Here is a 57671-nt window from a genome sequence, read left to right as displayed (position 1 = left end):
TGGAATGACTCAGATCCACACTGATATCCTGCGCCCAGCCGCCCGGGCCCCGTTCTGCTTCAAAAGTGATCTGATCCACCCCTTCAATATCCCCGATTTCGTCACGCCACAAAGCAATCAATTCGGCAGCCGACATATCACGTTCGTCCGGATCTTTCATTACAATCTCCACATCGATAAAGCTCTGGCCACGCACATTGGTTTTAATTCCTTCGGCAACCTCAAAAAGGTTATGCTCATCAAACATCTGACGGGTAGAACGCGTAATGTCACGGGCCACTTTGGCAGCCTGTTTGGGCGTTGTTCCCACCGGAAGACTAACTCCTGCCTCAATTTCATCAGCAGCAACCTCGGGCATCATAATAATCCCCATGTGATCGCTGTAGGCATATCCTCCAACAACTACAAAAAGACCAATGGCTATACTGAGTGTAATATAACGGTGTTTCAGGGCCTTATCTAGAAAAGGCGTATAACGGTTTTCCACAAAATGCTCGAAACGATGTCCAAAAGTATCTCTGACCTTTTCGATGAATTGTCCCGCTTTCCACCGCGATTTTTCGGTTGGATGAGCCAAATGGGCCGGAAGAATAAGCAACGCTTCAAACAACGATATGGCAAGCACGGTAATCACCACTGCCGGAAGAGGCCACCAGAACTTACCGGTTTCTCCGGGCATAAAGAGCAGCGGAATAAAAGCGATAATATTGGTCAGAATACTAAAAACCACCGGCCGGGCAATCTCTTTACTTCCTTTAATGGCAGCCTCCAAAAATCCCATGCCCCGCTGCCGGTATTCATATACATTTTCGCCTACCACAATGGCATCATCCACCACAATCCCCAGGGCAACCAAAAAACCAAACATGGAAATCATGTTGATGCTGATACCGATCATGGGTAAGAAGGCAATTCCTCCAATAAACGAGATGGTCATACCCATCATCACCCAAAAAGAGAGCCGGTATTCCAGAAAAAGTGATAAAATCAGCAACACAATTACCACAGCCATCAGTCCATTTTCGGTCAATAACGACAGGCGTTCACGATAATCTTCAGCCCGGTTACTGTCGATCCGGTATTGCACTCCGGGAGGCAGTGTCTCCTCAAATCCGGCCAGCTCCTGCTCCACTACTCTGGCAATTTCCAGAGGTGACTGATCACCTATCCGGTAAATCTGCAAATCCACTGTGGGCTGCTCATTAAACTCACCGTGAAATCCGGTCTCCTCAAAACCATCTGTCACTTCAGCGATATCGCCCAGGGTCACGGCACCTCCATACTGAGAAGGGATAATCTCTATTTTTTCAAACTCTCGGGCCCACTGTTTCCGCTCCTTCATCCTCAGAAGTATTTCGCCACTCCCCGTTTCAAGAGCTCCGGCAGGAATATCTTCGCTGGAGCGTGCAATAATATTGGCCACCTCATCGAGCGTCAGTCCGTATTCCCGCAAGCGGTATCGGGGAATTTCCACATGTGTAAACATATCCGGAACATTGCCTATCTCCACCTGGGTGATCTCCTCATTGGTCAGCAACCTGTCACGCAACCGCTCAGCCAGGTTTCTCAGTGTCCAGATATCCACATCACCGTAAATGCCAATCTCCATCACATCCCGCTGCCGCGACTGCAAGCGAACTTCAGGTTCTTCAATATCATCAGGGAAAGTCCGAATCCGGTTCACAGCCTGTTCAATATCCTGAAAAGCCTTCATTCGCTCCGTTCCCGGTACCAGCTCAATAGAAACACGTCCGGAACCTTCATAAGCCGTTGAAGTAATCTCTTTAATTCCCTGCACGCCGCGAATGGCTTCCTCTACAGGCATCAATATCCCAAACTCTACTTCGGCAGGGGCTGCACCGGGATAAGCCACACTCACCTCCACAATATCCAACTGAAACTGGGGAAAAACCTCCTTCTGGATCGTTGACATCGTCCAGAGCCCGCCTCCAAGAAGTACAATCATCAGCAAATTGGCCGCCACTGAATTTCGCGCCATATAGGCAATCAGCCCCTTCCCTCCTTTATATTTTTCTGATGTATTATTTGGCATCTGTATCAAATCTGATTATTCTTAAAAATCACTATTCAGTCTCTATCCATAAAGTACCACTTGCGTCGTTATACTCGCCGCCAAAATGCTCATTCACGTAAGTAAACTGCACTTTTGGCGGCTTCGCAAGCCTTGCAATTGGCACTTTCTGACCAGGAACAGCTCTAAAAACAAAATTTGCTTAGTTCATGGACAAACACTAATCAGTCTCTTCCTCAACCCTTAGTGGAGCATCTTCCACTACTGTGGCCAGATTGGTGGTAACCACCTGATCTCCATCCTCCAGCCCACTTTTTATGTAAGCATTTCCGGCATCTGTCAACTTCACATCCACCTTCCTGATTTTCAATTTCCCGTCATGCATCACCCAAACCGTATTTTGATTTCGCAGATAATCGCGACTCAATCTGACAACATCTTCAATTTCACGACCTTCGATTTCGACTTCCACAAATGAACCAATCAGCAGTTCAGGTAAATATTCCCGGCTTTCTGTTATTCCCAGAGGGTCAGGCACTGAAATCAGCACTTTCACCAGACGGGTGGATTCTTCCAGTTCGCCCACCATCTTTTGCAACACTCCGGTTCGGTAACCCTCAGGCCCCCATGCGCTGCTATTAAAAATTTTCACTTCAGCCCCATTCTCCACACTGCCATCTCCAGAAAAAACGAGCCACCTAAGCATGGACTGGGGCACTGCAGCGACAACCCAATAATTTTCTGTTCCCACCAAACGCCCCAGGTCCTGCCCCGGAGAAACCAATGACCCTACATCCACATTTCGCTCCAGTATCAACGCATCAAAAGGAGCAACAACAGATGTACGCTGCAAATCAAGCGCCGCCTGATCAAGTGCCGATTCAGCAGCCATAACAGCAGCCTCTGCAGTTTTGAGCTGGGGTTCTCTGAGAACAAGTGCCTTTCGCTCATCAGACAACGTCAACTGAGATTGTTCAAAATCTCTTCGGGCCACATCCTGCCTTCCTTTTTCAATTGTCAGGTTGGCCCGGGCCTCTTCCAGATCCCCCTTTCGCAAGGCATAAGTATTCTGGTAATCCGCGTCATCAACCTTCAAGAGCAGAGTACCTGCCCTTACTGACTGCCCCGGATCAAAAACTCCCGCTCTTCGCACAATTTCACCACTTACCCTCGGACTTAGAGATATTTCCCGAACCGGCTCCACAGTTCCGGTGGTCATAATTACAGGCCGGTAATTCCCCCGCTCCACAGTTATTACATCCACAAGCATGGCTGTCTCGCGTGTAGCGCTCTCTCTTTGAGCTGTAGGTTCGGTAAGAAATACCACAACGACCAAAGCAGCGGCTGCTAAAAGAATCAAACCTGCTATTATAAATGTCTTCTTCTTACTCATCTTTAATCCCGTTTAATCAGATTTTAGGTTCTTTTTTTGTTGTATTGCTCAGGGTCACTCTTCAACAGAAAAATCTGTGTCAAAACCCCCTGCCAGTGCCTGATAGAGGTCAATTCTATACTTCAGCAGAGTGAGGGTTTCGGATAAATACTGTCTTCTCAGATTTTGTTGGGTATCCATCGCATCCAGTACATCCAGATAATTTCCGACCCCGTTGAAATAGGAAGACCGCACCTGCTCTGTGGCACTTTGGGCAAGTTCATACTGCTTTTCAATACTTTGAAGTCGTCTTTGCTGCTGCTTCTCCTCTACCAAAGCATCTTCCACATCCTGAAACGCAGAAAGTACAGTTTGCCCGTATTCATAAATCCGCTGATTCCTCACCGCTTCTGCCTGATCTTTTTCTGCCTGCAGCCTATTACCGTAAAAAACAGGAGCCAAAACACTTCCTGCCAGAGAACGTACCCAGTCATCAAATAAATCTTCTGCATTGGGAGATTCGGTAGAAAGAGAAGCAGAAATAGAAATCCTGGGGAAAAGATTGCTTATAGACGAAGCAAGGTCCTGATCAGATGCCTTCAACAAGGCCATAGAACGCTGAATGTCGGGGCGACGCCGAATTAATTCTGCAGGCATTCCGGTTTTAGGAAGTGGTGGCAGATCAGGAAAGACCAGGTGATCTAAATCCATAACATCCTGCTTTTGAGGTTGTTTACCAAGCAAAACAGAGAGTCGGTTGTGAATAATCTGTAGTCTGGTTTCGGCAACAATCTCCTGCTCTCTGGTGGACTCCATCAGCTGCTGCTGTCTCAAAACATCAGCCAGATTGCCCAGACCATTCTGAAAACGGGTCTGGAGCAGCTCCAGCATTTTCTCGTTGGTCTGTCTCTGATCCCTGGCAAGTGCAACCTGCTGCCGGGCTTCCAAAAGATCAAACCATCCCTTTACCACCTGGGCACTAAGCAACAACGCGGTGGCCTGAAAATCATAAAAAGAAGCTTGTTGCCGGTAGCTTTGAGCCCTGGCCTCCGAACGAACTTTCCCCCACAAATCCAATTCATAACCGGCTGAAAGTCCCAGTTCATAAACTTCGGACTGACCGCTGACATCAGTATCGATAACTTGTCCCCTCCCTGAACCATCGACCTGTGGGAAGAAAGAGGACCGAGCCTGCCTCGCTATTGCTTCCGCCTCACGCAAGCGATACCATGCAGTTTGCACATCATAATTGGCATTGAGTGCACTATCCACCAAATCATTGAGCTGTTGGTCTTTAAAAGCCTCCCACCAATTGTCGGAAATTTCTATTTCTCCCGACTGAGAAAATTCCACCAGAGCATCATCAGGAAGAAGAACTTCGGATGTTTTGGGTGAACACCCCGTGAAAAGCAGGAGGAAAACAATAAGAATTGTAAAGTATCTGGTATGCTCCATGGCTATCGAATAATTATTGCAATCCGCGACATCATGGCATAATTCGTATTGCAGGCAGTCAACAGATGCAACTATTTAGAGTCTGAAAGAAGCAATATTTTTTCTGGTCATGTGTTTGTCAAGAAAGTGCCAGTTACAAGGCTTGCGACCGCGTGTCGCCTAAAGCTTTTGCGGTGGCGCAAGCCAGAAAACACGCAGTTTACTTAAGTAAATGAGGGATTTTCGGGCAAGCATAACGCAGTAAATGGTACTTTATGGACAAACACTATTTAAATATTAGAACATGATCAACAAAAGAAAGTTTAAAAACTGGAATGAAACCTCTTCCAGGTCAGGCAAATTATTTCTTGAATATTCCGGTAAAACTTTTCTCTTAAAAAAAAAGATGAGTTAACCAGAGAACGGGGAATAAAATCCACTCCCGTTCGAAAGTTGTTCGATTAATCAACTCAAAACACACAAACTCCACCAGACTATGTATCAACTACTAACCACCGGCATCCTTTCATAAAAATTCGTTTTCCTTAACAAGAATTGGCGTCAATTCGACCATAATTCCATCAAACAGAGATAACCTTGCCCCCCGGATTTGCGTAAATACCTCATGATTCTGTGTCCTGATATTTCATCCGTATAAAATTAATTTTTCAAGGTCGGATGAAACTCGCATGTGAGGAATTTATACATTGTCTTTTGTTGCAACCCTTACCATGCTCGTTTCATTTTTCTTCCTGACAAAGAAGACATATTCCTTCCACCTGCCCACAATTCAGCATATCAAAACGAAAGAAGTAAGCCATGAATGAATTATTAAAAGAAGCCCTGACAAGCATTGTAGTCATCCCCATAGCTGTGGTACTGTTAAGATACATTTTTGGCCGTTCCATCATGTTTAAAATCAGCCTCCCGATAGTGATACTAATGATATTCATTGCCTTTATATCTTCAATAGAAAGCATGATGAGCAACACCATGGCCGCTTTTGTTACGCCCCTCAATATACTTTTGGGAACCGTTGTATTCTGGAACATCAACCGGACATTGCGCAAACCCCTGGAGAAAGCCATCAATCAACTCAGCAAAATATCAGAAGGAGATCTGGACACTGAAGTGGAACAAACCAATTCTAAAGACGAACTGGGGCAAATCAACAATGCCATCTTTCAACTTTCATCAAACCTGAAAAGAATAATCTCCCGAATAGACACCAACGCCACCTCACTGCTATCGGCCAGTCAGCAACTCAGCAGCTCTTCAGAGCAATTATCGCAGGGAGCTACGGAGCAGGCCAGTTCTGTGGAGGAAGTATCTTCTACCATGGAAGAGATATCGGCCAACATCGACCAGAACTCGTTCAATTCGCAAAAAACAGAGCAGATAACATCCAAAACTGCCAGAATGATTAGAGAGGTGGGAGAAAAATCGAAAGAAACCGTACAAGCCAGCGCGGAAATAGCCGATAAAATCAATATCATTAACGACATTGCATTTCAAACAAACATCCTGGCCCTCAACGCAGCAGTTGAAGCCTCCAGCGCCGGAGAGCATGGAAAAGGTTTTGCTGTAGTGGTAGCAGAAGTAAGAAAGCTGGCAGAAAAGAGTAAGCTGGCAGCCACGGAAATTGCACAGTTAAGTAACAACAACCTGGGATTGGCCAATGAAGCAGGATCATTACTGGAAGAGGTAATACCCAAAATTGAACAATCCACCCTGATGGTACAGGAAATTAACGCTGCCGGCTCGGAGCAAAGCTCCGGTGTAGGTCAGGTAAACAGCGCAATGCAACAATTCAATGACATCTCACAACAAAATGCAGCCTCCAGTGAAGAACTGGCTTCCAGTGCCGATGAACTGTCAGAACAGGCCAAACAACTGAAGGAACTTATCTCCTTTTTTAAATCTCAAAGCCTGTCAAAAGAAATAGAATAGGAGCCGATGGGCGGATTTGAACCGCCGACCTGCTGTTTACGAAACAGCTGCTCTGACCAACTGAGCTACACCGGCAAGAATAGAATTTGAGGCAAAGACTGAGGTTGAGACTGAGATTAAAGTTGAGAAACAATAATTTTTTCTTATCCTCAGACTCAGCCTTAACCTTTTCAAAAATAGGTCTATTTCACCTCTTTTGCTGCATTGTTTTTCAAATAATATTTACACCACATTTTCAGACCGCATTTCTCACATTTTGGTTTTCGGGCCAGACAGACATACCGGCCATGTAGTATCAGCCAGTGATGTGCAATGGGCAGAAGTTCCTCAGGCAGGTATTTCACCAGTTGCATCTCTGCATCCAATGGATTTTTAGCCTTTACCGTCAAACCAATTCTTTCGGAAACCCTGAAAACATGCGTATCAACAGCCATTGCCGGTTTTTGATACACCACGGAAGCAATTACATTGGCTGTTTTGCGTCCTACTCCCGGAAGCTTCTGAAGTTCTTTAATATCATCAGGAACCACTCCCCCAAAATCATCCCGCAGCATACGCGCCATCCCCACCAGGTGTTTACTCTTGTTGTTTGGATAACTGCAACTCCTGATTACTTCAAAAACCTCTTCCGGTGTTGCCTCAGCCAACTCATTCTCGGTAGGCCATTGCTCAAACACCGACGAGGTAATCATATTTACCCTTTTGTCGGTACATTGAGCCGACAAGATAACAGCAACCAATAACTCAAATGGATTGGTATAATGAAGTTCTGTTTCGGCCACAGGCATATTCTCCTGAAACCAGGTGATAACATTTTTATAACGTTCTTCTCTTTTCATATTCTTTAAATAAACATCAACAAACTCAAAGCCATCACTCCCATCCCTGCTATCAGTCCATAGATAGACAGGTGGTGCTCGCCATACTCCTGGGCAGCAGGTAACAATTCGTCAATACTGATAAAAACCATAATACCGGCAACTGCGGCAAACACAATCCCAAAAACCAGGGGACTCATAAATTGCATCAGAAGGATGTATCCGATAATGGCTCCAATTGGTTCAGACAATCCTGACAGGAAACTCAGTGTGAAAGCCTTCTTCTTATTCCCCGTAGCATAATAAACAGGGACGGAAACGGCAATTCCTTCCGGAATATTGTGAATAGCTATGGCCACTGCAATGGCAATACCCAGATTGGGGTCATTCATAGCCGCAGTAAATGTTGCCAGGCCTTCAGGAAAGTTGTGAATACCAATGGCCAATGCAGTAAAGGCCCCCATTCGCATAAGCCTTCGGTCCTTATTCTCTTTGCGTTGCGCTGAATTCATATTCTCAATCATCTCCATCTCGTGCGGGTTCTCTCCCTTGGGTATGAACCGGTCAATTAGTGCAATAAACACAATGCCCAGAAAGAAAGCTCCAACCGTCAGCCAGGTGCCCTCCTCATGGCCCAGTGCTTCCGACAAGGAATCCTGAGCTTTGGCAAATATCTCCACAAAGGAGACGTAAATCATTACCCCAGCAGAAAAGCCAAGACTGATGGATAAAAATCGTGTATTCGTTCGTTTGGCAAAAAAAGCCATGGCACTCCCGATACCTGTTGACAAACCTGCGAAAAGGGTCAACCCGAATGCAAACCAAATATTACTCCAATCCATATTTATTTAGTTTTATCTTTCTTAACAGTAAAAATTCTCTCAGGAAAGCTACTTCCTGACACAAAAAACATTGGACGCCAGCTTCCCCGATAGGACCACTTCACTCCCATCCTCGTACTTTACCTCAATGCTCCCATCAAAGGGAAACACTCTGATCACCCTTAAAACAAGTCCTGTCATGAGTCCATAACGATCGTACATATCCGAAGTTTCTGAATTTCGGTAACGTAATTTCTTTACAATGCATTGTTGATTTTCAAGAATCTCAGTCAAAGGAATTACCCCCTTTTCAGACGGAACATCTCCTCCTATTCCGGGAATAGGATCTCCATGTGGATCAAAATCAGGATGCCCCAGGAAGCGACTGATATGATTCATCAACTCATCGGAGGTATGATGCTCCAGTCGTTCCGCCTCCTGATGGACACTTAATAAATCAAGTCCCAAAACCTGATGCAGAAACAATTCCCAAAGGCGATGCTTACGTATAATTTTCAGCGCCAGTTCATTTCCACGTTCTGTCAGATTCAATGCCTTGTAAGGTTTGTAATCTACCAGCCCCTGCTTCCCAAGCTTCCGGGCCATATCCGTAACTGCAGCCACCGATACTTCAAGCCTCCCTGCAAGGTTACTGCTGGTGACAGCACCTGCCGTTTCCTGATTCAACAGATAAATGTTCTTTAAAAAGTTATCAATAGAAACCGACATGTTTAAACTATTTTAATAACAAGTTTAAGCAACCTTAAAATAAAAAACAAGGGCATTTGAATTTTGTTCGCAATTTATTAACAAACCTTTCAGGTACATTTTTTGTTTTTACCAAAGAAAAGCAACAATTTTACAGGGATCGAACTTCCTAAAGAGACACAAAAAGACTCTGAACACAAGACTATTTAAAAAAATTAAAGCTCATTTTTTACCATAAAAACAATAAAACATCAGAAGTATGAAATCAACAATGATATTGCTTTTAATATCCTTTGCACTAAGCATTGGAGTATCTGCTCAGGAAGATTACAAAGACAAAAGGAATTTAAAAGAGCATTTTACCAACCCTGAAAAACATGAAGTCTCCAGGCTTCCCGAAAAGAGCATTCCCATTGGGACAAAACCCCGCAACATCATTTTGATGATTGGTGACGGAATGGGAACCGCACAACTTTTTGCTGCCTACACAGCTAACGGAGGAGCGCTGAATATCACAAACCTTCCATATTCCGGTTTTGCAACCACTCAAAGTGCCGATGATTACACCACCGATTCTGCTGCAGGAGGGACAGCACTCTCCACCGGCCAAAGGACCTACAACGGAGCCATTGCAGTAGATGTGAATAAAAAACCCATACCTACCATTCTCGAAATTGCTGAAAAACACGGGAAAGCAACAGGGCTGGTCTCTTCATCTGCCATCACTCACGCAACGCCAGCTTCGTTCATCGCACACAATGTGTCGAGAAACAACTATGAGGAGATTGCGGCAGACTTTCTGAAAACCGACATCGATATCTTTATCGGTGGTGGAAAAAGCTTTTTTGAAGAACGCAAGGACGGACGTAATCTGCTCAAAGAACTTGAGGAAAAGAACTATCGCATCTTCGACTCCCTTTATCAGGCAGAAAACTATCATCGTCTCCCAATGGCCATTCTGACCGCTCCAAAACACAACCCCACATACCCCGAACGTGGAAACCTGGTGCAGGAAGGAACCGCTAAGGCAATAAAAGCACTGGATCAAGACGACAAAGGGTATTTCCTGATGGTTGAAGGCTCCCAGGTTGACTGGGGCGGACATGAAAACAATACCGCCTACATCATAAAGGAGATGCTGGATTTTGACAAAGCTGTTGGCAAAGCAATTGAGCTGGCCGCCGGAGACGGCGAAACCCTGATTATTGTAACTGCCGACCATGAAACAGGAGGCATGTCCATTGAGTCAGGCGATTTTGAAAAAGGAGAAGTTCATGCCAAATACACGACAGGAAGCCACACCGGAATTATGGTTCCTGTGTTTGCAGTGGGCCCCGGCGCTGAGCACTTTACCGGCATCATGAAAAATACCGATATTTTCCACAAAATGATGTATCTGTTCGGGTTTGACGAATAATATATTCTCCATCTATATTGCATTGAAATAATCGATTTGATAACGAACTTTTGTTCACTTACATTTGTTTCATCAAATAATTAAATCATTATTCAAAAACCCATAAAAATAATAAAGATGGAAAATCAAGAAGTACAACAAGAAGTTTATTCAATGCCCCGCATTGGAGATCAGGCACCTGATTTTACTGCCACTACCACCAAGGGGCAAGTTACCTTGTCCGATTTTGCAAAGGACAAGTGGATCGTATTCTTTTCGCACCCTGCAGATTTCACTCCTGTATGTACCACAGAAATGAGCGGTTTTGCGCAGCGTAAAAAAGAGTTTGACGATCTCAACACCGAGTTACTTGGATTGAGTATTGACAGTATTCACGCCCACCTGGGATGGGTATCCAACGTAAAAGAGAAAACCGGTGTCTATTTTGATTTCCCAATCATCGCCGACCTGGATATGTCCGTATCAAAAAAATACGGTATGTTGCAGCCCAACGAAGCAGAAACTGCTGCTGTACGCGCCGTTTTCTTCATTGACCCAAAGAAGAAGATTCGACTTGTGATGTACTACCCGCTGAATGTGGGACGTAACATGGATGAAATCCTCAGAGCGTTGAAAGCACTGCAGGTTTCTGACCAGCATAAAGTAGCTCTTCCACTCGACTGGAAACCGGGCGATCAGGTAATTGTTCCTCCTCCCAAAACTTTGGAAGAAATGGACAAGCGCAACAAAGAAACCGGAATTGATCGGATTGACTTTTACCTCTCCAAAAAGGATTTAAAAGTCTGAAAACGCTAAAAACCATGACATCATAATTTTATTTAGACTTCATAACCGGGACATCCATTTGTCCCGGTTTTTTATTTGCTTTTCCGAAAAAATTAAACGATATATCTTTAAACCCATCAAAGAAAAAGTTAAACACCATAAACATACCGAATCATGAAAAATCAACTTTTACTGATCTTTTTAGCTTTTTTCAGCATTCCTGCAATGCTCAACGGCCAGAACATCAACCTACCAGAACCCGACAAAACCGGTGGATTGCCCTTGATGGAAGCACTCAGTGAGCGCAGCAGCAGCCGGGAATTCAGCTCAGAAGATCTGACAAAACAACAGCTATCAAATCTTTGCTGGGCTGCATGGGGATATAACCGAAAGGAGTTAAAGAAACGCACAGCTCCCTCCTCCATGAACAAGCAGGAGATGGAACTTTATGTGGTTTTAAAAGATGGTGCCTATCTCTATAATGCAGCAAGCCATCAGCTTGACCTCATAAAAGAAGGCGACTTAAGATCCTATTGCGGAAGTCAGGATTTTGTTTCCACAGCACCAGTCAATTTTGTTTATGTGGCTAACATGAAGAAGACAGGTGTCCACAATCCCGGGGAGATTACCCCGCAACACATTGCCACATCACATGCCAATACCGGCTTCATTGCCCAGAACACTTATCTTGCCTGTGCCTCGGAAGGACTTGTTTGCGTGGTTCGTGCCTGGATAGACAAAGAGGCTTTTGCAGAAGCTCTGGGGCTCTCCCCGTTACATAAAGTTATTTTGGCACATACCATTGGCCATGCCAAATAACACACAAACACAAGGCAACAAATCGTTAGATTCTTAGAGATAAGCTATTAGAAAAATCGTATGACATTGACTTTCTATATCTTATCACACACCTAATTAGTGCCCGTCTATAAAGTCGGGAAAGTTTCTGGCTGGAGCTGTTTCTGATCAGAAAGTGCCAATTGCTAGGCTTGCGACCGCGTGCCGCCTAAAGCTTTAGCGGTGGCGCAAGTCGCCAAAAACGGAGTTTACTAATCGTAAATGAGTATTTTGGCGGCAAGCGTAACGACGCAAGTGGTACTTTATGGACAGAAACTAATTAAACCTAAAAATCGAACCTCCACGACCCTGACCAAGATTAAAAGATTATTGATAAGGGAGAAAAATAAAAAAACCGGAAAGTCTCTTTTCAGAGCATTTTCCGGTTTCTTTTTATTGATGAGTATAAAAACCTACTTCAGTACTACCACGGCAGCCGGATCCACGCACTGGAATGTGAATGACTCGGTAAAGTATAACTGAACAGTCTTTTGATTATGCGATTCATAGCCAATGGAAATATCCTGACCAATGACCATCTCAAAATCACCACCTCGTTCTGATACCAGATAAGCATCTTTGATGTAGGGGGCCATAATAATAGAACCACCAAGCAGGCTTTCAATACGTTTACGCAACGGATATCCCTGACCTGATGAATTGAAACGCTGCCACAATTCGGTATTCAACACCAAGGTGTAAGGTCCCTCCACAGATGCAGCCTTCAATTTAGCAATTGCCTATGATATTACACCAATTATCTCGTCATCGTTATCGGGCAATATGAGTGCATCATGATCGGAACAATCTTTAATTCCTTTGATATTACCGGCCTTAAAACCATTGTAGATGGCATCCTCTTCAAACCGTGCAAGTTTGCGGGCAGCCTCCTCCATATTGTCAAGGTCAATATCTTTTGCGCCACGAGCAATGTTATCCAGCTCCCAGATGTTCAACTCAAAAGGCACACGTGTTTCAATCAAAGGCAGAACCTGATGAATGCCATACTGTACATCTCCACCCTGTTGTTTGGGAACGTCCACACGGCCGAGTGACAAAGCAGGAAAATCCCAACCTTTCGGGCCATCCACATCTACAAACTTCCTTGCCGAAAGCACAGATGTCAATACTTCCGTAGCACTATCATTAATCTCCTCCCATGCTTTATCGCAAATGGGAGCCATCGATTTCCTTAAAATATCCATGTTAATCCTTTATTTTTTAATTTTTCCAATACCCAGAGAATCTGAACTTCCTCCGGCACCACCTTCTTCACCCTCTTCCAGCTCGGTAATATCGCCTTCAGTAAACAGATAAGTACGGAGTTCTTCGTCCCATCCGGGCATATTGCGACGCAACCATTCAATGGTCATACATGCGTGCTCAATCTCTTCATCTCTGTTATGTGCCATTATTTTCTTCAACGACTCATCGTCAGTCAGATCAACACGCTGATGATACCAGTCAACAGCTTCCACTTCCTCTTTCAAACTATTCAAAGCCCTGGAAAAATTCCTGGCTTCTTGCGACAGTTCTTCTGCCGGTTCATGATAATTTGACATAACTATAATTTTTAGATTAATATTTTACCTCAACTTTGTTGTGTTTCACCCAAAGATAAGAAAATTAAACGAAAAAGAAGAGTTTTCAGCAGCTGTTAACCCTGTAATTTAAGGAGACGGAGTAAGAGAAGCGGTAATATAAATCACCTGTCCCGAAGTAATCGGGACCTGCAGATAGCGAGGTTGAAAACCATCTTTAGCCAGGGAGACAGTAGTCTTTCCGGTGCTTTTAGCCTCCATTACAAAATAACCATTTGAATCAGTGAGGGTGGAAGAACCTTCACAAACGACAAGCACACCAGTCAAAGGAGCCCCGCTATCAGAATTGGTTATATTTCCGGCAATGCCGGTGGACCCATTGGCAATACCGGTAAAAGAAATATCTGATACATCAGCCCCCAGCATCGGCACCAACTGATGTGCCGGAAAAAACTGCATTCCTGTGACAGATACAGATACCAAAAAGACTTCATTCTCCAAATGCTCAAAGACAAAAGAACCGTCGGCAGCCGTAGTGTAAGTGTCCACGATGACACCATTTTTATCTTTACAAAGTACCTGAACTCCGGAAACACCGGTATCATTAACATCAAGAACATTTCCGGAAAGAGAAAGCCCGGAGGAGGTCAAAATAAAATCCACCCTGACATCTGTGAATTTCTCTATGGTAACATCCACTGTTTTCCGCTCATGATACTCGCCGGAAGCATACACCGAAGACTCTGATGTGGGTACCGAAAGTTCATAATACCCTTCCGAATCGGTATAGGCAACCTCTTTTCCGCTCCCGTATGAAACTGCTATTCCGTCAAGCGGCTTTCCACTCCCGGCATCTGTGACATAACCATACACTATACCTTCACCCAAATTGCTATCGCCTTCATCCATTACCACAAAGTAGTGACCTCCAGGAGAAACATTCCTGTTGTGGTCAGCAAACCCTTCTTTGTAAACAACGATATTGTCTGCATCCTCCAGATTATCAAAGCCATCTGCTTCAGCATCCACGCCAAAAAAACCAAACTCATCGGTTTCCAAAACACCCAGCTGTTCATGAGAGACTTTTACCACCACACTGGCTCCTGCCAACGGATTTCCGGCATTGTCAACCACCACTCCCTTCAACCTGCTGGTTGAGGTTACCATCAACCATTCCTGAAGCTCTTCTTCCCACAAAACCTCACCGGTAAGATGTTCGGAATCGTAACTAAAAATCGTGATATTAAAAGAGAGAGAATCAACGTCACTCTTGAAAAAAGCTTTTGATTTTCCACCTTCCTTTTTCCAGTCAACAGTGCCTTCACTCACATTTGCCTGATTCTCATAAAATATAAAACGCGATCCATCTTCAGAGATGGTGACAGATCGGTCAGACTGTACGGTCCAGGAAGAATTGCCGGATTCACGAACAGCCATCAACTGAAGATCTTCGCCTTTAAATGTCTCACGTAAAACAACATTGACCTCTGAATCATCTTTCCCGCATCCCGAAAAAAAGAAGACTAAAACGGTAAAAAACAATAAATAATTTTTCATTAAGCCAGGTTTGGTTAATCTATTCTTTTAATCATCCAAGTGGAATCCACCTGAGATTCATATCTGTATAATTAATTTTTGTCTCATCAATCACCTGTCACTCCTGGAGAAAAAAAACAAAAAAAATAATTTAAACGTCCAATTTATCACTTTACAATCCACAAGGCCCTTTGAAATTTGCCGTTAAGTTAAACATTGTCTGTAAAAAACAGATGTAAACAAAAAATAATTACCTTACATTTTGATAAATGGACAATAATGAGACGCAGAATAACTTTTACAGGGCTAATCATCATTTACACCTGAACCAAATTCACTATCTGTTTATCACAACCTAACTCAACGACCGGCAAAACAATAACACATCCTTCAGAAAAACCTTCGTTTCATAAAAAACCCGCACTACATCCATACGTAATGCGAGCTAAAAAGTTTTATTCCGAATCAAAATGTTAATTTATATTGATTTTAAGGTCATAAAAATGTATTTTATACAATTAAATCAGAATGTTTAATTTTTTGAAAGCCACGATTATGACAAAGAAGAAACTAACCACTGCTTCGGGACGCCCCTACAGCGAAAAACAGGATAGCATGACCGCCGGCCCGAGAGGTCCGATATTACTACAGGATTATTATCTTCATGAACAAATGGCCCACTTTAACCGTGAAAGAATTCCGGAACGGGTGGTGCATGCCAATGGATCAGGAGCCTTTGGGACGTTTAAAGTTACCAATGACATCTCCAAATACACGCGCGCAAAACTTTTCAGCAAAGTGGGAAATGAATGTAAAGTGCTGGCCCGCTTCTCCACAGTTGGAGGTGAAAAAGGAAGTGCAGACACAGAAAGAGATCCGCGTGGCTTTGCAGTAAAATTCTACACCGAAGACGGCAACTGGGACCTGGTTGGAAACAACACTCCGGTTTTCTTCATCAAGGATCCGAAAAAGTTTGCAGATTTTATTCACACCCAGAAACGTGACCCGCGCACCAATATGCAAAACCAGACCATGCGATGGGATTACTGGAGTCTGAACCCCGAAAGCCTTCATCAGTTAATGACCCTCTTCAGTGATCGCGGAACCCCTGACGGTTACCGAAAAATGAACGGCTACGGAAGTCATACCTTCTCTATGATTAACGATAAAAATGAGCGGGTTTGGGTAAAATATCATTTCAAAACACTTCAGGGGAATCACACGCTCACCGATCAACAGTCGGAAGAATTAAAGGGCAAAGACCCGGATTACGCCCAACGCGACCTGATAAATGCCATCGACAGCGGCGACTTCCCCAAGTGGGCACTCAAAATTCAGGTAATGACTGAAGAACAGGCCAAATCATTCAGGTGGAATCCGTTTGACCTTACCAAAGTATGGCCACATGGAGATTATCCGCTTATTGATGTGGGTGTTATGGAACTCAATAAAGTTCCCGAAAACTATTTTGCCGAGGTGGAGCAGGCTGCCTTCAATCCTTCCAACCTGATTGACGGATTGGATGTATCGCCCGACAAAATGCTGCAGGGACGGCTTCTTTCCTATCCCGATGCACACCGGTACAGATTGGGTGCCAACTACGAACAAATACCGGTAAACCGGCCCATTTGTCCGGTTCACAACTATCAGCGCGATGGTGCAATGACCGTCAACGGCAACCACGGAAGTGCCCCCAACTATCACCCCAACAGCTTTGATGACATCGAGGCCGACAAATCATACAAGGTACCTCCCATGAAACTGGAGTCAGATATTGCAGACTTTTACGACCGCAACGAAAACGATGACGATCATTACACCCAGCCGGGACTTTTGTTTAGGGAAGTGATGAACGATCAGGAGAAAAAGAATACCATCTCAAACTTTGTAGGTGCAATGAGCCAGATTGACGGTCCCAAGCGAGATGAAATCATTAACCGACAACTGGGTCATTTTGCCAAAGCTGACAAGGAGTTGGCCATGGAAATTGCCAAAGGTCTGAAGTTCGATTTCAAAGCTTAATAATCCAAAACATAGAATAACTAAAGGTTGTCCTGATTCGGGACAACCTTTTTTGTTTAATTTGGATACCTGCAGAATTCACAAAATCAAGTATCTTTGTTGTTGATCGGACAGGGAGATGCCATAAAAATCCATTTTCAGAAAAATGCGAACAACCTCCAATACCGGAAAACTACACAGTAAAGCCTTATGGAATTCACGATACTCAAGGACATCCTCATCATATTTGCTCTTTCCACCCTGGTAAATTATGTTTTCACAAAAATAAAAATTCCTTCCATCGTAGGGTATCTGCTGACAGGTGTATTGGCCGGCCCTCACCTGACGGGTATTATCAGCAGCGTTGAAAACATTGAAGTATTGGCAGAAGTCGGGGTGGTTTTGCTGCTTTTTACTATTGGTCTTGAATTCTCACTTAAACATCTCATTAAAATCAGAAAAACAGTCTTTTGGGGCGGACTGGTTCAATTTTCGCTCACCACCCTGGTGGTTATGCTTATTGCCCATTTTTACAATCTTGACCTAAAGGGGGCCCTTTTCGTTGGATTCCTCACAGCCCTGAGCAGTACTGCCGTTGTTTTAAAAATCTTACAAGACCGGTCGGAAATAACCTCCAACTATGGGCGAACCGTATTGGGAGTACTTATTTTCCAGGATTTGATTCTTGTACCTCTGTTACTTTTCACCCCTATTATCGGCGGTGAATCCACCAATATTCTGAATGAAATCTTCTGGATGGGAATAAAATCTCTTGGCATTATTCTTTTCGTCATTTTTGGCAACAAATGGTTTATGAATCGCCTCCTTCATGCCATTGCCATGACCAAAAACCAGGAACTTTTTTTAATGAGCATTCTGCTGATATGCCTGTCGGTTGCATTTCTCACCGCCGAACTGGGGATGTCGCTGGCCTTCGGAGCTTTCCTTGCGGGGTTGATGATTTCAGAGTCAGAATACAGTCACAATGCCTTTGGGCACATCATCCCTTTCAAAGACACCTTCTCCTCCTTCTTTTTTGTCTCCATCGGGATGTTGCTTGACCTGCAATTTGTAATGGACAACCTCCCCATCGTGCTGTCAACAGTCCTGATTGTGGTGTTCATAAAAATGGTCATCGCCAGCGGAACAGCTTTCATTCTGGGTCACACGCTCCGGGGTGTTGTTCTGGTTGGTTTAGCACTGGCTCAGGTAGGTGAATTCTCCTTTATTCTCGTGAAAATGGGAGACAGTTACAACCTTATTTCCGATTATTACTACCAACTGTTTTTGGCGGTTGCAGTCGTTACTATGAGCATTTCGCCATTTCTGATAATGGTAGCCAGACCGCTCTCCAATGCAGTAATGAAATTGCCTCTGCCCAAGAAATTTATTGAAGGTCTCTTTCCCTTAAAGCAAATTGAAATACCCAATCTGAAAAACCATCTGTTGCTCATAGGCAAGGACCCACGGGTATTAAGCATGTCTGTTATGGCGCGACACGTAAAAATACCCTATTTATCCGTCATTTTCGATCCGGCAATAGTCAAGGAACGTCAGCAAAAAGGAGAAAAGGTCATTTATGGAGATGCTCAAAATCTCCCCATTCTCGAAAAAGCCCATGCTGACACCGCCGGAGTTATTGTTGTATCCGTCGGAGACCTGGTTACGGCTCTTTCCATTACGGAAAAAGTCCGGCATCTCAATCGCCATGCCCCCATCATCGTGAGAACCAAGCAAATTGACGATGCAGAAGATCTTTACAAAGCAGGTGCCACTCAGGTACTTCCGGAAGAGTTTGAAACGGCTATTGAAATGTTTGAGCGGGTGTTGAATAAATTCCTGATGCCCAAAGATGACATAGAGGTGACGATAGGACAAATCAGAAAAAATAACTACGGACTGGTGCGGGATCTGAAAAAACGTCCACGAAAATCTATTCTCAGCCAGCTCCCCAATCTTGAAATTTCCGCTCTTCGGGTGGCCGAAGAATCCCCTATTGCAGGCCACTCCCTTTCCGAAATGGATTTCCGCTCTACCTTCGGCGTTACGGTTGTTGCAATCAAACGCAGCGATAAACTCATCGATCATCCCGGGCCACAAACCGAGGTTTGCAAAGACGACATTGTCTATGTACTGGGCAAACAGGATCAAATTGCCCATGCCGTAAATCTTTTTGAAAAACAATTAAAGAAATCACAGAGCAGTAATTAGTGCCCTTCTATAGAGTCAGGGAAAATGGTAATTGGAGTTGTGTCGGTTCAGAAAGTTGCGTTTGCAAGGCCTGGCATTCCCGAAAATGCGGAGTTTACCTGAGTAAATGAGTACTTTTCGGGAAGGGCGTAACGAAGCAAACGTGACTTTATGGACAAATACTAATTGATGCCAAAAGAAAAGCGGCGTGCCTTTCAAGAGCAACGCCGCCTTTCGGGAATAAACATTTATTTCACCTCCCACACATCACCGGTGGTTACCAGGTCGTGGAATGATTTTATTTTCGACTTCTCTTTTATCTCTTCAATCTGCTGCTGGGCACACTCATCGTAAACAGGAGCAGCAGCATCACGAATAACCCCCAAAGCAACAGGAAAATCGGGATATTCCATATCTGCCAGCTTCAGGTGAATGGTAGGATCCTCACAATGGGCGTCGTGAACAAGAATGTCCTTTTCGGTAATCCCGTTTTCACCAATCGTCACCACCTTCAGGGTAATTCCTTCCAGTATAAGGCCTTTATTCCGCTCCTTACCGAAAATCATGGGTTTTCCGTGTTCCAGAACAATGGTACGATCGTCTTTGTACTTCTTGTCAGTAATTTCCTGATGCGTATTATTATTGTAAATGACACAGTTCTGCAAAACCTCCACTATGGAAGTTCCCTTGTGTTTGGCAGCCGCTTTCATCACATGCACCGATAACTTAATCTCTTTATCGATGGTACGGGCAAAGAAATATCCCCGGGCCCCGATGGTCAACTCTCCGGGACGAAATGGATATTCAATGGTTCCAAAAGGGGAAGTTTTAGATATAAAGCCCCGCTTGGATGTGGGCGAATACTGTCCCTTCGTTAAACCGTAAATCTGATTGTTAAAGAGTATCACATTCAGATCGATATTGCGACGAATGGCGTGAATAAAGTGATTCCCTCCTATTGCCAAAGCATCTCCATCACCGGTAATCTGCCAAACCTGTAACTTGGGATTGGCAACTTTCACCCCGGAAGCCATTGCAGAAGCACGCCCATGAATGGTATGAAATCCATAGGTGTTCATATAATACGGTAATCGCGATGAGCAACCAATTCCGGAAATAACAGCAAGATCCTCATTAGGGACTTCCAGTTCTGCCATGGTTTTCTGCAGGGCATTAAGTATTGCATGATCACCACAACCGGGACACCATCTCACATTTTGATCGCTCTTATATTGCAGAAAAGCTTGTTTTGTATTTTCAGCCATGATTTATTCCTCCAACATTTTATTGAAATGATCTTTTAACTCTGCCACAGTAAATGGCAATCCTTCTACTTTGTTGTACTGGTGCAACACCACATCAGGGAACTGACTTCTCAGGTAGGATGCAAACTGACCAAGGTTCAATTCACAAACCACAATTTTGGAATATTTTTTCAACACCTCATAGCTGTTGCGCGGCAGCGGACTGATGTAACTAAAATGTGCAAGGGCCACCTTTTTACCCTCATCATGCAAGGCTTCAAGAGCAGTATATAAATGCCCGAAAGTCCCACCCCAGCCAACGATTAGCAAATCGGCATCTTCATCGCCAAGAATTTCCAGTGGAGGAATAAAATCAGCTATCCGGTCAATTTTTTCTTTCCTTATCTTTACCATCTTATCATGGTTATGATGATCGTAAGAAACTGCTCCGGTAAGGAAATCCTTCTCCAACCCGCCAATGCGGTGTTGATATCCGGGAGTTCCGGGTAGAGCCCAATAGCGGTTAAGTTTTTCAGGATCGCGCTCATAAACATTCCACTCCTCAGCAGGTTTCTCTACAAAAGGAGGTTTTATCTCCGGGAACTCTCCCTCTTCAGGTATTCTCCAGGGCTGTGTTCCATTGGCCAGAAAACCGTCGGACAACAAGATTACGGGAGTCATATGCTCGATGGCAACTTTTGCAGCATAAAAGGCATAATCAAAACAATTGACAGGCGAACTGGCTGCCATCACAACCAACGGACTCTCACCATTTCTTCCATACAGTGCCTGCATCAGGTCCGATTGTTCTGTTTTGGTCGGAAGCCCGGTGCTCGGCCCGCCACGTTGAACATTCACCACGACAAGTGGCAATTCGGCCATCACTGCCAGCCCCAGTGCCTCGCCTTTGAGCGCCAGTCCCGGGCCGGAAGTAGTAGTTATGGCCAGGTCACCGGCAAAACTGGCACCAATAGCTGTAGAAATCCCGGCAATTTCATCTTCTGCCTGAAAAACTTTTACGCCCAAATCTTTTCTGGCCGAAAGTTCCTGTAAAATCTCTGTTGCAGGAGTAATCGGATAAGATCCCAGAAACAACTCCAGTCCGCTTTTTTCTGCAGCAAGCAAAAACCCCCAGGCAATGGCTTTATTTCCATTCAGGTTCCGGTAGGTCCCTTTGCGAATATCTGCCGGCGAAATATGATACGAAGGCGTACCTGCCTGTATTATCACACCGTAGTTATAGCCGGCCTCCAAAACTTTTATATTGGCCTCTGCAACTTCAGGATTTTTACTGAATTTCTCCCTGATAATTCTCTCTGTATTCTCCAGCGGGCGGTTAAACAGCCAGAAAACCAATCCCAAAGCATACATATTCTTACTTCGCAGAATGGTTTTGTTGTCAAGCCCCATATCCTTAAGACTGTTTTTAGTCATGGTTGTGATGGGAGCCTTTATGATATTGTAGCTCGACAAATTGTCCTCCTCAATGGGATCGTTACTTTTATAACCGGCTTTGGCAAGGTTTTTATCGTCAAAGCTGTCCACATCAATAACAATGGTAGCCCCGGGCTTCAACCACTCAAGGTTGGCTTTCAATGCGGCGGGATTCATAGCTACCAGCACATCGGCATTATCACCAGGAGTATAGACTTCGCTGTGCCCAAAATGAACCTGGAAGCCCGACACCCCTCCTATAGTGCCCTGTGGAGCTCTGATTTCCGCAGGGAAATCAGGGAAGGTTGATATATCGTTACCATAAATTGCAGAAGAGAAAGAAAACAGCGAACCGGTCAGCTGCATTCCGTCGCCGGAGTCGCCCGAAAACCGGACAACAACCTCTTCTCTTTCAATTACTTTTGATTTCTTTGCCATAACAAAGTGAATTTCTGATTTCCTCCTTTATCTCCTGAATAAAACTCAGAAAAAAAGGAAGTGTTAAATAAAAAAAACACCAGAACCTTTCAATGTGTCCCGGGGTTTAACTTGTAAATTTTAAGTAAAGTTATAGAGTATCTGATTACATGAAGTTGATTTTAGTCAGATTTTTTACCATTGTGAGGTGTTTTTCAACAGGTGATTTATATTTGTACTCCAAAAGGAAATACACCTTACAAGTTAGCATTTTTTTACAACTTTAAGTTTAATCTTATTACATTATTCATAAATCATGGCACTAATTAAATCAGTGAGAGGGTTCACCCCAAAAATCGGAAAGAACGTTTTTTTAGCAGATAATGCCACCGTTGTTGGTGACGTGGAGATGGGAGACGATTGCAGTATTTGGTTCAATGCGGTACTTAGAGGCGATGTTAACAGCATCCGAATCGGCAATAAGGTGAATATTCAGGATGGTTCAGTTCTGCATACCCTATATCAGAAATCAACCATCGAAATAGGCGACAATGTATCAGTTGGGCATAATGTTACCATCCACGGGGCAAAAATTGAAGACAATGTGCTGGTAGGGATGGGAGCAACCATTCTGGATCATGCTGTAATCGGTTCCAACTCAATCATTGCTGCCAACTCTTTGATTCTTTCGGGAACCAAAGTAGAACCAAACAGTGTTTATGCCGGTGTTCCCGCAAAAAAAGTAAAAGATATCGAACCCGAACAAACCAGTGAAATGATTAACAAGATTGCCAACAATTACCTGATGTATTCGGGATGGTATAAAGAAGAATAAGGTTCATTACACTACAGTTCAATCCGCCGCGAAGCAACCGGCTGATTCAGAAAAACGGCAGAAGCTTCATCAAATTTCTCAGGGTCTTCCGTCGTGAAAAACTGACAAGTGGCATTCCGTGTGCATCTCTGATCCATTTCGGGATGCCGCTTCAGATAATCCCTCAGGCTCAAGGCTACAATGTTCCCCTGTGACATAATCCGGACACCTTCCGGCAAGAAACGTTCAATCACAGGCAGCAAAAGCGGATAGTGGGTGCAACCCAGAATCAGTGTATCTATCAGAGAATCCTGCTCAAACAACCTCTCCAGATCTCTTTTTATAAAAAACTCTGCTCCGGGGGTCGTCCTTTCATCATTTTCCACCAGTGCCACCCACATTGGGCAGGCCTGTTGAGACACAATAGTTCCGGGAAACAGTTTTTGAATCTCCAAAGGATAAGACATGGACTGTACAGTACCGGATGTTCCTACCACTCCCACATGACCATTTCGGGACACCTCACCTATTTTTTCAACACTAGGACGAACTACCCCAAGCACTCGTCTCGAAGAGTCGAAAGCAGGTAAATCATTCTGCTGTATGGTTCTCAGCGCTTTTGCCGAGGCAGTATTGCAAGCAAGAATTACCAGCTGACACCCCATGTCAAACAAACGCATTACCGACTGTCGGGTATATTGATAAACCGTCTCAAACGACCTTGTTCCGTAAGGAGTTCGGGCATTGTCTCCCAAATAAATAAAATCGTACTCAGGAAATTCACGAAGAAACTCATTTAACACAGTCAATCCTCCGTATCCTGAATCAAAAACGCCTATCGGACCTTTATTTACATCCATACTGCTTCCTTAATCACAAATGTTAATAATTTTAACCCGCAACAAAATCATAAAGATATAAAATAAGTACTATCCACACTTTATTCATAACTTATTGGCAAATAACACAGGTTAAAGGACAAAAAAAAGACCGGCAATAGGCTTACCAGTCTTTTGTATTTTTTGCAAACAACAATTACATTGTTGCCAGCTTGGCCTTTACGAGCTCTTCGCAATCCACACTCTGATCGGAATTGTAAAGAATCACCTGTGAACTGAGATCAAAGATATAGATGAATCCCTGCTCCTCACCAACGGCCTGAATGGCTTTTTCAACCTTTTCGATGATAGGTTGAAGCAATTCCTGCTCTTTTTGTGACAATGACTGTTGCGCAAGCTTGTTGAAATTCTGAATACGCTGATCATAGTCCTGAATCTCCTTTTCGCGTGTGGAACGAATCAATTGTGACAATGAATCACGCTGAGCCATATAATTTGAATATTTATCATCAAGTTCCTGACTCATAACCTGCAACTGACTTTGAAGCTTCTTGGCTTCGGCCTGCAATTCTTTGTCAGCGGTCTGCTTCTCCGGCAGTTCGGTAATCAGTTTTTGAACATTCAAATGACCAAATTTCAGATCCTGCGCAGACGACGTAGCCGCCGACAAGGCAACAAGCAAAACAACGGCAAATAATTTAAATACCTTCATCTTATTTCGATTAATTCTGTTTAATATGATTAACTAGTGTTTGTCCATAAAGAACCATTTACTGCGTTACGCTTACCCGAAAATTCCTCATTTACTCAAGTAAACTGCGTTTTTCGGGCTTCGCAAGCCTTGCAACTGATTCTTTCTTGACAAACACATGACTAGAAACAAATTTTGCTTAGTTTATAGATGGACACTAATTAATACCCAGTTTGGTTTTTACCTGAGAGGTTACATCCACGCTTTGTTCAGATTGATAAACAGTAGCTCCTGAGTTGGCAGCAAATATATAAATAAATCCGCCTTCTTCACCGACCTCACCAATAGCCTTCTGCAATTTTTCCATGATAGGTTGCTGCAGCTGTTGTTGTTTTTGAGAAAGTTGCTGCTGTGTGGATTGGTAAAAAGCCTGAATCTTCTGTGAAGTCTCCATCAACTGCTGTTCTTTTTGCTGACGTACAACAGCACTCATTGATTCGGCAGTCTCCATATATTCCTGTTCCATCTTTTTATAATCTTCCTGCATGGTGGCAAGCTGATTCTCCAAACGGTCGTACTCACCTTCCAGGTCCTGCTGCATCTGTTTAAACTCAGGCATTACCTGCATCACTTCCTGAACATTGACATGACCAAATTTAAGATTTTGTGCATTCAGTCCGAGACTCAGAAAAAGCAGTACGGCTATCAGAGATGTAGTTGTAACTTTTTTCATAATAAAATTAACTTTTCTATTTTGATTTTTAATACTGATATTCTTAATTGCTGAAACCAAGTTCCCGAAGGATCTCATCGCTGATGTTCTGTCTTGGCTTCACATACAAAACGCCCAGGTTGCCGGCCATATCGAAAACTGCATCCAGATTGTCACGATCGGCAACACTGCGAATGGCTTCACTCACTTTTTCCTGAATGGGCTGAAGCAATGCTTCCTGACGCTTCACAAGCTCTCCCTCAGGTCCAAAATACTGTCGTTGAAGCTGCTTGGCGCGATTCTCCAATTCAATAATTTCATTCTCACGTTGCGTTTTCATCTCTCCGGAAAGAAAAACACTTTCCTTCTGGTAGTTTTTATAAAGTTCTTCCACATCGGCATAAACCGATTGAATTTCCTGCTCCCACTGCTCCGATGCCTGATTTAATTGTTCCTGGGCGGCTTCATACGCCGGAATATTGGACATAATGTATTCCATATCAACAAAGGCATAACGTTGAGCTGAAACATTGGCCGAGCTAAATAATATTGCTGCAACAGCCACGAATATAACAAAATACTTCTTCATTGCTCTCAATTTTAAGTCCTTAATAAAATTCTTTATACAGAATACACAAAAACCAAACCATTTTTATTTTTTGCGTTTTTGTAACCGGTAATTAGTCTGTCCAAAAACTAAGTAAAGTCCGCTTTTAGTCCTGTTTCTGATCAGAAAGTGTCAATTGCTAAGCCTGCCCCGACCTTTCGGGGACGCAAGTGGTACTTTATGGACAGCAACTAATTAGAAATTCTGTCCAATCACAAAATGGAAATTACTTCCACTGGCATTGGGACGTCCGGTCACGTCATCAAATCCGTATCCCCAGTCAATTCCCATCAGTCCGAATATCGGCAGGAATATTCGCACGCCTACACCGGCTGAGCGCTTTAGTCCAAAGGGGTTATAGTCCCTGAATTCGGACCATGAGTTACCTGCTTCCGCAAAGACCAACCCATAAACAGTGGCTGAAGGCTGAAGCGTCAATGGATATCTCAACTCGAGAGCGAGTTTATTATAGATATTACCATCCTGCCGTCCTTCGGGACTGTAGGGAGTCAGTGACGCATTTTCATAACCTCTCAAACCAATGGTTTCGCTACCGTAATAACTGTAGCCTGACATACCATCACCTCCCAGCACAAACTTCTCAAAAGGCGACTTCTTATTCTCATCAAAGTATCCGAGGAATCCGCCTTCTACTTTGGTCATCAAAACCAGTTTCCCCGCATTGTCCAATGACTTAAACATATTTCCTTTGAATGTCCACTTATGGTATTCCACCCATTTGTAACGTTCCTCGTCGGGCATATCTTCATCCGAATAGTTCTTATCATCGAAATAAGAATAGGGAGGTGTAAATTCCAGTCCAAGGCTGAAATTAGACCCGTTACGGGTATATAAAGGATTGTCGATGGAGTTACGGGAAAAATTAACTTTAAAATTCAGGTTATTACTGTTTCCGTTCTCCATCAGGAAGTAGGCCCAGTTTTTAAGATCGTAACGCTGGTAACTCAACTGGGTATAGAACTGAAAATAGTCATCGGGCCAACGCAGGCGTTTTCCGAAACCGACAGAAAGACCTGTTACTTTGAGGTGTTCATCCGGATCCTCTTCGAGTGGCTGGTATCCATAACCGTAGCCACCGTAGCCGCCATATCCACCATAGCTACCGCCATAACTACTGTAGGGGTTACCATAATAATAACTGCTGTTAGTTCCTGTCTGAATAGAATGATACACAGATACACTCAATGAGTTGGGCTTCCGTCCACCAAGCCAGGGCTCGGTAAAGGAAAAGCTGTACGACTGGTAGTATTTACCATTGGTCTGTGCTCTTAATGACAATGTTTGTCCATCTCCTGTAGGCAGTGGTCTCCAAGCCTCTTTATTGAAAATATTCCGTACTGAGAAGTTGGTAAATTTTAATCCAAGAGAGCCGACGAACATTCCGCCACCCCAACCACCGGACAATTCAACCTGGTCATTGGCTTTTTCCACCAGATTGTATTCCAGATCCACGGTTCCCTTTTCGGGATCGGGCAGGGGAACCGGCTGGATATTCTCAGGATCGAAATGCCCCAACTGTGACAACTCACGTACAGTACGAATCAACTCCGATTTATCGAACAACTCACCCGGCTTGGTTCTGAGTTCACGACGAACCACATGCTCATGAGTCTTGGTATTTCCCTTGATGATCACCTGATCGATGGTGGCCTGCTGTCCTTCATAAACACGCATCTCAAGATCCACAGTATCATTATGAATTTTAATATCAACAGGTTCTATGTTACTAAACAAATAACCATTATTCATATAGAGGTTATGCACCGCATCGTCATCCACAAACAATCGTTCATCAAGTCTGGTCTGATTAAATACATCACCTTCTTCAATCCGAAGTTTCTCGCTCAGATATGGGCCCGGGTAAACGGTATTTCCGACCCATGAAATATTACCAAAATAGTACTTATTCCCTTCACTGAGATTAATTACAATGTCAACAGTGTTATCTTCATTGCGACTTACCTCTTCCGAGACAATATAGGCATCCCGATATCCCTCTTCGTTGTACTTTTCTATAATCCTATCCAGGTCAGCCTCATATTCATCCTTCACAAACTTCTTAGTTCTGAAGAAATTAAGAATCTTCCCTTTCTCGTTGGTCTTTTTTGTGAACCTGTTCAGCTTATGATCAGAAAAAACAGTATTTCCTTCAAATTCCAGAGAGTTCACTTTCACCTTATCTTTCTTATCCACATCAATGTCCAGAAAGACATGATTGGGTTTGTCAGGATCATCGCGTTGAACGATGGAAACCTCGGCATTAAAAAAACCTTTGTCCACAAAATGCTGCTTGATATATTTCTTGGCCCGGTCAATCAGATAAGGAGTAACCTGAGAGCCCTTCATCATCGAAATTTTGGTTGATATATCCTCTATTTCGGATTTTTTCAGCCCCGAAAAATTAATTTCTGAAAGACGGGGACGCTCCTGCAAATAAATATTCAGCCATATATTCTTCCCCTCAATCTTGTCCACGGATATTTTCACATCCGAAAAAAGTCCGTATTCCCAATATTTTTTGATTGCATCGGAGATGTCTTCTCCCGGTACGGAAATGGTCTGACCGACTCTGAGGCCAGACAGGTTTGCCAGGATTGCGGGATCATTATTGAGGTCACCTGTAACATTTATCTCAGCAATAATGTATTCTTTGGGAGAACCTGAATAGGAAATTTCGGGGACACCCTCCTGAGCATTTACACCAATAAAAGAGATCAACAGAAGGAAGAAAAGTACGAACGAGTGTTTAATCATTACTATTTTTTTATTTTTTTACCTGATCACTGATTTTTCCAAAGCGTCTTTCTCTACCCTGATAATCGAGTAGTGCTTCAAAAAAATGTTCCTTGCGAAAATCAGGCCACAATACATCACAGAAATATAATTCTGAATAAGCAATCTGCCAAAGCAGGAAATTACTAATGCGCAATTCCCCACTGGTTCTGATCAGGAGTTCCGGATCAGGCATATTTGCAGTTTCCAGATATTGACCAAATAAATCAGAATTTATTTCGGAAGGATCCAATTTATTATCTTTTATATCGAGGGCTATCTTTTTTACACCTTCAATTATTTCCCATCTGGAGCTGTAACTCAATGCAAGAACAAGCGTCAACCCGTCATTGTCCTTTGTCTGGTCCATGCAGGCAGCAAGTTTATCCTGCACCCCTATAGGAAGATTTTCTTTACAGCCAATGGATTTAAGCTTGACATTATTATCCATCAACGTCTTGGTTTCCGAAGCAATGGTAGAAACCAGCAACGACATCAATGCGTCAACTTCGTTTTTGGGACGATTCCAATTCTCGGTGGAGAAAGCATAGAGGGTAAGAAATTTCAGGCCCAGTTCTGCAGCAGCTTCGGTAACTTCACGCACGGCCTTCACTCCGTTTTTGTGACCAAAAACCCTTACATTACCTCGCTTTTTTGCCCATCTACCATTCCCATCCATAATAATGGCCACATGGGAAGGTAATTTTTCTTTATCCAGTTGTTCTTTAACTGATGACATACATTATAATCTTCGTCACATTTTTAATAACCGGCATTGCAGGGAACATTTCTATGAAAAATATCCATGGTCAAAGACACCCCTGCAAAAGAATACCAATCATTGTTATGCCAATCCGAGGGCTGCTGGAACCCATATGGATCGGTGGGATTGATATCTCCGGGGCCCATGAAATCAAGGTCATCAACAAAAGTCTTCCTGAAATTCCATTCCAGTCCAACATGCAACCAATCAGTGGCTTTCCATTTCACCCCCGCACCGAACGGCAAAGATAATATAAAATGTGGGTTTTCAGAACCTCCTGAATCATTGGATTCATAACGTCGGTAAACAGTATAAGCCAGTCCCCCGCTGATAAAAGGCGTGAAACGGGTTTCTTTGCGACGAAAGGGATGATCATACTCAAAAAAATTTATTTCCAGTTGCGTGGAAAAATCAGCCAGTGATCGCTTAAAACTATAAGAAGAACTCCCGGCGGATGCAGATGGGTATTGAAGTCCGGACTGTGGATAACTACCCCCGATTTCAAGGGCTGTCAGGGTACCTTTAAAAGCAAGCCTCTCATTAAGAACCACTCGTATAAGTGCTCCTACAGCCGGTTTGGCATTGTAAAATTGCTTTGAGGGATTGAGATCGCCATTGTAATAGGACGTCCCCAAAAACAAGCCACCCTCTATCCGCTCCTGCGAAAAAGCGGAAACAGAAGAGAGAAATGTGACGATAAGCACAAGTATGGTATGGCCTTTACAACGCATTGATTTAATTTGGATAATCAGTTCTGAACAATCAACAGCAACGCCGAACCATGAAGACCATGTAAGGTGCGCTACCTCATCCCTTTTAACGACAGGATGGCCGGATTATTGTCAGGAAATGAATCAATTTCGACGGTCGGCACCCCACATCAGTTTATTACGCAAAGTACTGTAGAAGCTTTGATCGGTGCGTTCCACCATTTTGATAGGAAAGGCGGCTTTTCGAATCTTCAGTTCGGTGCCTTCCTCCACCACCACACTTCGGGAATCGAGACTGGCAAGGAATTTGCCTCCCCTCCCTTCAACCTTCAATGTAAGCTCCATATTATCCGGGACGACCAAAGGCCTCACGGTCAGATTATGTGGGGCAATGGGTGTGATGATTATTCCCTGTGAGGCCGGATGCATGATTGGCCCTCCCACACTAAGTGAATAGGCAGTAGATCCGGTAGGTGTACTCACAATCAAACCATCTGCCCAATAAGAATTAAGGTATTCATCATCCAGATAGGTATGAATGGTAATCATCGAGGAGCTGTCCTGCTTGTGAACTGCAAACTCATTAAGGGCATAATTAAAATCGTCAACAAGCCCGGTGGGACTAATCAATTCAAGCAGCGACAACTCTTTTACCTTGAATCGTCCAAGATCTATCTCCTCCAGTGCAACAGGCAGCTCATTTCTTGAAATATCGGCAAGAAACCCCAGCCTTCCACTGTTGATTCCAACAATGGGAATCCCCGAGTCACGAACAAGGGTAACAGCCTGAAGAAAGGTACCATCTCCTCCGATACTGAAAAGCATATCCACCTCGGGCAGGTCGTCCGATGAAGAGAAAAATCCGGCAATCCCGGGTTTCAGGTCAAATTTTTGGGAGAGAAACTCGTAGAACGGCTTGTAAATAAATATTCTGGTCTCTTTTTTATGCAAATAGTCAAACAGCTGTCTGCAATTTTCATAAAAAACATCACCAAAGCTTTTTCCAAATATGGCAATTTCCATACATTTTTTGTGAACGAAGATAAAAAATAAGCAACAAAAGAGCGCTAAACCCCCAGATATTTCATCAAAGACTCATAGTTCCGGCGGGTAGTATCATCCACCTGAGACTCCCCCGAATAAACAGCATTCACTTTATAGCCGTAACGCTCAAAGGCATTGATGACGCCACTGGCATCCACCCGGTTTAGCTTAATGGTAATTTTAAGTTGCTCGGTAGATTTACTCTGCGATGCATAAAGACTCAATACCTTGGCATCTGCATCCTCCACAATTCGCGCTATTTCGGAAAGTGCATAATCCCGGGGGCCAAGTTCTATTTCGATAATACCGCCGGGCGTAGGAGCAGCAATCAACTCAGAAAACCTGAGCAATAAATCGTTCTGTGTAATAACACCTATATAATCCTGGTCAGGGCTCAGGACAGGTACAACAGTCAATTTAAGACGGGAGGCGATCTCCACCACATCATAGATGTGCTGATGGGCAAACACATACGGCTTAATCAGCGACAGGCGATGGTTGCCCAATGGCTCATCAGCAGAATTCAAATCGTAAATGTCCGCATCTGAAATAAGGCCAAGAAAAACCTTATTGTTGACAATGGGCAAATGTGAAACGCGAAATGCCTCCATCCAGGCAAGAGCGTTAACTCCTGTATCGGAAGTTTTTAAAGATGGGATGATATCTGATATTAAATCTTTTGCCAACATAAAAATGCGCTTTCCGGAAATACTTTGTAAATTTGCTGTTGCTATAATATAATATTTTTATTCAAAACAGCGATCAAATCAAGCATAAAACTTACAACACAATCCCTTTTTGTTGGGAAAATACACTCAAATTTTTAAACAAACAAAACATTTTACTGTTTTATCTAATTTTCTCAGAAATACACATTGGAACTTTTTTATCATGACGAAACTCAGTGTTAATATAAATAAGATTGCAACTTTACGAAATTCAAGAGGTGGAAACATCCCCGATGTGGTAAAAGCCGCAGTGGACGTACAGGAATTTGGTGCCCAAGGCGTTACGGTACACCCACGCCCCGATGAACGACATATAAAATATAAGGATGTCCATGATATTCAAAGAGTCATAAAGACCGAATTTAACATTGAAGGATATCCTTCCCCCAAATTCCTCGAACTGGTAAAAGCGGTTCGTCCGCACCAGGTTACGCTGGTTCCTGATCCGCCCGAAGCCATCACATCCAATTCGGGATGGGACACCATCACACACCTCACTTTCCTGCAGGATGTAATTGGCGAATTGAAAGAGTATGGCATCAGAACGTCCATCTTTATCGATACCAATCCCGATTTCATTGTCAATGCAGCTAAAACAAACACAGACAGAGTAGAGCTTTACACTGAGCCTTACTCCACAGACTACCCGAAAGACCGGGAAAAAGCCATTGCTCCATTCGTGGAAGCTGCAAACATCGCAAATAAAGCCGGGCTAAGAATCAACGCAGGACACGACCTGAGCCTGGAGAACCTGAAATTTTTCAATGAAAGAATTCCATTTCTCAAAGAGGTTTCTATTGGACACGCACTAATCAGTGACGCCCTTTATTACGGCCTTGAGCGAACCATTAGTATGTACAAAGATCTGCTGATTAAAGAGAAATAGCAATGGAACTTTTTTACCGGGAAAAAGGAAAAGGCAAGAAGACAATCATTATCGTTCACGGACTTTACGGAGCCTCAGACAACTGGCTTTCTGTTGCCGGGGAGCTGGAAAAAGATTTTCACGTCATTCTCATTGATCAGCGCAACCATGGGAAATCACCACATAGCCAGGAACATACCTACCAGGCTATGGCAGAAGACCTCCATGAATTGATGAAGAAACTTAAGATCGACAAGGCTACATTGATGGGCCATTCCATGGGAGGAAAAACGGTCATGCGTTTCTGCCTGGACTATCCGGAAATGATCGAAAAAATGATTGTTGTCGATATCGCTCCAAAGTCATACGGTTCATTCTCCAATTATGCAGAAGTTACTGCTGATCACGGTAAAATTATCGAAGCTCTGTCGTCTGTGGATCCAACGCAATACGAAAACCGTCAGGATATCGACAAACTTCTGAAAGAAACATTCCCGCAGAAAAGACTTAGGGGCTTTCTGATGAAAAATCTCAAAAGAACAAAGGATGGTCACTATGAATGGCAGCTCAACCTGAAAGCCTTGAAGGACAACCTTCAGGATGTAATGGACGGCTTTTCGGATTTAACACCCCCATCAGGAAAAAAAATGCCCGAGACCATCTTCATCAGAGGTGAGAAATCACCTTACATACACGAAGACGACTCTCTGTCAATCAATAAGTTTTTCCCCGGCTCCCAGATTGTAAACATACCCGGGGCAGGTCATTGGGTACATGCAGAGCAGCATGATCTGTTTCTGAAAACCGTGAAGTACTTTCTTGAGAGTTGAGAGATGAGGGTTGAGAGATTTTCCAACCTATAAAAGGACACAGTTGTTGTTTTAGCTCTGCCTCATTAGTGCCTATCCATAAACTAAGCAAATTCTGTTTTTAGAACTGTTTCTGGTCAGAAAGTGCCAATTGCTAGGCTTGCGAAGCCGCCAAAAACGGAGTTTACTTATCGTAAATGAGTATTTTGGCGGCAAGCGTAACGACGCAAGTGGTACTATATGGACAGAAACTCATTAGAGATGCCAGCCCCGGCGGGGCGACAGTATGGTAGTAGCAATGGCATTTCAATGAATGGAAAAGCCCCGGCAGAGGTAACACAATTATTAAAGAACCTGCTTATACAGAAACCACATTTTCCGGTTTAAGCAGAGGCTCACCTTTCAGCCGGAGAAAGAGCTGGGCCGTTGCCAGCACATCCTTTTCACAATAACGTGCGATGCGCTCCACATCATCTTCCTCGTAATAAACCGAAGCCACCTGGCTTCCGTCGATATCATCTTTAGGAGATGGAATTCCCATAATGTGCGTAAGCAAATTCAGAGAAGTATAATGCTTAAAATCTCCAAACTTCCACAAATCCATGGTGTCGATAAACTTCACCTCCCATGGTTTTTTCCCTGCCACATCCAGAATATCCGGCAACTGTAATCCGTTGATAAGCATCCTGCGGGCGATGTATGGAAAATCAAACTCCCGCACATTGTGCCCGCAAATATTGGTACCCGGATGAGAGGTAAAGTTGGTAAGGGCTGCCGAAAAATCCTGCAGTAACTTCTTTTCATCATGTCCGAAGAATGATTTCACTCTCAGGGTTCTCTCTCCGTTTTCGGGTTTAATAATTCCAGCGGAGATACAAACAATCTTGCCAAATTCGGCATAAATCCCGGCCTTCACATAGGCTTCCTCCGCGGTAACATCCTCTCCGGATATTTTGGAAGATTTTTTCTCCCACAAAGCTTTCATGGTATCATCAAGATTATCAAAAGCCGGATGCTCAGGAACGGTTTCAATATCAATGTACATGATCTTTTCGGATGCAATGTTGTTAAGCATGACAAAAAGTTTTAAGACAGATTACGTTGAATGAACTGTGTGAGAATATCTATGGCCACATGATTTTCCCCTCCCTGTGGCACTATCAGATCGGCATATCGCTTACACGGTTCAATAAACTGCAGGTGCATGGGCTTCACCGTTTTCTGATACCGGTTCAACACCTTTTCCACTGTTCGCCCGCGCTCCTCAATATCACGCTGTATCACCCGCATCAAACGATCATCAGCCTCGGCATCCACAAAAACTTTCAAATCCATCAATTTTCTCAACCCCGGATGAGTAAGTACCAGGATTCCCTCCACAATAACCACCTTGGTTGGATTTACTGAGATGGTTTCCTCCGAACGCAAACAGGAAAGATATGAATAAATGGGTTGTTCAACCGGTTGATTATCTTTAAGCTTTCGGATATGCTCCACCAGCAGATCAAACTCAATAGCATCGGGATGATCAAAATTAATTTTCTGCCGCTCTTCCAGAGGCAGATGACCATTATCGCGATAATAGGAATCCTGTGGCAGGATAGCCACTTCTTCGGCAGGCAATTTTTCCATTATTTTGCGAACCACGGTGGTTTTCCCTGACCCGGTGCCTCCGGCAATGCCAATTACGAGCATATATTGATTGATTTTTATATTTTTACGGCACTAATTTACAACAGATGGTTAAATAATTAAAAGATAATACTCATGATTAAGCACATTGTATTGTTCAAATTCAAAGAAGATTTGCCTGCTGCTGAGAAAAAGAGCAAATCAGAAAAAATTAAAGCGGAACTGGAAGGACTTATCAATAAAGTGGAAACACTTCGTAAAATGGAGGTGGGAATTAACATCAATCCGGACGAAGATTATGACCTGTCGCTGGTTTCAGAATTCGATAACATGGAAGGATTGAAAGCATATGCCGTACATCCCGATCATGTAAAGGCCGGAGCCGGAATCAGAGAGATTCTTGAAAAACGGGCCTGCGTAGATTATGAAGTATAAAAAAAAACGCACGGCCGAAATATCCGGTCGTGCGTTTGTTTATTTATCCAATTACTCTAAAAATCATCAGAATAGAACGCCTGTGGCTCTTCTCTCAGATTGTATCTGGAAACCATTACTTCACCATAGGCACCAGCACTTCTCAAAGCAACGAAATCGCCACGCTTCAGCTCAGGCAAATCAATAGCTTTCCCAAAACTGTCGGATGACTCACAAATTGGGCCGACCACATCGTACCTGACCTTTTTGGCATCACTGGATGCAGATAAACTCTCAATTTTATGTTTGGCCTGATAGAGTGCAGGACGAATAAGATCAGTCATTCCGGCATCTATAATAGCAAAACGGGTCTTTACCCCTTCTTTCACATAAAGAACCCGTGAAATGACATTTCCTGCCTGACCAACAACTGAACGACCCAGTTCGAAATGCAACTCCTGACCGGCTTTAAGTTTCAGGAAATCCTTAAAAACCTTGAAGTAAGAAGCAAAATCTGAGATTGGGTTGTTTTGGGGATCGTCATAATCGATTCCAAAGCCACCTCCCACATTTATTACTTTAGGAAACAGTTGTCTGGAGATAAACCATTCCTGCAACTCATTAACCCTGGTACACAAATCCTTAAAGTTATCCAGATCTGTAATCTGTGAACCAATATGGAAATGCATTCCTTCGAACTGAACATTTTCCAATTCTTTCATTCTGTCCAAAACCGATTCCAGGTCCGGCATACTTATACCAAACTTATTTTCATCCAGTCCGGTGGTAATATAATGATGCGTATCGGCCTGAACATTTGGATTAATCCTGAATGCTACTCTGGCTTTCTTGCCATTTTTAGCTGCCAGTTCATTGATAATCTCCAACTCAGGGAGAGACTCCACGTTAAAACAATATATATCGTGCTTCAGTCCAAGTTCTATTTCCCAGTCAGCTTTCCCCACACCGGCAAACACAATCCCGTCGGGGCTGAAGCCTACCTCCAGTGCTTTCTGTATTTCATAACCGCTGACACAGTCAATTCCAAAGCCTTTGGAGCGAATCTTCTCCAAAACCCGGTCATTGGCATTGGCCTTTATGGCATAATGAACATGAAAATCATACTTTTCAGACTCTTTCTTTACAAGCGAAAGGGTGTCCTCAAGCAAACTCATGTCATAATAATAAAACGGCGTTTTCAGTTCTTTAAATTTCTCTGTAGGAAAATTTGTCATTCTGTAACTTGTTTAAAAAAGTTTTGCACTTAATGCCTGTAAAGCATCCTTCTTATCTTTTGCATCCACCAGCAGTGATATATTATGCTCGCTTCCCCCATAAGAAATCATCCTGATGGGAATCTCCTTCAATGCTTCAAAAATACGGTTGGCATAACCTTTGTTTTCAGCCACCAAGTCACCAACCACACAAACAATCACCTGATCATAATCAACCTCAACGGTACTAAACTTTCGCAAATCGTCCAGTATTTCCTCCAGATGTCGGTTGTTATCGATGGTAACCGAAACACCCACCTCTGATGTGGTAATCATATCAATGGGAGTTTTATAGCTTTCGAAAATCTCAAAAACCTTTCTGAGGAATCCGAAGGCGAGCAGCATACGTCCCGATTTAATCTTGATGGCAGTGATACCATCTTTAGCTGCAACGGCAGTAATGCGGTCCTTATGCTGCGAGGAAGAGATGGTGGTTCCCACAGCTTTGGGATCCATGGTATTGAGCACTTTTACCGGCACATTGGCCAGTTTGGCCGGCAACACACTGGTGGGGTGCAAAATCTTGGCTCCGAAATAAGCCAACTCAGCAGCCTCATCAAACGAAATCTCGGCAATGGAGGTGGTATTTTCCACAAACCGGGGATCGTTGTTGTGCATTCCGTCAATATCGGTCCATATCTGAATTTCTTCAACTTCCAGGGCCGCACCGATCAAAGAGGCTGTGTAATCACTTCCACCGCGCTGAAGATTATCCACCTCTCCGAATGCATTACGGCAGATGTACCCCTGGGTAATAAAAAGATGAGTATCTTCAAACTCGCTCATGATGCGCTCCAGATTCTCCCTGATATAAACCGTATCCGGTTCATTATTCTTATTGGTGCGCATAAAATCCAATGCAGGAAGCAATACTGAGTTATGTCCGTTTTCCTGAAGGAAAAAGTTAAAAAGAGCTGTGGTCAACAACTCTCCCTGTGCAAGCACAGATTTCTCCTCAAAAACGGTAAACACATCCTTGGTAAAAGATTTGACATAATCGAAATGCGATTTTACCAACTCAAGTCCTTTGTGCTTAAACTCCTCTTTCTTAAAAAGCTGAGCCACCGTGTCCAGATAACCACGTTCCAACCGGTTGATAACCTCATTCGCTCCGTCGTAATTTTTCTTGTATAAATAATTTGCTATTTCAACTAAACTGTTGGTTGTTCCCGACATGGCAGAAAGAACCACAATCTTACGGTCGGAACCGGTAACAAGATCTGCCACTTCACGCATACGCTGAGCTGATCCCACTGATGTTCCGCCAAATTTAAGTACCTTCATAACTATAATATTTTCAAATTGCACATTACCTGTAAATTAAATCATCCATTCGTTGTAAATGGAAGCACCTATACAGCGCATGACAATTTAATCATTTTTACGGTCTGCAAAGTTATAAATTTTAACAAAAATGACCTAATGGACTAACAATTTCGCTTACAACCAATGGTTTGGAAAAGGTAATCAGGAGAGCTACACAGGAATCACAGCACCATTACAAATCTCATTGTCAACAAACTACAATGCACACCACAAAAAAGGGGATTGATTTTCAGATCATCCGAAAATCAATCCCCTTTTTTATTTCATTTATTCTTGAATCATGTTTCTGATTGCAGGAATCACTTTTTTGCTTCCGACTCAACATCGGGCATATGAACCTCAAGCAATTTGCATTTGTCGGCTGCTTTGATGCTAAATTCCTTCAGGTCGGCAGGAATCAGAATTGTTTCTCCCATCGTAACAGACTCTTTCTGACCATCATTATAGAAAATATCAGCGCTGCCTTCCATACACATCAGAATCACAAATGAATCGAGTCCAAAAATATCCTTTTTGAGTTCGTGCCCATTCAAATCAATGAGGCTGGTTACGAAGTAAGGAGATTCCACCACCTGAGTAACCTCATTCTCTGTTGCCTCATACCGGGTTTTATACTCTCCCCCGCCGGAGAAATCAATAGCATCCAGAGCTTGAGCTGTATGCAGCTCCCGGGCATTGCCTTCTGCATCTCTCCGATCGAAATCATAAATACGATAGGTCACATCGGAGGTTTGCTGAATTTCTGCCAGCAAGATACCCTTTCCGATGGCATGCACACGTCCTGCCGGAATAAAGAAAACATCACCCGGTGCCACCTCATGACTGGCAAGAAGGTCATCGAGTTTCTTTTCCTCCAAAGCTTTCAGATACTCATCCTTTCCGGTATCCTTTTTGAAACCACTGATCAGGCTGGCTCCCTGATCGGCCTGCATCACATACCACATTTCTGTTTTTCCGAAAGAATTATGCCTGCTGCGAGCCAGTTTGTCATCCGGGTGTACCTGAATGGAAAGCACATCATTGGCATCAATAAATTTAATCAATAGTGGAAACTCAGCTCCATACTTCTCAAAAACCTTATCCCCAACCAGTTCAGACATATAAATCTCCAGCAACTCACTCAGAGAGTTTCCTTTCAAAAACCCGTTGCTTACCACAGATACATCGCCCGGAACACCGCTCAGCTCCCAGCTTTCGCCAACATCAGTGGCTTCCCCGATGGATTTATGCAAAACCGTATTGAGTTTGGTACCACCCCACAATCGTTGTTTCAGAATCGGTTCAAATTTTAACGGATAAAGTTTCTTTTCCATAATATCATCAATGCTTTTATTTTGAAATGCAAATATACCAATTAGATTGTCGGATTATACAATCAGCGACAGAATCCCACAGGTTTTTAAAAAGATTCTACCACCCGGAACGAAAGAACTATCAGTGTCCCGCCCAGGCGAAAAACCCGCCAAACATCCCCTTGAAAGTATGAATTAAACCCACACTTAAAAAACGGTTTCGCATTCTTTTACAGAGAAATTTTATTATCAAACCAAAAAACATCATATTTTTGCAAAAAAAAATGCGAATAACCGAAGCATCATTTCTTACAAGCAGTGCCAATCCGAAAGACTGTCCTGCCCCCAATAAGCCAGAGTATGCATTCATAGGGCGCTCCAATGTAGGGAAATCATCGCTTCTGAATATGCTCTGCAATCGCCGAAAACTGGCCAAAATATCAGGAACTCCCGGAAAAACAAGACTCATCAATCATTTTCTTATCAACAATAGTTGGTACATGGTCGATCTGCCGGGATACGGATATGCCAAACTTTCAAAGTCCGAAAGGGAGAAATTTAAGAAGATGATTGAGGGCTATCTTACCGAACGAACAAACCTGTCCAACCTTTTTGTGCTTGTTGACAGCCGGCATGCCCCCATTCAGGCAGACCTCGATTTTATGCAGAACATGGGCGTTAAAGGAGTTCCGTTTGCCGTGGTTTTCACCAAAACCGACAAACTAAAACCCGCACAACTTGAAGAGAACACAGCAAAATACAAAGAAAGACTTCTGGAAGACTGGGAAGAGTTGCCGCCCATTTTTCTGACTTCATCCACCACACGACAGGGACAGGATGAACTTCTTTCTTACATTGAGAAAATAAACAAAAATCAGGTTTGAACTATAATTTTAAAACATTATATGTTACTTTAGTAAGAATTTACCGTTAAACAGGTATTATTTCTTACCTTTGCAATTAAATTTCGCTACTGAATATAACTGATAAACAGGACTTTAAATGCCACCTAAAGCACCAATCAAACTATTCTCGGGAACCAACACCCGCTATCTTGCCGAAAAAATCAGTCTTTGCAATGGAAGAGAACTGGGAAACATCAATCTGACACGCTTTAGTGACGGAGAATTCACCACTGCTTATGAAGAAACCATAAGAGGGTCGCATGTTTTCCTGATTCAATCCACATTTCCGCCATCAGACAACCTTTTTGAGTTGCTGATGATGATAGATGCCGCCAAAAGGGCTTCTGCTTACAAACTGGTAGCAGTAATGCCTTATTTTGGATTTGCCCGTCAGGACAGAAAAGACAAACCCAGAGTGGCCATCGGAGCCAAGCTGGTTGCTGATTTACTGACTACCGCCGGCGTTGATCGCATCATCACCATGGATTTGCACGCTGATCAGATTCAGGGATTCTTCGACATCCCGGTTGATCATCTGTATGCAAGCGGTATTTTTGTCCCGCATATTCGCAAATTAAATCTCGAAAACCTGGTGATTGCATCTCCCGACGTGGGAGGTTCCAAAAGAGCCAACACCTACGCCAAGTTTCTGGATGCCCCCATGGTTATTTGCCACAAGCATCGATCAAAGGCCAACGTGGTTGATGAAATGAGAATCATCGGTGATGTGTCCGGAAAAAATGTGATCATTGTGGACGACATGGTGGATACGGCAGGTACACTTACCAAGGCCGCCGACATGATGCTTGAACAAGGTGCAACCAGCGTACGTGCCTTCGCAACACATGCGGTTCTTTCCGGTCCTGCTTACGAAAATATTGAGAAATCAAGCATTTGCGAAATATTTGTAACTGATTCTATTCCCTTACGAAAAAGATCAGATAAAATAAAAGTGCTCTCGGCAGCTCAGTTATTTGCAGACACCATCGATAAAGTTTACAATTATCAATCTATTAGTACGCAATTTGTAATTTAATTATTACCTTTGCGCCCGCCAAAATGGCGTAGTGTGATGGGAGATTAAGGTTTCACATTACAATCTTAATTTTGAGTAACACATTCAAAAACAAAGAGATGAAAACAATTGAACTAAAAGCTGCCAAGCGCGACAATCTTGGAAAAACAGCAACCAAACAACTTCGTAACGAAGAAAAAGTACCTTTTGTACTTTATGGTGGAAAAGAAACGCTTCATGCTGCTGCGCTTCTGAAAGACTTCAACAAGCTGATTTACACTCCCGATGTTCACCTTGTAAAATTGAACATTGACGGAACTGTTCATGATGCTGTAATCCAGGACGTACAATATCATCCGGTAACTGACGATGCCATTCATGTGGATTTCCTTCAGTTATTTGAAGATAAGCCTGTGGTTATTGAAATTCCTGTTAAGGTAAAAGGACTGGCAGCAGGTGTTAAAGCCGGTGGTAAACTGACCATCGAGAAGCGCAAGCTGAAAGTGAAAGGTTTGGCTAAAGACCTTCCCGCGCAACTTGAAATCGACATTACCAAACTTGGACTTGGCAAAGGTCTTAAAGTTGGAGAGCTCGACTTCGAAAATATTGAACTGCTTAACAACAAAAACCAGGTGGTTGTTTCTGTTAAGCTAACAAGAGCTGCCCGCGCTGCAGGAACCACTGGAGAAGAGTAGTTTTTCAACCATATTTAAAAAACCTCCATATCTACATATGGGGGTTTTTGTGTTTCAGCACGACAAAGTTTCTGACCAGAAACAGGACAAAAAACAAATTTTGTTTAGTTTATGTTTATGGATAGGCACTACCTATCTGTCCCTGATTTAAAAATCTTACTTTTGCACACAAATAATGTTGTGAAGTTTAGCCGCCTGACATTTTTCAACATCAGGAATCATTAACCGGTTTCATAAAATGAAGGATTCAAACCGGTCGCCGGTTAATAAATTGTGGTTGCCGGGAATTCAATACCCGATGATTTAGCGATGGCACACATAAAAAGTAAAATAAGAATGGGGCTTTTTGAAAAGATAAAACAACTGCTGCAACCGGCAGGAAAAGAATCGGACAACACCGTGAAGTATTTAATTGCAGGACTTGGAAACATTGGCCGGGAATATGAGCATACCCGCCACAATATCGGATTTGACGTATTGGACGAACTGGCAAAACAGGAACGTCTGGAATTTGAAGACCGTCGTTATGGCAATGTGGCAGAATACAAATTCAAAGGCCGTACATTCGTATTGCTGAAACCCTCCACATATGTCAATCTTAGCGGAAAAGCGATCAATTACTGGATGAAACAGGAAAAAATTCCGGCAGAAAGATTGCTGGTGGTTTTGGATGATCTCGCGTTGCCGTTCGGCACCCTCAGGCTTAAAGCCAAAGGAAGTGATGCCGGACACAATGGTCTCAAAAACATCAACCAGATTTTGGGACACAATCAGTATGCGAGACTCAGATTTGGCATTGGAGACAACTATTCCCGGGGACGTCAGATTGACTATGTATTGGGAACCTGGGATCGGGAGGAAGATGCAGCATTACCTGAAAGAATTGACAAAGCCATTGAGATCATAAAAGGTTTTGGCACCATTGGACTGGCTCAAACCATGAGTCAGTACAACAATAAATAAACGATCATGAACAAAACTGAAAGCGTACGAATAGATAAATACTTGTGGGCCGTAAGATTGTTTAAAACCCGTAGTCTGGCTGCAGAGGCCTGCAAAAAAGGAAGAGTTACCATTGACGAACAGCCGGTAAAATCGTCACGCATGATTCGTCGGGAAGATCAGATATCCATAAAAGTTCCTCCTGCCGTTAAAACCTACCGTGTGCTGGATTTATCAGAAAAACGCATGGGAGCCAAACTGGTTTCGGATTTTCTGGAAGACATTACTCCCAAAGAGGAACTGGACCTCCTGGACATGGCCAGAATGACGCAAAAACTCAGCCGACCTAAGGGCACAGGACGTCCTACGAAAAAAGATCGTCGTGACCTTGACAATTTAAAAAACGATTTTAGTTAGACTCCATATTTCTTTCATATTATGATTGTATCAAGACACAAAAAAAACAGTGACATCGCGGGATACGTTCTCTACATGTGGCAAATCGAAGATCTTTTGAGAGCTTCCAAACTCGATATGAACACCATCAGGGAAACCATAATAAAGCAATATGAGCAGCCCGAAGATGTCAAAAAAGAACTGGAAGAGTGGTATGAGAACCTTGTGGTAATGATGCAAAACGAGAAGAAAGAAGAGTCGGGGCATCTTCAGGTGATTACCAATACCGTAAATGACATGAACCGGCTACACATCACCCTGATGCATTCAAAAAAAGAGGTGGGGTATCAGCATCAATTCATGAAAGCAGTTCCACTGATTAAAGAACTGGAAGAGAAAATGCAGCCCCGACCCGAACATGACATAGAGCTAATGCTTGCTGCCATGTACAATGCGTTTGTATTGAAATTACAAGGAAAAGAGATATCAGAGGGAACCAACGAAGCTTTAAAAGTATTTGGAAAGACCCTTTCCATGCTCTCTGCGAAATACCGGGAAGATCAAAAAGGAGAACTTAATCCGGAATAAAAGTACAGGAATCACGACGGCCAAACCACTTATATCTGTTATTGGCCACAACCCTGTAGATGGCTCTAATCCACGATTTCGGAAGCCCCCTTAGCAGAAAATTGAAAAACCGTGAAAGTCGCCCTCCGTTTTTCAAAATATACAACACAGCTGAAGCTCCAGACATAGAAGTCTGCCCGTCAACCACCACCACCTCATCCGGATCATCGGCGGGATAGCCATGCTTCTTCATAAGTTCCTGTCCCTCATCTGACTGCATGGCTTTAAGCTGAACCTTGCCCTCATACTGATGTTTGAGCCAACGGGCAAAACCACTACATAAAACACAAAAACCATCAAAAAGAACAATCATCAAAAAAAAATTATTTAATGCAGCTGAAAGGGAAATAATAGATCGTTGGGTTTTTAAGGGTTAGAGGTTGGAGGTTAGAAAAATCATACAACACTGGTATTATACTCCTTACAGAAAACGCTCCTTCGAACATAAAACCTTAATTTTCCAGAGCCTTGAAAAACCTTAACGGACTATTGTGGATATAAAAACAGATCATTTGGAAAGATAAAAAAAGTTGGACCATACCTGAAATTCAGGCAATGTCCAACAACAGTTCTACAATACAGTTTCCTCATCTGTTCCCCTACAAGTATCTTCATCCATCTCTCTGTCGGAAGAAGAATTCTCCGCAGGTCCTGAAAAAAATGCTTCCGGATCTTTCACAAACCCGCTATTTTGGGAAACCCCATAAAGAAAGTCTCGGTCAAAAAGCCTTTTTCTGCAATACAACTTTTCAAATCTCACCATAAGCAAAAGGTTTTTTGAAAGTCTGTTTGTCAGCTTTCAGGTTTCACATAAAAGAACGTAGCGCCAATTTAAGACATTTTTGTCTTATATGCAACAACCAATTGTCCCGAATTATTCGATTACCAAATCCACACGTCGGTTGGCCATTTTTAATCCACGGGGCGATAATTCACTTACCGGCGAAAGCGGGTCTTCCTCTCCCACCGGAACAATATTTATTCTGCCGGGCTCCATCCCAAGATCATGCACAAAAAACTCTTTCACAGCCAGACACCTCTCACGACTTAGTTCCAGATTGTCTTCGGCTTCTCCGTCGGTATCTGAGTATCCGTAGAGTGTCAATGTTTTGTCAGGATTATTATTCAACTCCACCGCAATCCGTCCCATCAACAATTGGTCTGCAGGACTAAACCGGCGAAACACACCGGATGGAAAGAAGATGGTTTTGACATTGTATTGATCATAAATAACTCTCAGGGTTTCTGTAATTACCACCGAATCCTTGTCCACAGGACGATTTGCTTCATAAATATCAATATCTTCTTCCAGCTGACGAATCTCATCTGTCAAGGGATCCTCCTGAGGCCTTCCGAACATATCCATCCCCTCGGCACGGTAGGTCCAACGCATATGCCGTTGATCCTTATCTCCAAATTTATAGCTGACATTAAGGGAGGTGTAAAGATACCTGTCATTGGTTGCCCCTGTGAGAATGTTGTCCAGCCGATCGGATGCCGAAAAGCGCAACACACTTTCTACTCCCACATCAAACCGGTTATTGATGCGATACATCAGGCCTGCACCAATAGGTAAAACGATATCAACGGCCCTCGAGGTTTTCTTATCGGGATCTTTCACATCATACCCCAACACCACATAATCGGGGTTTGAACTGTCGTATAACTGACTTCTCTGTACCACATCTCCGGTTCCAACGGAGAATAAACGACTCCTGAAAAGAGTGGCTCCTACCCCTATTTTCAGATAGTAATTCCACTTATCATTAACAGGCCCCGGACGTGCCGACATCTGGTTTATAATGGCAATTCCGTTGATGGATATATCCATCAGGTCTCCGCGAAAACCATAAGCGCCCTCTTGTCCAAACATATCGCTTTGCAAATACTGCATTTCGAAAGCAAAAGCCGGGACCAGATGCTTTGTAATCTGTAAAGAGGGGCCAAAGTCGATTTCCTTGTCCGGAAACATACTGTACCCACTTTGATCGGCATACATGAAAACCGGACCAAAACCTGCACCTACAGACCAGGAGTTATAGCTTTGTCCGAAAGAGAATATCATATCCGGAGTCAAAACAAACACCGAATCGCGTCTGTTCTGAGATTCTGCAACAAATGTGGTAAAAAATATAAATGCAATAATTCCGATAATTCTCATGAACTGGTGATTTAACTTTAGTGACCGAGCAAGGTGAAGCTTCATTCTTCAATATTCGATTCCCTGACAACAAAAATATCAACCCTTCGGTTAACCATATGCACTCCTCGTGGTGCAAGTTTTTTAGTATCTGAGAGTAACTTACCCTCTCCGTTGGGCTCAGTGGTGATTCTGTTTTCGTCCAGACCATAATCATTTACCAGCACATCCATAACAGCATCGCAACGCCTTTGGCTTAGTCTGACATTATAATCATCTGCTCCCCTTTCATCACAGTATCCCTGCACAAGAATCTTCTCATCAGGATGTTCCTTCATAAAACGCGCAACAATAGCAATAACCTTGTGAGCATCCGGTTTTATGGCCGATTTATCAAAATCAAAGAATACGGAAGCTGCAAGAATCTTCCTATGCTCGATTTTCTCCTGATAAATAAATGTTGTATCTGTAACGGAAGAATCCGTAGCAGCAATTTCCTCCAAACGCTGACGCAGTGAGTCCAGTTTCTGCGCATTGGGATCCACTCTTCGATCCCGCTGCCACCCCATATTAAAGTCCTTGTAAGTCCACAAGGCATGACGTTTGTCTTTTTTACCAATTTTGTATGTAACAGTTACCGCGGTGGACATATAGGAATCGTTATCTGCCCCGGTAAGATTTACATCCAGGTTATCCTGACTGAGATTTCTCAACATCAATTCAAATCCAAGGTCGAAGCTTTTATTGATCCGGTAATCGATTCCTAGGCCGATAGGAATAACCATTTCACTACCCCTGTCGGTTTTCTCCTCCGGGTTGTCCTTTTCATACCCAATGGCAAGAAAATCATCATCAGACCAGCCATAGGGTCGCGGATATCCCGGAGTTCCACCATGCACATCTCCAACGGTTATCCATTCACCCGTTTCAATATTCCGTTGGCGGGCCCTGAAATAATTAACCCCCAAACCTATTTTACCATAAATATTCAATCGATCACGAATGGGACCAAACAAAACCAACTGGTTGATACTCACATTAAGGTTGAGCGTCAAATCGTAGAAATCGCCTTCAAAAAAGCGGGAATTTTTCTCCCCGTACATGTCAGCCATAAGAAACTGTGCATCCACAGACCAGGGGCGCCCTAACTGTTTACTGACAAGAAGCGAAGGACCGAATTTCCAGTTTTGAGAAGGAAACACGGAATAATCAACCACATCTGTATAATAAACAACGGGACCGATGCCTGCTGTCAGTGACCAGGTATTGTATTTCCTGGCAGGATTATAAATTTGTTCTTCTTCGAGGTTGTAGAAGTCAATTTGTTGTGCGTTAGCAGAAATACACACAAACACTGATATAACAATAACAAACAGGATTTTCCTCATTCTTTGGACAGATTTTGGTCAGATTCAAAGTACATCTACTTTATCCGTCAAAGCTAAAGGAATAAAAAACCAAGGTAAAGTTTATTTTTACCAACAATAAGTTAGTGTAGATTAATGAACTCTTTTGCTTTTGTAAATGGACAACATGCAGCAGAGGGTTGACTTTCGGCACAGCCGAAAATCAAGCCTCTGCTCATGAATTTATTAAAGTAAAGTTGCGATTAAACCTCAAACATTTTATTCTCTGTCCCTGAAGGCGTCCAGTCCCGACTTCAACCAATCGGTATAGGCCTTGATATCTGTATCATAACCTCTCTCCTCTACCAAAGGCTGTTCATCATGTCCAAGAATAACATAATGGGGCTGACTATTTCGTTGGAAACGGGAGATCTGAAAATCGCTCCATTTATTTCCAATGGTTCTGATCTTCTTACCGGTAACGGATGAAACATACTGTTCTTCTTCGGGTAGTTTCTCCCGGAAATCCACATAAAGAGAGGTCAATACATAGTCATTGGCAATCATCTCTTTCACGGCAGGATCTGACCAAACGGCATCTTCCATCTTCCGGCAATTGGTACAACCTTTTCCGGTAAAGTCCAGCAAAAGGGGTTTATTTACCTCTTTTGCATATGCCAGTGCCTTTTCATAATCATCAAAAGCAGGGATTCCCTGTGGCCCCAGATGCATATCTTCACTCAAAGGAGCAGTAGCTCCCCCTCCTGAACCGGGAGCTTTATTGCCCACCCCATAAGGGGATTCGGCATAATTATTTGGCGGCGGAAATCCGCTTATCAGGTTCACCGGAGCCCCCCAAAGACCAGGAATCATATAAATGGTAAATGCAAAGACCACCAGGCCGAGCATCATCCGTGAAACCGGTAAATGATCCATTGGTGAATCGTGTGGCAACCTGATTTTTCCCATCAGATAGAATCCCAGAGCACCAAAAATAGCGATCCATATTGCGATAAACACCTCACGCTCCAACACATGCAATCCCCATACCATATCGGTAATGCTCAGAAACTTAAAGGCAAATGCCAATTCCAAAAATCCGAGAACCACTTTTACTGAATTGAGCCATCCGCCAGACTTGGGCAACGAGTTCAACCATCCGGGAAATGCTGCAAACAAAGCAAAAGGAAGGGCCAAAGCCAAAGAAAAGCCAAGCATCCCGATTACAGGAGCCATACCTCCCACCGAGGCTGCCTGTACAATCAGAGTACCAACAATGGGGCCTGTACAGGAAAATGAAACCAGGGCCAGCGTAAAGGCCATGAAAAAGATGCCAATCAATCCTCCTTTATCAGCACCTTTATCGGCTGCACTCACCCAGGCGTTGGGCAATACTATTTCGAAAGCTCCAAAGAAGGAGATGGCAAAAACAATCAACAATGCCGCAAAAAAGAGGTTAAACCATGGATTGGTGGATAACGCATTAAGCACATCTGCCCCAAAAACAGCCGTTACCACGGTTCCCAAAATCACATATATTACTATTATGGAAACTCCGTAAAATATAGCATTCCTAAAACCGGAGGCTTTTGTTTTGCTCTGCTTGGTAAAGAAACTCACCGTCATAGGAATCATGGGGAAAACACAGGGAGTCAGCAATGCTGCAAATCCGCCAAGAAATGAAAGCCAAAAAATGGTCCAGTTCCCACGAGTTTCAGACTGGTCTTCTTTGCCCGTTTTATTGGCGACCTCACCTTCATCCTTTGATGCAACATCAGCCTCTGTTCCCTCTTCCTTATCAGCACCGGAAGCTTCTGAGACATTCTCTGCAGGTTCACCTGTTTCATCCAGCACAAAAGAAAAATCAACCCTGTCGGGAGGAAGACATTGCTCATCATCGCAGGCCATGAATTCCACATATCCTTCAAGCACGGAAACATCACTGCCTGTGACTGTAACCGGCAAAATAAACCGGGCTTCATTGGAGAACCACGAGAGCTCCATGTCAAAAGCCTGATCAAACTGCACATCCGCTTCTGGCTCCTCTCTCAGATTCCCTGCACTTACATTCTCTCCGGAATTTACAAGCGTTACAGAGGTAGCTATCGGTCCACCCTCCGGAATATTCGAGGAATACAAGTGCCAACCCTCATCAATAGTGGCATCTGCGATAATTTCGTATTCGGTCTCCGACAATTGATTGAGCGAAAAGGCCCATTTTACGGGCTCCAGAATCTGTGCATTGAGCGTTAACCCGCTAAACAACAAGGAAAACCAAATAATCAGACTTATTTTCTTCATGCGTTATATTATTTGACTAATTAAACCTCAAATTTATTCATAATATGGAAACACAAAAATAAACAATGAGTTCGAATTAGAATCAATATTGTATATATGTGAATTCTTGCATTTTTAATCCCAAATAAAAATTGCTTTGAAAACCAGCCGGTCATCCAAAGCAATTTTCTCCAAAAAGTCAAAATATAACTGCAAAAAGCAGGCCAATAAATCGACTATATCAATCTCATGGCATCCTGTAAACAATGGCATTAATATTCATTCCCGCCCCCACGGAGGTAAAGACAAAATGATCGCCTGACTTTAACCGGTGGTTTTCAATCTCTTTCTCCATCAGCATATCAAATAAAACAGGAACTGTTGCCACCGAGTTATTTCCAAGTTTTGCAATGGTCATCGGCATGGTATATTCCGGTACTTCACGCAATCCGTACAACTTAAACAGACGCGCCAGAATGGCATAATCCATTTTGGCATTGGCCTGATGAATCAAAACCTTCTTAACTTCTGTGATGTCAACCTCAGATTTTTCAAGACACTTTTTTACCGTAGCAGGAACCGTATGCAAGGCATATTCATAAACTTTTCTTCCGTTCATTTTAAGATATTGGTGTCTGGGATCAATCTCTTTGTTATATGATGGTCCCATCTTCAAAAGAAAAGCATTTTCAATTGTGTCGGTTCTGGAAATATGAGACAAAATCCCTACAGGAGATTCGCTCTCCGTAGCTTCAACAACCGCTGCGCCGGCTCCATCAGAATAAATCATACTATCCACATCATGCGGATCAGAAACGCGTGATAATGTTTCTGCCCCAATAACCAGGACTCTTTTGGCCTCCCCGGTTTTGATGTATAAATCGGCCTGAATAAGGGCCTGCACCCAGCCCGGACATCCGAAAAGGATATCATAAGCCACGCAGTACGGATTTTCTATTTTGAGCTGATGCTTAACTTTTGAAGCCAGGGATGGCAGGATATCGGTACGACCGGTCTCTTTACTAACATCCCCAAAATTATGTGCTACAATAATATAATCCAGACTCTCTTTGTCGATACCTGCCGATTCAATGGCTTTCTCTCCGGCGAAAGCAGCGATATCAGAGGTTACATACTGATCCTCGATATGCCTGCGTTCATCAATCTCTGTAATTTCTTTCAGCTTGTCTATAATAACCTTGGTAGGCTTATTCATCGGCTCACCGGAGGGAGCATAAAACTCATTTTGCAAGAAATCTTCATTCTTCACAATTCTCGGAGGAACATAAGAGCCGGTTCCTTTAATTACCGAATAGATTTGTTTTGTCATATTTGTTCTTTGGAATTAAAACTCTATGCGAAGGAACAACTTTTTAAAACAAGGTGTTCATTTACCGACATTCATTTATCCCACCATATATCCACTCGCCACATTTTATGCAAAAACAGGGGGATAGAAAACACCTGCCACATAAAAAAAAGTTTCTGGCAAACTTCGACGGACCTGAAAATCCTGTCCCTGTTTTGAAGAAAAACAATGCGCACTTCATCAACCTCTTACAACTTTGTGATAAATTAAATCAAAAATCTGCCAACCGAATGTTGTAGAGAACAACTGAAAAAACTATATTTGCACCGCATTTAAAGGATTTCACATCCGCCCGGATGGTGGAATTGGTAGACACGCTGGACTTAAAATCCAGTGGCCATTGCGGCCGTGCGGGTTCAAGTCCCGCTCCGGGTACTTTTTCAAGACAAAGCCTCCTGATTATCAGGGGGATTTGCTGTTTTAAAGGGGCTAATAAGAGGCAAATTTTTCCTGAATACTTCTTTTTTTACTTCATTTGACTTCAGTTTTTCCAATTATTAACCACTTAAACTTTTTCAAAAATGAGAAACCCAAACTATGTCAAATTTGTCGATTATTTGGTGAATGAATCAAACAACATCGATAAAGAGAACACAGAATATTTAAGCCCTTTAGAAAAATTCATTCTAATCCTATCCCAGATCAAGAGTCGATACTATTTTCTTTACTTCTGGTATATTTCTATTATTCCAATCTTAGGTGTTACTGCATTTCTAATACCAACTCCTAATATAAGCCCAGAAAACACTTATATTCAAGCTTTGAGTGGTATGCATTGCAGCAAAACATAAGAATATTTGGATCAAAAGAATCCTATTCTACAAACCCATATTAGATTGGGGTTGTGTAGGCCATAAAATCAAGTGTGAAAAATGAAAATAAAACCTGATTCTATTGGTTTTGTAAGTTCTTTGTTAATATGATATTCCTTTCTGAAAGGCCATTAAAATATCCTTAGCATATTCAATGTCCCTCCCTAATCGCCTGGCCCACTCTTTAGAGATTTGTGAGTGCTCCGGATTCGCCAGATTTGTTTTGAGCACAACATTGATCCTGTCGGATAGCTTTTGGGATTTTTGAAGGATCTTTCGTGCCTTTCGACCCAATACTTCAGCAGCAACCAATATTTGATCCAATTCACCTTCCGGAAAAGTGTCATGATGCTCTTCAACAATTTCGTCAAAAGCCAGGTCAAAATAATTTTGAATGATTTTAAGAATATCTTCCAGGTCATTTTCTCGTTCTTCCGGTCGGTCACTCCAGGCAATGAGCTTTAGAATGATCATCCCCGGCAAAGGTGGAATATTCGCTATTTTTTCACCTATTTGGACTTGTTCGGCTTCCTCGAGTACTTCTTTAAACCCGAGAAGATGTAGTTCAGCATTACGTTTATTGAAGTTCTCTGTGTCCTTTTCTTCAATTTCTCCGAAAGGCAAAAGATCAATGGCCACTTTATACGTGTCAGAATAGAAAGTCCACGGTGCTTTAACCTTATTGAATCCCTGTTTCTCAAGATCAATGCTGATGGCTTCATAATCCCGCATGCTTGAAATCATAATGGCAAAATCAATGTCTTTTGTACCCCGGCTTGGTTTAATCCCATCTTTAAGCAACTCCAGGGCTATTGCGCTTACACCGATGAGATAGTAGGGTACTTTATGTTTTTGCATTATATTGTCAATGCAATCAAATGTTTCCTTGAAAAAAGGAATAGAAAGTTCTTTATAGGATTGGTTGGATGTATTCATCAAATATCATTTCGGCTGTTTCAACGTTTCTCTTTCCTCCTTCCAGAAGAAGGTCAGCATAAACCAGTATTGGAGGTGCTGTTAATGGCTTGTCGTTATCCTTCCAGAATTTTTCAAAGACTTCAATTTCACCGTCTTTATTGGGGATCATACGATAGTTTTTCATCAAATCCATCTGTGTTTCTCCGGTGTAGATTATATAATTCTCTGGCCTGAGATAGTTAGTCAAAATTTCTGCTGCAGGTTCTCCTCCCCAAACAGTCAGTTTTGTGTCTAAATCTTTTTCTGTTTTATTTTCAGGAAGCCGGAATCTGCCAATCCTCAGGGTTGGCTTTAGGACGGCATCATATTCGTTTATCCACCTCTCCATTAATTCCTTGCGGTTTTCCCATATATATTCGCGTTTCTTTAGTGGTATCAGATAGCCTGTATCTTTTAATCCCTCAATAATCTGGGGGATGTTGCCCAAACCGACCCCGGTTCTTTCTGCCAATTGCCGCTGAGTAAGATTTATGTCTTGTTTATGCCTGAGAAGGTGGAAGACTACTTTTAATCCTGTTTTTGTAAATGCCCTGTTCCCTGTTTTCTTGGCGGTCGCTATTGGTCTTTGGGTATCCACGAATAAGAAAGTATTTAGCTGGTTCAGATAAATATTTCCATTTGCTTCAATATAAGGAATGTTTTTATCTCGAAGTGTTTTCTTAATTTTTGGGAAAATATGGTCGGCAAATATTACAATCGGCTCATTAATATTTTGGATATATTCCTGTAGTTGGGTGATATGATGCCCCCTTAGCTCATTGAAAGTTTTGGCTGCGAGTTTATAGAGATGGTCATTAATATTAAATTCAATGACACCATCCAGGGGGCCTTCATCCTTCCAAAAAGCTTCAACCCCGGTATTATCTCTGAGGTTTTTTAATGCTGTATTGATTAGTTCCTTCTTCATTTGTTCACAAATATACAATGTTCACGTTACGTGAACAAATAAAAAACGTGAACATTTATCAATCCCCCCAAAAAGGAAATAAAGTAATTTATATTTTTCGTTACTTCCTTTTTTATAAAATTCTATTTTTCGTTTTTTCTATTCTTACTCAACAGTTTCATGGAAAAGCCTCTACCACTCCCACTCCTCTTGGTCAAACTCATCGGAAAAATCCGGGTTTACATCAAAAACATAGTTATATAGAGAAAAGCTGTTATTGGCAGCTATCCATACAAGTAGTCTTCGATGCGCTGGTTCGAGTAATTCATTGCCACTGAAAAAAGATCATCCTTTATACTTTCTATTGCATGATGCGCAAAATAGCCAGTCATGTCGGGCTCATCATTTAACCCACTCATATAAGAGATAACCTGTTTAAAAGAATGGGGTAGTTTATCAAGTTCCTTTTCTATTATACCTTCAATCGTAATAACATACATGGGCCATTCAAAGGATTTCTCGTTCTGAATTTGCACACATATCTCTTCCCAAACATTTTCCATCCCGGAGTCTTCCCCTGATAGCAATGCACCATCTTTCATTTCCTGCAGTTGGTTCACAATTTCGGGGAGAATCGAGTTGGATATGTCCAGATACAAATCACTCAGAAGCTTGTACTGTGCATCAATAACGTCTTCAAGTTTATAATCGGCGCTGTCGATAAAGAACTGCCCTTTATTATAATTATCGTTCGTTAGTTTAATTTCTTCTGTACTCATAGATTAGGTTTTATAAGGATTATTCAATTTGGAATCAACTAACTCTATCCCAAGTGTCTTTCATTACCTGGTTCTTATATGCATCGGTGATTTTCAGATACTTTTTCAGATCTTTCTGTTTCTTGGGAGCCCCCATCTCCTGTAATACCTGCAGGTTAACCCCCAACATAAGACTATTCGTAATAAATGTTTTGCGGCCTACATGAAAAGTAATCGCTTCATATAACGGAATTGCCTTTTGCTCAATCTCTCTTCCAATAGCTCTTTTCCGCAAAATTCTCCGATTAAACAACTTGTCAGCTTCCTGATCCTTCGCAATTAACTTGCAGCACTCCTGAAGGTATTTATTGGTCTTCTGCGAACTGATTACAGGCAATGGCATGGGCTCATTCTTATACTTCTCCAATATTTTCAAAGCCTGCTTATTTAAGGGGGTGTAAACGAAATTCTGTGTTTTGTTATGACTCTTTCTTATGCTACCATCAACAATGTTTTCCCATACCAGAGAAGCCACATCACAATGTCTTAATCCGGTATAGCAAGCAAAACAGAACTTATCCCGAACTCTGCTTAATCGTTCAATTTTAAAATCAAATTCAGTGAGGATTTTTAATTCTTCCATTGTCAGAAAAATCACCTCATTCTCCTTTTCTTTTATTGCATAGAGCTCTTCGGGAATCTCTCCCTGAAAATAACCCCGCTTCCCAGACCATCGGAGGAACTGTTTTAACACACTTGCATGTTTGGCAAAGTAGTCATTATCAATTTTTCTGGTATTAAAACTGTAATCCATTAGCTTATCACTGAATCGTGAATCAATGGAACCGAACGTCACCTTAAATCCTGTCTCCCGCTGAAATTTCATCAAATAGTTTTTAACAGTCACGATAGATTTAATGGTGTTTGATGCCAGAAAGGCTTTCTGCCCTGTAATATATTGTTCGAAGGTATCAAAGAAATCAACCTCCCCCTGGATCGTCTCATCTGACTCAAGAGACAGCAGTTGCCTTATCTCTTGTTCTGTGGCCTTCCTCTTTTCAAGAATCAACCTATTGTAATAGTCCTTTAGTCTGGAGGAAAGATCATCAAGTAACCTATTGAACCGGATATAATCCTTTGCATCTTCTCCGGTAGAAGCAGACACCTTTAATCTTTGAGTTTTTTCGTTCCAATGAGCGGGAACAACAGCCCCTATACTTTTTCTGTACTTCCGGTAGTCGTAACTAATTTGTGCAACAACCGGTACTTTTCCTTTTTTATTAGGTGTCGTTGTTTTTCTGTAAAAATTAATTGTCAGCATTATCTCTACGTTCAAATAAGGTGTCTAATAGGGGGCAAATAATTTGCAAAACCACTATTCAAACATAGAAATTAAAATTATCAAATACAAGTATTTTACTATTTATCAGTGCTTTTGTAACTAATCTTGTCTAATGATGTAAAATAGGTTCAACCCCCGCTCCGGGTACCAAAAGGTCGGCTATTGCCGGCCTTTTTGCATTTACAAGAAACAATCACGGCCAATTTGACATTCTTCAAAATTTACAGCACTCAAAAAGACTTCAGGAATCAATGGGGAGTGACCGATCTTGCAATTCGGCGATTCATTTATGGAATTTAACCAATAAACAAAACATATTACTTCCCGAAAAAGCATTTATACATCTATAAAATAAACAATACAACTAACTACATAAAACCTTTCGTCAAAAAAGAATTACTTCAGCTACTATTTTTACTAGATTTCAAAATCTCCCAATTCGGTCTAGTCTGCAATATAAAACATTCAAAGAACTTGACAGGGCTGCTTTCACCAAAACCACATTTTGTTTCACAAAAATAAATAATAACTAAACAATCACATCTAAGTAATTAAGCCTTAAAACCACTTTACTCCAAACACAACCCGCTATACAAAACACATTTATTCATATTTACAACTTATAATTGTTTAACAGTTTTGATAGTTATTTATGCAATAAAGTGTAACTTTTCACCAATAACAGCGTTGAAAATAAGAAAACACCACCTGACACTTTCCTCCAAAACCGCCCTTCCTTTCGCTGTCATCTAATTATTTTTAACTGTTATGAAGAAGTTTACATCCTACATTTCTCAGAAATGGAAAAATGCACTATTAAAGACTAAGTTTACCATTACTTTTGGAATTATAGCCCTGGCAATAATATCATTAGCATTAACATCCAATCTTGGCATTTATGAAATCATTAATGATACAGAAACAATAATTGAGTCAGGAGACATTCAAAGCAAAATAGAACATTATCATGCAACACATTTGCAATGGGTGGCAGGTGTAACAAGACTTCTTACCGACGACAATGTCAGCAAACTAAACCTGGAAACCGATCACACTCTATGCGAATTTGGGAAATGGTATTACGGAGAAGAGCGCAAAAAAGCGGAAGAGATTGTTCCTGAAATGTCTGCAATATTAAAAAAATTTGAAAAGCCGCACCACGCTCTTCATCAATCTGCCATCGAAATTGAAAAAGTATTCCGACAGGGCAACTCCAAACTATCAGAATCTCTAACCGACATAAAAGTTTCGCACCTTTTGTGGATAAATCAACTGGAGAGTGCCTTACTTAAAGAACGTGCCGATTACCAGCTACAATTGGATCCAACACAGAGCATTTTGGGGAAATGG

At 42.6% G+C, this 57671-nt stretch carries 51 protein-coding genes, 2 tRNA genes and 1 pseudogene (2 of these 54 running past the window's edge); 18 read left to right on the top strand and 36 right to left on the bottom strand.

From position 1 onward, the window contains the following. The 3 genes from BY457_RS06890 to BY457_RS06880 all read right to left on the bottom strand — a co-directional run. Window positions 1–2053, bottom strand: the 5' portion of a protein-coding gene (locus tag BY457_RS06890) for an efflux RND transporter permease subunit (protein ID WP_106152598.1). 1052 nt of this gene lie to the left of the window's left edge; only the first 2053 of its 3105 coding nucleotides appear in the window; the start codon lies at window positions 2051–2053; the stop codon falls past the left edge of the window. Window positions 2054–2252: 199 nt separating this feature from the next. Further along, window positions 2253–3425 carry an efflux RND transporter periplasmic adaptor subunit gene (locus BY457_RS06885; protein WP_106152597.1) on the bottom strand — a complete coding sequence of 391 codons (1173 nt, stop codon included), beginning with the start codon at window positions 3423–3425 and terminating at the stop codon, window positions 2253–2255. Window positions 3426–3479: 54 nt separating this feature from the next. Next, window positions 3480–4859 (bottom strand): TolC family protein, encoded by a 1380-nt coding sequence (locus BY457_RS06880; RefSeq protein ID WP_106152596.1) that lies wholly within the window; start codon window positions 4857–4859, stop codon window positions 3480–3482. A gap of 798 nt (window positions 4860–5657) precedes the next feature. Between BY457_RS06880 and BY457_RS06875 the strand changes: the two genes are divergently transcribed. Further along, entirely contained in the window at window positions 5658–6788 is a 1131-nt protein-coding gene (locus BY457_RS06875; protein WP_106152595.1) for a methyl-accepting chemotaxis protein, read from the top strand. Between the two features lies 1 nt (window position 6789). On the opposite strand, the gene BY457_RS06870 is transcribed toward BY457_RS06875, so the two are convergent. The 4 genes from BY457_RS06870 to BY457_RS06855 form a co-directional block, all read right to left on the bottom strand. Beyond that, window positions 6790–6863, bottom strand: a tRNA-Thr gene (locus BY457_RS06870). Between the two features lie 107 nt (window positions 6864–6970). Beyond that, entirely contained in the window at window positions 6971–7627 is a 657-nt protein-coding gene (gene nth, locus BY457_RS06865; RefSeq protein WP_106152594.1) for an endonuclease III, read from the bottom strand. 5 nt (window positions 7628–7632) lie between these two features. Continuing rightward, a complete protein-coding gene (zupT, locus tag BY457_RS06860) occupies window positions 7633–8448 on the bottom strand; it encodes a zinc transporter ZupT (RefSeq protein WP_106152593.1) in 816 nt (271 codons plus the stop codon). A gap of 48 nt (window positions 8449–8496) precedes the next feature. Continuing rightward, entirely contained in the window at window positions 8497–9156 is a 660-nt protein-coding gene (locus tag BY457_RS06855) for a metal-dependent transcriptional regulator (RefSeq protein WP_106152592.1), read from the bottom strand. Window positions 9157–9394: 238 nt separating this feature from the next. On the opposite strand from BY457_RS06855, the gene BY457_RS06850 reads away from it, so the two are divergent. The 3 genes from BY457_RS06850 to BY457_RS06840 all read left to right on the top strand — a co-directional run bounded on the left by BY457_RS06850 (window position 9395) and on the right by BY457_RS06840 (window position 12136). Beyond that, a complete protein-coding gene (locus BY457_RS06850; RefSeq protein ID WP_106152591.1) occupies window positions 9395–10552 on the top strand; it encodes an alkaline phosphatase in 1158 nt (385 codons plus the stop codon). 117 nt (window positions 10553–10669) lie between these two features. Further along, entirely contained in the window at window positions 10670–11338 is a 669-nt protein-coding gene (locus tag BY457_RS06845; RefSeq protein ID WP_106152590.1) for a peroxiredoxin, read from the top strand. A gap of 153 nt (window positions 11339–11491) precedes the next feature. Then, window positions 11492–12136, top strand: a complete 645-nt coding sequence (locus BY457_RS06840; protein ID WP_106152589.1) for a SagB/ThcOx family dehydrogenase — start codon at window positions 11492–11494, stop codon at window positions 12134–12136. 431 nt (window positions 12137–12567) lie between these two features. Here BY457_RS06840 and BY457_RS06835 read toward each other — a convergent pair. From BY457_RS06835 to BY457_RS06825, 3 genes and pseudogenes are all read right to left on the bottom strand, one after another. Beyond that, window positions 12568–13359: pseudogene (locus BY457_RS06835) on the bottom strand (family 1 encapsulin nanocompartment shell protein). A gap of 9 nt (window positions 13360–13368) precedes the next feature. Then, complete coding sequence (locus BY457_RS06830) at window positions 13369–13716, bottom strand: encapsulin-associated ferritin-like protein (RefSeq protein WP_106152588.1); 348 nt, start codon at window positions 13714–13716, stop codon at window positions 13369–13371. A 108-nt stretch (window positions 13717–13824) separates the two neighbouring features. Further along, entirely contained in the window at window positions 13825–15252 is a 1428-nt protein-coding gene (locus BY457_RS06825) for a carboxypeptidase regulatory-like domain-containing protein (protein WP_106152587.1), read from the bottom strand. 534 nt (window positions 15253–15786) lie between these two features. On the opposite strand from BY457_RS06825, the gene BY457_RS06820 reads away from it, so the two are divergent. Together BY457_RS06820 and BY457_RS06815 are read left to right on the top strand one after the other, a co-directional pair. Then, window positions 15787–17253, top strand: a complete 1467-nt coding sequence (locus BY457_RS06820) for a catalase (RefSeq protein ID WP_106152690.1) — start codon at window positions 15787–15789, stop codon at window positions 17251–17253. A 189-nt stretch (window positions 17254–17442) separates the two neighbouring features. Continuing rightward, window positions 17443–19443, top strand: coding sequence for a cation:proton antiporter domain-containing protein (locus tag BY457_RS06815; protein ID WP_106152586.1), 2001 nt, complete (start codon window positions 17443–17445; stop codon window positions 19441–19443). Window positions 19444–19670: 227 nt separating this feature from the next. Here the strand turns inward: BY457_RS06815 and BY457_RS06810 are convergent, their stop codons facing one another. Both BY457_RS06810 and BY457_RS06805 read right to left on the bottom strand, forming a co-directional pair. Then, window positions 19671–20687, bottom strand: a complete 1017-nt coding sequence (locus tag BY457_RS06810) for a 2-oxoacid:ferredoxin oxidoreductase subunit beta (RefSeq protein WP_106152585.1) — start codon at window positions 20685–20687, stop codon at window positions 19671–19673. A gap of 3 nt (window positions 20688–20690) precedes the next feature. Then, entirely contained in the window at window positions 20691–22538 is a 1848-nt protein-coding gene (locus BY457_RS06805) for a 2-oxoacid:acceptor oxidoreductase subunit alpha (RefSeq protein WP_106152584.1), read from the bottom strand. 295 nt (window positions 22539–22833) lie between these two features. Here BY457_RS06805 and BY457_RS06800 point away from each other — a divergent pair, with 295 nt between their 5' ends. Next, window positions 22834–23352 carry a gamma carbonic anhydrase family protein gene (locus tag BY457_RS06800; RefSeq protein ID WP_106152583.1) on the top strand — a complete coding sequence of 173 codons (519 nt, stop codon included), beginning with the start codon at window positions 22834–22836 and terminating at the stop codon, window positions 23350–23352. 11 nt (window positions 23353–23363) lie between these two features. On the opposite strand, the gene murI is transcribed toward BY457_RS06800, so the two are convergent. The 9 genes from murI to BY457_RS06755 form a co-directional block, all read right to left on the bottom strand. Beyond that, complete coding sequence (murI, locus tag BY457_RS06795) at window positions 23364–24191, bottom strand: glutamate racemase (RefSeq protein ID WP_106152582.1); 828 nt, start codon at window positions 24189–24191, stop codon at window positions 23364–23366. A gap of 175 nt (window positions 24192–24366) precedes the next feature. After that, window positions 24367–24882 (bottom strand): OmpH family outer membrane protein, encoded by a 516-nt coding sequence (locus tag BY457_RS06790; protein ID WP_106152581.1) that lies wholly within the window; start codon window positions 24880–24882, stop codon window positions 24367–24369. A 196-nt stretch (window positions 24883–25078) separates the two neighbouring features. Then, window positions 25079–25594, bottom strand: a complete 516-nt coding sequence (locus tag BY457_RS06785; RefSeq protein ID WP_106152580.1) for an OmpH family outer membrane protein — start codon at window positions 25592–25594, stop codon at window positions 25079–25081. A 43-nt stretch (window positions 25595–25637) separates the two neighbouring features. Then, complete coding sequence (locus BY457_RS06780) at window positions 25638–26162, bottom strand: OmpH family outer membrane protein (protein ID WP_106152579.1); 525 nt, start codon at window positions 26160–26162, stop codon at window positions 25638–25640. Between the two features lie 213 nt (window positions 26163–26375). Then, window positions 26376–28955 carry an outer membrane protein assembly factor BamA gene (gene bamA / locus BY457_RS06775; RefSeq protein ID WP_106152578.1) on the bottom strand — a complete coding sequence of 860 codons (2580 nt, stop codon included), beginning with the start codon at window positions 28953–28955 and terminating at the stop codon, window positions 26376–26378. 10 nt (window positions 28956–28965) lie between these two features. Further along, on the bottom strand, window positions 28966–29712 hold the full coding sequence (locus tag BY457_RS06770) for an isoprenyl transferase (protein ID WP_106152577.1): 747 nt from the start codon (window positions 29710–29712) through the stop codon (window positions 28966–28968). A gap of 23 nt (window positions 29713–29735) precedes the next feature. Then, entirely contained in the window at window positions 29736–30467 is a 732-nt protein-coding gene (porG, locus tag BY457_RS06765; protein WP_106152576.1) for a type IX secretion system protein PorG, read from the bottom strand. Between the two features lie 123 nt (window positions 30468–30590). Beyond that, window positions 30591–31469 (bottom strand): NAD kinase, encoded by an 879-nt coding sequence (locus tag BY457_RS06760; protein WP_106152575.1) that lies wholly within the window; start codon window positions 31467–31469, stop codon window positions 30591–30593. Between the two features lie 44 nt (window positions 31470–31513). After that, window positions 31514–32179 (bottom strand): CBS domain-containing protein, encoded by a 666-nt coding sequence (locus tag BY457_RS06755; RefSeq protein ID WP_106152574.1) that lies wholly within the window; start codon window positions 32177–32179, stop codon window positions 31514–31516. Window positions 32180–32381: 202 nt separating this feature from the next. On the opposite strand from BY457_RS06755, the gene BY457_RS06750 reads away from it, so the two are divergent. After that, entirely contained in the window at window positions 32382–33104 is a 723-nt protein-coding gene (locus BY457_RS06750) for a pyridoxine 5'-phosphate synthase (RefSeq protein ID WP_106152689.1), read from the top strand. 2 nt (window positions 33105–33106) lie between these two features. Beyond that, window positions 33107–33913, top strand: a complete 807-nt coding sequence (locus tag BY457_RS06745; protein WP_106152573.1) for an alpha/beta fold hydrolase — start codon at window positions 33107–33109, stop codon at window positions 33911–33913. A gap of 337 nt (window positions 33914–34250) precedes the next feature. Here the strand turns inward: BY457_RS06745 and BY457_RS06740 are convergent, their stop codons facing one another. Continuing rightward, on the bottom strand, window positions 34251–34967 hold the full coding sequence (locus BY457_RS06740; RefSeq protein ID WP_106152572.1) for a 3'-5' exonuclease: 717 nt from the start codon (window positions 34965–34967) through the stop codon (window positions 34251–34253). An 11-nt stretch (window positions 34968–34978) separates the two neighbouring features. After that, a complete protein-coding gene (gene udk / locus BY457_RS06735; protein ID WP_106152571.1) occupies window positions 34979–35587 on the bottom strand; it encodes a uridine kinase in 609 nt (202 codons plus the stop codon). Between the two features lie 72 nt (window positions 35588–35659). Between udk and BY457_RS06730 the strand changes: the two genes are divergently transcribed. Further along, the gene (locus BY457_RS06730) at window positions 35660–35959 is read left to right on the top strand and encodes a Dabb family protein (RefSeq protein WP_106152570.1); all 300 of its coding nucleotides are present in this window, start codon (window positions 35660–35662) and stop codon (window positions 35957–35959) included. Between the two features lie 56 nt (window positions 35960–36015). Here the strand turns inward: BY457_RS06730 and lysA are convergent, their stop codons facing one another. The 3 genes from lysA to BY457_RS06715 form a co-directional block, all read right to left on the bottom strand. After that, window positions 36016–37173 carry a diaminopimelate decarboxylase gene (gene lysA / locus BY457_RS06725; RefSeq protein ID WP_106152569.1) on the bottom strand — a complete coding sequence of 386 codons (1158 nt, stop codon included), beginning with the start codon at window positions 37171–37173 and terminating at the stop codon, window positions 36016–36018. A gap of 12 nt (window positions 37174–37185) precedes the next feature. After that, window positions 37186–38496, bottom strand: a complete 1311-nt coding sequence (locus BY457_RS06720) for an aspartate kinase (RefSeq protein WP_106152568.1) — start codon at window positions 38494–38496, stop codon at window positions 37186–37188. Between the two features lie 341 nt (window positions 38497–38837). Then, entirely contained in the window at window positions 38838–39851 is a 1014-nt protein-coding gene (locus BY457_RS06715) for a type I phosphomannose isomerase catalytic subunit (protein WP_106152567.1), read from the bottom strand. A 263-nt stretch (window positions 39852–40114) separates the two neighbouring features. On the opposite strand from BY457_RS06715, the gene yihA reads away from it, so the two are divergent. The 6 genes from yihA (at window position 40115) to BY457_RS06685 (ending at window position 44371) form a co-directional block, all read left to right on the top strand. Continuing rightward, window positions 40115–40714, top strand: a complete 600-nt coding sequence (gene yihA / locus BY457_RS06710; RefSeq protein ID WP_106152566.1) for a ribosome biogenesis GTP-binding protein YihA/YsxC — start codon at window positions 40115–40117, stop codon at window positions 40712–40714. Between the two features lie 118 nt (window positions 40715–40832). Then, a complete protein-coding gene (locus BY457_RS06705; RefSeq protein WP_106152565.1) occupies window positions 40833–41771 on the top strand; it encodes a ribose-phosphate pyrophosphokinase in 939 nt (312 codons plus the stop codon). Window positions 41772–41869: 98 nt separating this feature from the next. Next, window positions 41870–42445 (top strand): 50S ribosomal protein L25/general stress protein Ctc, encoded by a 576-nt coding sequence (locus BY457_RS06700; protein ID WP_106152564.1) that lies wholly within the window; start codon window positions 41870–41872, stop codon window positions 42443–42445. Window positions 42446–42754: 309 nt separating this feature from the next. Beyond that, a complete protein-coding gene (gene pth / locus BY457_RS06695) occupies window positions 42755–43408 on the top strand; it encodes an aminoacyl-tRNA hydrolase (protein WP_258176645.1) in 654 nt (217 codons plus the stop codon). A 6-nt stretch (window positions 43409–43414) separates the two neighbouring features. Continuing rightward, window positions 43415–43804 carry an RNA-binding S4 domain-containing protein gene (locus tag BY457_RS06690; RefSeq protein ID WP_106152562.1) on the top strand — a complete coding sequence of 130 codons (390 nt, stop codon included), beginning with the start codon at window positions 43415–43417 and terminating at the stop codon, window positions 43802–43804. Window positions 43805–43825: 21 nt separating this feature from the next. Further along, a complete protein-coding gene (locus tag BY457_RS06685) occupies window positions 43826–44371 on the top strand; it encodes a DUF4924 family protein (protein ID WP_106152561.1) in 546 nt (181 codons plus the stop codon). On the opposite strand, the gene BY457_RS06680 is transcribed toward BY457_RS06685, so the two are convergent. The 6 genes from BY457_RS06680 to BY457_RS06655 form a co-directional block, all read right to left on the bottom strand. Next, the gene (locus BY457_RS06680; RefSeq protein WP_106152560.1) at window positions 44358–44723 is read right to left on the bottom strand and encodes a thiol-disulfide oxidoreductase DCC family protein; all 366 of its coding nucleotides are present in this window, start codon (window positions 44721–44723) and stop codon (window positions 44358–44360) included. The two genes, BY457_RS06685 and BY457_RS06680, sit on opposite strands and share 14 nt — an antisense overlap. Before the next feature lie 258 nt (window positions 44724–44981). After that, a complete protein-coding gene (locus BY457_RS06675; protein WP_106152559.1) occupies window positions 44982–45173 on the bottom strand; it encodes a hypothetical protein in 192 nt (63 codons plus the stop codon). Window positions 45174–45284: 111 nt separating this feature from the next. Continuing rightward, window positions 45285–46571 (bottom strand): OmpA family protein, encoded by a 1287-nt coding sequence (locus BY457_RS06670; RefSeq protein ID WP_106152558.1) that lies wholly within the window; start codon window positions 46569–46571, stop codon window positions 45285–45287. A gap of 41 nt (window positions 46572–46612) precedes the next feature. Further along, window positions 46613–47938 carry an OmpA family protein gene (locus BY457_RS06665; protein ID WP_106152557.1) on the bottom strand — a complete coding sequence of 442 codons (1326 nt, stop codon included), beginning with the start codon at window positions 47936–47938 and terminating at the stop codon, window positions 46613–46615. A gap of 237 nt (window positions 47939–48175) precedes the next feature. Further along, a complete protein-coding gene (locus BY457_RS06660; protein ID WP_106152556.1) occupies window positions 48176–50197 on the bottom strand; it encodes a protein-disulfide reductase DsbD family protein in 2022 nt (673 codons plus the stop codon). A 226-nt stretch (window positions 50198–50423) separates the two neighbouring features. After that, entirely contained in the window at window positions 50424–51506 is a 1083-nt protein-coding gene (locus BY457_RS06655; protein ID WP_106152555.1) for a 3-oxoacyl-ACP synthase III family protein, read from the bottom strand. Window positions 51507–51835: 329 nt separating this feature from the next. On the opposite strand from BY457_RS06655, the gene BY457_RS06650 reads away from it, so the two are divergent. Next, a tRNA-Leu gene (locus BY457_RS06650) sits at window positions 51836–51920 on the top strand. 539 nt (window positions 51921–52459) lie between these two features. Here the strand turns inward: BY457_RS06650 and BY457_RS06640 are convergent. The 4 genes from BY457_RS06640 to BY457_RS06625 form a co-directional block, all read right to left on the bottom strand. Continuing rightward, window positions 52460–53293 carry a hypothetical protein gene (locus BY457_RS06640; RefSeq protein WP_106152553.1) on the bottom strand — a complete coding sequence of 278 codons (834 nt, stop codon included), beginning with the start codon at window positions 53291–53293 and terminating at the stop codon, window positions 52460–52462. Further along, complete coding sequence (locus tag BY457_RS06635) at window positions 53268–54242, bottom strand: type IV toxin-antitoxin system AbiEi family antitoxin (protein ID WP_106152552.1); 975 nt, start codon at window positions 54240–54242, stop codon at window positions 53268–53270. The genes BY457_RS06640 and BY457_RS06635 overlap by 26 nt, the downstream gene beginning before the upstream one ends. 263 nt (window positions 54243–54505) lie before the next feature. Then, window positions 54506–55000 carry a hypothetical protein gene (locus BY457_RS06630; protein WP_106152551.1) on the bottom strand — a complete coding sequence of 165 codons (495 nt, stop codon included), beginning with the start codon at window positions 54998–55000 and terminating at the stop codon, window positions 54506–54508. 34 nt (window positions 55001–55034) lie between these two features. After that, window positions 55035–56300 carry a site-specific integrase gene (locus tag BY457_RS06625; protein ID WP_106152550.1) on the bottom strand — a complete coding sequence of 422 codons (1266 nt, stop codon included), beginning with the start codon at window positions 56298–56300 and terminating at the stop codon, window positions 55035–55037. Between the two features lie 789 nt (window positions 56301–57089). On the opposite strand from BY457_RS06625, the gene BY457_RS06620 reads away from it, so the two are divergent. Then, window positions 57090–57671 carry the 5' portion of a methyl-accepting chemotaxis protein gene (locus tag BY457_RS06620; protein WP_106152549.1) on the top strand. 1326 nt of this gene lie beyond the right edge of the window, so 582 of the gene's 1908 nt are visible here — the first part of the coding sequence; its start codon is at window positions 57090–57092; its stop codon lies off the right edge, out of view.

Origin of the sequence: Marinilabilia salmonicolor (assembly GCF_003003035.1) — a bacterium.
Taxonomy (GTDB): domain Bacteria; phylum Bacteroidota; class Bacteroidia; order Bacteroidales; family Marinilabiliaceae; genus Marinilabilia; species Marinilabilia salmonicolor_A.
The sequence above is the reverse complement of the archived record's forward strand: the minus strand, read 5'-3'. Positions and strand labels throughout refer to the sequence as shown.

Bases quoted from the DNA above. Each gene is read 5' to 3' on its own strand.
- BY457_RS06885 (WP_106152597.1), bottom strand. From the start codon at position 3,425: ATGAGTAAGAAGAAGACATTTATAATAGCAGGTTTGATTCTTTTAGCA.
- BY457_RS06880 (WP_106152596.1), bottom strand. From the start codon at position 4,859: ATGGAGCATACCAGATACTTTACAATTCTTATTGTTTTCCTCCTGCTT.
- BY457_RS06875 (WP_106152595.1), top strand. From the start codon at position 5,658: ATGAATGAATTATTAAAAGAAGCCCTGACAAGCATTGTAGTCATCCCC.
- nth (WP_106152594.1), bottom strand. From the start codon at position 7,627: ATGAAAAGAGAAGAACGTTATAAAAATGTTATCACCTGGTTTCAGGAG.
- zupT (WP_106152593.1), bottom strand. From the start codon at position 8,448: ATGGATTGGAGTAATATTTGGTTTGCATTCGGGTTGACCCTTTTCGCA.
- BY457_RS06855 (WP_106152592.1), bottom strand. From the start codon at position 9,156: ATGTCGGTTTCTATTGATAACTTTTTAAAGAACATTTATCTGTTGAAT.
- BY457_RS06850 (WP_106152591.1), top strand. From the start codon at position 9,395: ATGAAATCAACAATGATATTGCTTTTAATATCCTTTGCACTAAGCATT.
- BY457_RS06845 (WP_106152590.1), top strand. From the start codon at position 10,670: ATGGAAAATCAAGAAGTACAACAAGAAGTTTATTCAATGCCCCGCATT.
- BY457_RS06840 (WP_106152589.1), top strand. From the start codon at position 11,492: ATGAAAAATCAACTTTTACTGATCTTTTTAGCTTTTTTCAGCATTCCT.
- BY457_RS06830 (WP_106152588.1), bottom strand. From the start codon at position 13,716: ATGTCAAATTATCATGAACCGGCAGAAGAACTGTCGCAAGAAGCCAGG.
- BY457_RS06825 (WP_106152587.1), bottom strand. From the start codon at position 15,252: ATGAAAAATTATTTATTGTTTTTTACCGTTTTAGTCTTCTTTTTTTCG.
- BY457_RS06820 (WP_106152690.1), top strand. From the start codon at position 15,787: ATGACAAAGAAGAAACTAACCACTGCTTCGGGACGCCCCTACAGCGAA.
- BY457_RS06815 (WP_106152586.1), top strand. From the start codon at position 17,443: ATGGAATTCACGATACTCAAGGACATCCTCATCATATTTGCTCTTTCC.
- BY457_RS06810 (WP_106152585.1), bottom strand. From the start codon at position 20,687: ATGGCTGAAAATACAAAACAAGCTTTTCTGCAATATAAGAGCGATCAA.
- BY457_RS06805 (WP_106152584.1), bottom strand. From the start codon at position 22,538: ATGGCAAAGAAATCAAAAGTAATTGAAAGAGAAGAGGTTGTTGTCCGG.
- BY457_RS06800 (WP_106152583.1), top strand. From the start codon at position 22,834: ATGGCACTAATTAAATCAGTGAGAGGGTTCACCCCAAAAATCGGAAAG.
- murI (WP_106152582.1), bottom strand. From the start codon at position 24,191: ATGGATGTAAATAAAGGTCCGATAGGCGTTTTTGATTCAGGATACGGA.
- BY457_RS06790 (WP_106152581.1), bottom strand. From the start codon at position 24,882: ATGAAGGTATTTAAATTATTTGCCGTTGTTTTGCTTGTTGCCTTGTCG.
- BY457_RS06785 (WP_106152580.1), bottom strand. From the start codon at position 25,594: ATGAAAAAAGTTACAACTACATCTCTGATAGCCGTACTGCTTTTTCTG.
- BY457_RS06780 (WP_106152579.1), bottom strand. From the start codon at position 26,162: ATGAAGAAGTATTTTGTTATATTCGTGGCTGTTGCAGCAATATTATTT.
- bamA (WP_106152578.1), bottom strand. From the start codon at position 28,955: ATGATTAAACACTCGTTCGTACTTTTCTTCCTTCTGTTGATCTCTTTT.
- BY457_RS06770 (WP_106152577.1), bottom strand. From the start codon at position 29,712: ATGTCATCAGTTAAAGAACAACTGGATAAAGAAAAATTACCTTCCCAT.
- porG (WP_106152576.1), bottom strand. From the start codon at position 30,467: ATGCGTTGTAAAGGCCATACCATACTTGTGCTTATCGTCACATTTCTC.
- BY457_RS06760 (WP_106152575.1), bottom strand. From the start codon at position 31,469: ATGGAAATTGCCATATTTGGAAAAAGCTTTGGTGATGTTTTTTATGAA.
- BY457_RS06755 (WP_106152574.1), bottom strand. From the start codon at position 32,179: ATGTTGGCAAAAGATTTAATATCAGATATCATCCCATCTTTAAAAACT.
- BY457_RS06750 (WP_106152689.1), top strand. From the start codon at position 32,382: ATGACGAAACTCAGTGTTAATATAAATAAGATTGCAACTTTACGAAAT.
- BY457_RS06745 (WP_106152573.1), top strand. From the start codon at position 33,107: ATGGAACTTTTTTACCGGGAAAAAGGAAAAGGCAAGAAGACAATCATT.
- BY457_RS06740 (WP_106152572.1), bottom strand. From the start codon at position 34,967: ATGCTTAACAACATTGCATCCGAAAAGATCATGTACATTGATATTGAA.
- udk (WP_106152571.1), bottom strand. From the start codon at position 35,587: ATGCTCGTAATTGGCATTGCCGGAGGCACCGGGTCAGGGAAAACCACC.
- BY457_RS06730 (WP_106152570.1), top strand. From the start codon at position 35,660: ATGATTAAGCACATTGTATTGTTCAAATTCAAAGAAGATTTGCCTGCT.
- lysA (WP_106152569.1), bottom strand. From the start codon at position 37,173: ATGACAAATTTTCCTACAGAGAAATTTAAAGAACTGAAAACGCCGTTT.
- BY457_RS06720 (WP_106152568.1), bottom strand. From the start codon at position 38,496: ATGAAGGTACTTAAATTTGGCGGAACATCAGTGGGATCAGCTCAGCGT.
- BY457_RS06715 (WP_106152567.1), bottom strand. From the start codon at position 39,851: ATGGAAAAGAAACTTTATCCGTTAAAATTTGAACCGATTCTGAAACAA.
- yihA (WP_106152566.1), top strand. From the start codon at position 40,115: ATGCGAATAACCGAAGCATCATTTCTTACAAGCAGTGCCAATCCGAAA.
- BY457_RS06705 (WP_106152565.1), top strand. From the start codon at position 40,833: ATGCCACCTAAAGCACCAATCAAACTATTCTCGGGAACCAACACCCGC.
- BY457_RS06700 (WP_106152564.1), top strand. From the start codon at position 41,870: ATGAAAACAATTGAACTAAAAGCTGCCAAGCGCGACAATCTTGGAAAA.
- pth (WP_258176645.1), top strand. From the start codon at position 42,755: ATGGCACACATAAAAAGTAAAATAAGAATGGGGCTTTTTGAAAAGATA.
- BY457_RS06690 (WP_106152562.1), top strand. From the start codon at position 43,415: ATGAACAAAACTGAAAGCGTACGAATAGATAAATACTTGTGGGCCGTA.
- BY457_RS06685 (WP_106152561.1), top strand. From the start codon at position 43,826: ATGATTGTATCAAGACACAAAAAAAACAGTGACATCGCGGGATACGTT.
- BY457_RS06680 (WP_106152560.1), bottom strand. From the start codon at position 44,723: ATGATTGTTCTTTTTGATGGTTTTTGTGTTTTATGTAGTGGTTTTGCC.
- BY457_RS06675 (WP_106152559.1), bottom strand. From the start codon at position 45,173: ATGGTGAGATTTGAAAAGTTGTATTGCAGAAAAAGGCTTTTTGACCGA.
- BY457_RS06670 (WP_106152558.1), bottom strand. From the start codon at position 46,571: ATGAGAATTATCGGAATTATTGCATTTATATTTTTTACCACATTTGTT.
- BY457_RS06665 (WP_106152557.1), bottom strand. From the start codon at position 47,938: ATGAGGAAAATCCTGTTTGTTATTGTTATATCAGTGTTTGTGTGTATT.
- BY457_RS06660 (WP_106152556.1), bottom strand. From the start codon at position 50,197: ATGAAGAAAATAAGTCTGATTATTTGGTTTTCCTTGTTGTTTAGCGGG.
- BY457_RS06655 (WP_106152555.1), bottom strand. From the start codon at position 51,506: ATGACAAAACAAATCTATTCGGTAATTAAAGGAACCGGCTCTTATGTT.
- BY457_RS06640 (WP_106152553.1), bottom strand. From the start codon at position 53,293: ATGAATACATCCAACCAATCCTATAAAGAACTTTCTATTCCTTTTTTC.
- BY457_RS06635 (WP_106152552.1), bottom strand. From the start codon at position 54,242: ATGAAGAAGGAACTAATCAATACAGCATTAAAAAACCTCAGAGATAAT.
- BY457_RS06630 (WP_106152551.1), bottom strand. From the start codon at position 55,000: ATGAGTACAGAAGAAATTAAACTAACGAACGATAATTATAATAAAGGG.
- BY457_RS06625 (WP_106152550.1), bottom strand. From the start codon at position 56,300: ATGCTGACAATTAATTTTTACAGAAAAACAACGACACCTAATAAAAAA.